Origin of the sequence: Pseudomonas marginalis, from assembly GCF_001645105.1 — a bacterium.
In the GTDB taxonomy this organism is placed as follows: domain Bacteria; phylum Pseudomonadota; class Gammaproteobacteria; order Pseudomonadales; family Pseudomonadaceae; genus Aquipseudomonas; species Aquipseudomonas petroselini.
Genome location: NZ_LKEG01000025.1, coordinates 64233 through 112262, shown reverse-complemented (window position 1 = coordinate 112262; position 48030 = coordinate 64233). Strand labels below are relative to the sequence as shown.

Here is a 48030-nt window from a genome sequence, read left to right as displayed (position 1 = left end):
GTTGGGGCTGCTTCGCAGCCCAGCGCGGGGCAAGCCCGCTCACTACAACAGCTCTAGCTGGGCATGGGGCGGGCGACAGCCTACAAGCACCTGAAGCAACTCAAGGGCTGACCTGCCATTGCGGTTTCGGAAGCTCTTGTGGTGAGCGGGCTTGCCCCGCGCTGGGGCGCGAAGCGGCCCTGATCCAGTCAGCGCATTTTTTCAGGTANAAGCACCTGAAGCAACTCAAGGGCTGACCTGCCATTGTGGTTTTGGAAGCTCTTGTGGTGAGCGGGCTTGCCCCGCGCTGGGGCGCGAAGCGGCCCTGATCCAGTCAGCGCATTTTTTCAGACAAACATCACTCCTAGGTGTTGGGGCTGCTTCGCACCCCAGCGCGGGGCAAGCCCGCTCACTACACCCATCACTTTTTTGCACAACGCTCGGGTATTTTTGGGCGTTCTGCTCTGATTTATGCGTGCCTATACTCGGTCCAGCCTCTCGGCCCAGCCGAGGGGCAGTCCCACAACAATAATTAAGGACACCCACCATGACCCAGCCCTTCCTGGCCGCTCGGGATTTCCTGCTCGCTCACCGCACCGACTACGCCACTGCCGTACGGGATTTCCGCTGGCCGCAACTGGGCGAATTCAACTGGGCCCTGGACTATTTCGACGCCATGGCCGAGGGCAATCCGGCCAATGCGCTGTGGATCGTCGAAGAAGACGGCAGCGAGCAGCGTTACAGCTTCCAGCAGCTGGCCGCGCGCGCAAACCAGGTGGCCAACCACCTGCGCGCCCTCGGCGTGCGGCGTGGTGATCGCGTGCTGTTGATGCTCGGCAATGATGTGGCACTGTGGGAAACCATGCTCGCCGCGTTCAAGCTTGGGGCGGTGGTCATCCCCGCCACGGCCCTGCTGAACGCTGATGACCTGCGCGACCGGATCGAGCGCGGGCAGGTGCGTCACTTGGTGGTCGGCGAGGCGCATGTCAGCAAGTTCGCCGGCCTGGCGGACGGTTGCAGCCGCATCTGCGTGGGTTCGGCGCCTGCCGGCTGGGTCGCGCACAGCGCCGCCTTTGCATACCCCGAACACTTCGAGGCCGCAGGCCGCACCCTGGCCACCGACCCGATGCTGCTGTATTTCACCTCCGGCACCACGTCGAAGCCGAAGATGGTGCTGCACAGCCACCAGAGCTACCCGGTGGGGCACCTGTCGACCATGTACTGGATCGGCCTGCAACCGGGTGACCTGCACCTGAATATCTCGTCGCCGGGCTGGGCCAAGCACGCGTGGAGCTGCCTGTTCGCGCCGTGGAATGCCGGCGCGTGCATTTTTATCCATAACGTCGCGCGTTTCAGCGCCCCCACCCTGCTCAGCACATTGGAACGCTACGGCGTGACCAGCCTGTGCGCGCCGCCCACGGTGTGGCGCATGTTGATCCAGGAAGACCTGGCCAGCTACAAGCCGCGCCTGAGCCTGCGCGAACTGGTCGGCGCCGGCGAGCCGCTGAACCCGGAAATCATCGAACAGATCCAGCAGGCCTGGGGCTTGCCGCTGCGCGATGGTTTTGGCCAGTCGGAAACCACCGCGCTGGTGGGCAACACCCCTGGCCAGTTGCTCAAGCCCGGTTCCATGGGCCGCCCGTTGCCGGGCTACCAAGTGGCCTTGCTCGATCCCGATGGCAACCCCGGCACTGAGGGCGAAGTCGCCCTGCCCCTGGACGTACGCCCGCTCGGCCTGATGCTGTGCTACGAAGACAGCCCGGAAAAAACCGCCGAGGTCATGCGTGACGGCTACTACCGCACCGGCGATACCGCGCAAATCGACGCCGACGGCTACATCACCTTCGTGGGCCGCGCGGATGATGTGTTCAAGGCTTCCGACTACCGCATCAGCCCTTTCGAACTGGAGAGCGCGCTGATCGAACACCCAGCAGTGATGGAAGTTGCCGTAGTGCCCAGCCCCGATCCCTTGCGCCTGGCGGTGCCCAAGGCGTTCCTGATATTGGCCCACGATGCCCCCGGCAGCGCCGAACTGGCCCAGCACATCCTGGCCTTCGCCCGTGAGCATTTGGCGCCTTACAAGCGGGTGCGGCGTATCGAGTTCGTCAGTGAACTGCCCAAGACCATCTCCGGCAAGATCCGCCGGGTGGAACTGCGCCAGATGGAGGTGCTGCGCCGCCAGAGCGATACACGCGGCGAGCAGGAACATTTCGAGGAAGATTTTGGCTGAAAAAAAGCCCGGCGACCTCACAAGGCATCGCCGGGCAAAGTGAAGCGACCAGCTTCAGAAACGCGGTTTGACGGTCTTCCAATCCGGTTGGTAACGCTGCATCTGTTTCACGTCATCGCGCTGGCGGATGCCGCAACTCAGGTACTGGTCATGCAGCTTGCCCAGTTGATCATGGTCAAGTTCAAGGCCCAGCCCCGGCGCGCGGGTGAGCGTCACACAGCCATCGACAATCGGCACTTTGCCGCCCTTGATCACCTCCTCGTCCGGTTCCTGCCAGGGGTAATGGGTGTCGCAGGCGTAATCGAGGTTGGGGACCGACGCGGCCACATGCGCCATCGCCATCAGGCTGATGCCCAGGTGTGAGTTGGAGTGCATCGACACGCCCAGGCCGAAGGTCTGGCACATTTTCGCCAACGCTTGAGTGTCGCGCAGGCCACCCCAGTAGTGATGGTCGGCGAGTACGATCTGCACGCTGTCCTGGGCCACGCTGCGGCGGAACTCGTCAAAGTCGGTGACCACCATATTGGTCGCCAGGGGCAAGCCCGTACGTGTGTGCAGTTCGGCCATGCCCTCCAGGCCGGGGGTCGGGTCTTCGTAATACTGCAGGTCATCGCCGAGCAGTTCAGCCATGCGAATCGAGGTCTGCAGCGACCAGTTGCCATTCGGGTCAATGCGCAGCGGCACACCGGGGAAAGCCTTTTTAAGCGCCTTGATGCAGCGCACTTCATGTTCCGGCTCCAGGGCTCCGGCCTTGAGCTTGATGCTTTTGAAGCCATAGGCGTCGATCATCCGCCGGGCCTGGGCGACGATCTGCTCTTCGTTGAGCGCTTCGCCCCAGCTATCGGGCTTGTAGGGCGAGTCGATGTGTTCGGCGTACTTGAAAAACAAGTAGGCACTGAACGGGATCCGGTCGCGGATCGCCCCACCGAGCAAGTCCACCAGCGGCACGTTCAAGGCGTGAGCCTGGAGGTCGAGCAAGGCCACTTCGAACGCCGAATAGGCATTGCTCACCGCCTTGCTGGCATGGGAGCCCGGCGCCAGTTCCGCGCCGCTGAGGCTCGCGGGTTTGTGCGCGGCCACCGTGGCTTGGACGATGGCGCGCAGCCCGTTGAGGTTGAAGGGGTCCAGGCCGATCAGTTGCGGCTGCACCTGCTGCTGGATCGCCAGCGCCGGGGCATCGCCGTAGCTTTCGCCGAGGCCGATGTAGCCGGTGTCGCTCTCGACTTCGATGATCGAGCGCAGTGCGTAGGCTTCGTGGATACCGCTGGCGTTGAGCAACGGTGGGTCGCGAAAGGCGATAGGTGTGACGGTAACGCGGACGATTTTCAAGAGGCGGCTCCCTGTGGGCCTGGACGCAAGGCGTGTGGGTGAGTAGTCGGTGTGGACGTAGGCGGCACTGCGCCGCTCGGTGCGGTACGGGCAAAAAACACCACCACCGCCGCCACCAGCGATGTGGCGGCCAGGCCATACAGCCCGCCTTCGATGGAGCCGGTGGTCTGCTCCAGCAAACCGAAGGTGGTGGGTGCGACGAAGCCGCCCAGGTTGCCGACCGAATTGATCAAGGCAATCACCGCCGCCGCGATCCGCGCATCCAGGTAACCCTGGGGGATCGGCCAGAACAAGGCAGAGGCGGCCTTGAAGCCAATCGCGGCAAAACAGATGGCGATAAAGGCAAACACCGGCCCGCCGGTGGTGGACATGAACATGCCGAAGGCGGCGATCACCAGCATCAGCGCAACCCACGCCTGCTGATGTTTCCACTTGCTGGCCAGGGCGGCGAACGCGTACATGGCGACGATGGAAATCAACCACGGAATCGAGTTGAACAGGCCCACCTGGAAGTCGCCCAAATCGCCCATTTTCTTGATCATGCTGGGCAGCCAGAAGGTGGCGCCGTAAATGGTCAGGGCAATGGAAAAGTAGATAAAGCAGAACAGCGCGATCTGTTTGTCCGCCAGCAACTTGAACATCGACGGCCGGGTGGCCTGGGACGCTTCACGGGCCTGCTGTTCAAGGTCGATGGCGCTGACCAGCGCCTGTTTTTCTTCGTCGCTGAGCCACTTCGCCTGATGCGGATGGGATTGCAGCCAGAACCACACAAACCCGCAGAGCAGGATGGAAGCAAAGCCCTCAATCAGGAACATCCACTGCCAGCCATGCAGACTCAAGCCGTTGACGTGCAGCAGCGCCCCCGACACCGGCCCGGAAATCACCGATGCAATCGCCGAACCACTGAGGAAAATCGCCATCGCCTTGCCACGCTCGGCCGCCGGCAGCCATTGGGTGAAGTAGTAGATGATGCCGGGGAAAAACCCGGCTTCGGCAGCGCCAAGGACAAAGCGCAGGATATAGAAACTGGTTTCACCTTTGACGAAGGCCATGGCCATCGCGGCCGCGCCCCAGGTGAACATGATGCGCGTCAGCCAGGCCCGTGCGCCGTAGCGCTGCAACAGCAGGTTGGAGGGCACTTCGAAGATCGCGTAGCCAATGAAGAACAACCCGGCACCCAGGCCATAGGCTGCCGCACCAATGCCCAGGTCGGTCTCCAAATGGCTGCGCACAAAGCCGATATTGACCCGGTCGATGTAGTTGACGATGAACATCACCACAAACAACGGCAGGACATGACGCTTGACCTTGGCGGCCGCGCGGGCGAGCACGTTAGGGTCTGGCGGATTCTGGAGGGTATCCAAGGGCAACTCCCACTCATTATTGTTTTAGGGACGCTTGAAGCATGGACGCCAGAGATTGTTCCCGTCTAATCTAACTTGGCATTCGATTGATACCGGGATTAGATCAATGTTCGAGCTGACTCAACTGCGCTGCTTCACCACCGTGGCCACCGAGCTGAATTTTCGGCGCGCGGCCGAACGCCTGAACATGACCCAGCCGCCCCTCAGCCGGCAGATCCAATTGCTCGAGCATCACTTGGGGGTCGAGTTGTTTACCCGCACCACTCGCAGCGTGGCACTCACCGCCGCCGGCCGGGCGTTTTTCATCGAGGCGCAGAACCTGCTGGAGCGCGCCCAGCAAGCGGCCGTCACCGCGCGCCGCTTCGCCGAGGGCGATATCGGTACGGTGAACATCAGCTTCGTCGGCAGTGCGGTGTATGAGTTTTTGCCCAGGGTCATCGCCGAGGCGCGGCTCAAGCAGCCCCACGTCAAAATCGACCTGGCGGAAATGAACACCTACCAGCAATACGAAGCCCTGCGCGCCCGCCGCATCGACCTGGGTATCGTCCGCGCGCCGTTGCTGGAGCCGGGGTATGCCACCGAATGCCTGGTGCGCGAACCCTTCGTGCTGGCGGTGCCGAGCAGCCACCGGCTGGCCAATACCGAGACGGTCAGCGTGCACGACCTGGACGCCCAGCCCTTCCTGATGTACGCCCACTCGGCCTACCCGCCGTTCAACGAACTGCTGACCGGCCTGTTGCGCTCGGCACGCGTTGCGCCGGAGTACGTGCAGTGGCTGGGCTCATCCCTGACCATCCTGGCGTTGGTCAACGCCGGCATGGGCCTGGCGCTGGTGCCGCGTTGCGCCAGCAGCGTGGTGTTCAAGAACGTGGTGTTCCGCGATATAGACCTGGGCGAAGGGGCACAGAGCGAGCTGCACTTGATCTGGCGCGAGAACAATGACAACCCGGCGTTTGCGATGTTGCTGGACGGGATTCGCAACGCCGTGCGCGACGGCTGGGCAGACTGACTGCGCACGCCCGACGCCCCGGTGCTGCACGCGTCGGGCAAGGGCAGTCACCGGGTCAACGTCACGCGCGGCAGACAGGTCAACGCGGCGGCGGCTGCACGGCCTCAAACACCAACCCATGGCTGTCACTCACCTGCCAAGGGTTGGCTGCCCCGGTCTGGCTGAATACCACGTGGTCGAAGCGCGAGTCTTTCAACCCGTCAATGCGCGCCTTGGCCGCGCCACTGAACCGCACGCGCTCGAACACCAGGCCCTGATGATAGGCATTGTGCTGGGCGTCGCCCTTGACTTCGATCGCAGCGCCCTGGGCATTCTCGACGCTGACATCACTGACGCGGATGTCCTTGAACTGCCCTGCCACCGTCGAGCGTTGGTAGTCGAGCTTGGCGTTCGGGTCGTTGTAATCCAGGGTAAAAATGAACGCCTGCTTGACGGTGTTGCGGATCGCCGAGTCGCGGAATGTCACGTTGCGCGCGCCGCCGCCCATGAAGTTGGTGCTCTTCATGCGCAACCCGGCATCGGTGCCGTCGGACACGTTGTCTTCGGCCAGGATGTTCTGGATCCAGGCGCCGGTGTGGCTGCCGGCAACCACCATGCCATGGCCCTTACGGAAGTAGTTATTGAAGATCCACGCAACCTCCTGCGGCCGCTGGTGCACCGCGTCGGCCCCGGTGCCGGCGGCAAAATTGACGCAGTCATCGCCGGTGTCGAAGAAGTTATTGAACACCATCGCACCCTTGCTGTTGGCGAACTCGATGCCGTCACCGTTGTTGGCGTCATACGTGGTGTGGGTGGTGTTGGCCAGCACCACGTTTTCGGTCTCCAGGTTCATGATGCCGTGGAACGCTGGGTTCAATACGGTAAAGCCACCGTAAAACACGTTTTTCACGTTGCGCAGGGTGATCAGCGAAGAGCGCATCTGCCCGTAGGCGTCCTTGACGTTCATGCCCCGCGCCACCGCTTGCTCCACTTGAGCCTTGGCCAGCAGGCCATCCTGCAGGTAGCGCGTGTTGTCGCTCGGCACATAGAACGGCAGGGTTTGCCCGCGCTCGTCGCGTACATCGGCGTTACGCTTCCAGCCGTTGCCGTCGAGGGTGCCCTTGCCGACGATGCGGATGTTCTCGAACGTTTGGTGCTGACGCGGATCGCGCGGCAGTGCGTTGATCAGCGAGGCCGGACGCACGGTGCTGGAATACGGGTATTGGATATACCCCGCCAGCGGGTAATCCTCGGCGCGCTCGGAACCCAGCAGGGTCGCGCCGTCAGCGATCTCCAGGGTCATGTTGCTCTTGAGGTAGAGCGCCCCGCTTTTGTAGGTGCCTTTGGGCAGCAACACTTTGCCGCCCACCGTGCAGGCATCAATAGCGCGCTGGATCGCCAGGGTGTCGAGATGAATACCGTCGCCCTTGGCGCCATAGTGCTTCACGTCGAACACCACCGGGACCGGCGTGGTGCGTTGCAGCACGGCGGCACTGTCGGCCGATTCCTTGCCGCTGCTGTCGACCGAGCGCACGGTAAACCGGTACTGGGTGTCCGGCTTCAGGCCTTGGGCGGTGTAACTGTGAATGCCGATGCGATGGTGAAAGTTCGCCCGGTCCTGTTGGTAGAAATGGTCAATGTAGGGTTTGGCCGGCGACACTTGGTCGTTGTTGGCGTTGGCGCTGCCCAGTAAGGCGCCGTTGGCGTAGACCCGGTAGTCCTTGATGCCGTCATGCGCGAGGGGTTTTTCCCAGACCAGGATGATCTGCTGGTCGTCATAGGCCAGGGTCGGCACTTGCAGCTTGGACGGTGCCTGCAGCGCCCATGACAGCGGACTGCAACCGAGGGCCGCGATGGCCAGCAGCCAACGGGTCGAGGTTTTTTGCGAGGGTTGATGCGGCATGTTGTTCTCCTTGTTTTTGCCGGTTATCACACCGAGGGCGTTAAGCCTGCCGCCCGGCTTCTTCGAGGTATTGACTGCGATTGACGAAGGTCTCTCGAGGCATTTCCCGCACATCCATGGACAGCGCTTCAACCTGCGGCAGCACTTCGATCAGGGCGCCCAGTGTCGCCGAAGCGAGGCTGCGTTGTTGCTCGGCGCTGCGCCCGGCGAACAGGTACAGCGCCACATGCACGAAGTCGTCTTGCGTCGTACCGCAGCGGTAATGGGTGAAGCCGTTGAGTCGCACTTTGATGTCGCCCGGCTTGAATAGGCCGAAGCTGTCGAGGGCATCGTGTACGGTGGTCAACAGGGTGTGTTCGCCGATGCGCTGGGCCAGGGTGGCAGGGCAATCGATGATGCAATGGGGCATGGTGGATCCTCATGGTGGACTGTGGACGCCGTCGAGCTTCAGTGATGCAAGCGGGGCTCGACAGCGCCCACAGTTGAGCCTCGCAGTGGCTTTATTGGGCGCCGAGGGCCTTGATCAGCACGTCGAGTTGCTCCACTTCTTCAGGCAACAGGTCGGTCAGCGGCGCGCGCACCGGGCCGGCGTCGTGGCCGACCAGGCGTGCGCCTGCCTTGACGATGCTCACGCCGTAGCCTTCACAGCGGTTACGGATGGCCAGGTACGGCAGGAAGAAATCATCGATCAAGCGCCCCACCGTGGCGTGATCGTCGGCAGCGACGGCGCGGTAGAAATCCATGGCAGTTTTCGGGATGAAGTTGAACACCGCCGAGGAGTACACCGGCACGCCGAGGGCCTTGTAGGCCGCCGCGTAGACTTCGGCGGTCGGCAGCCCACCGAGGTAGGTCAGGCGATCACCCAGGCGGCGACGGATCGACACCATCGACTCGACCTCGCCAATGCCATCCTTGAAGCCGATCAGGTTAGGGCAGCGCTCGGCCAATTGCTCCAGGCTGTCGGCGTTGAGGCGGCACAGGTTGCGGTTGTACACCACTACGCCGAAATCCACCGAGTTGCACACCTGCTCAACGTGGGCCACCAAGCCTTTCTGGCTGGCTTCGGTCAGGTAGTGGGGCATCAGCAGAATCCCGGCGGCGCCCAGGCGCTCAGCTTCCTGGGCATAGGCGATGGCCTGGCGGGTCGGGCCCCCTGCCCCGGCAAGGATCGGCACCTGGCCTTTGCAGGTGTCGACGGCCGTCTTGATGATCTGTGTGTATTCCTTGGCTTCCAGGGAGAAAAATTCCCCGGTGCCGCCAGCGGCGAACAGCGCGCTGGCGCCGTACGGCGCCAGCCATTCCAGGCGGCGGGCATAGGTGTCGGCGCGGAAGTCACCGGCCGCGTCAAAGTCAGTAACAGGGAACGACAGCAAGCCGGAAGACAGGACTGTTTTTAGTTCTTGTGGCGTCATGGTTCGCAAACCTCAGATCGAAAATGAAGGGATACCTTAAGAGGTACGTCATCGTACAACTATATAAATACTTAAGCCAACGAGATATTTCACCTAACGGTAATTTGCGGTAATCATCAATAAAACATGCTGATTAATGCCGGACGCACAGAAGTACGCCCAGCAACTCAATGACCATGTTGTACGATGACCTTGCTTTTACTAACTGGCTTGACGCCGCTCGGACGCCTGACTGAAGTCTCGACTGGCCTGCACCAGCATCCGCGTATAGTCGTGTGCCGCCAGGTCCTGGCTCAGGCCCTGACTGTCGAGGAGTTCGACAATCCGCCCCTGCTGCATCACCGCTACGCGGTCGCACAGGTGCGTCACCACCCCCAGGTCGTGCGTCACCATCAGGTAGGTCAGCTTCTCCTGCGCGCGCAGGTCGGTGAGCAGGTTGAGGATTTCGGCTTGCACGGAAACGTCCAAGGCCGAGGTCGGCTCATCCAGCAACAACACGCGAGGCTCAAGGATCAGCGCCCTGGCGATGGCCACGCGCTGACGCTGGCCGCCGGACAATTGATGCGGGTAACGGAAGCGGAAGCTGTCATTCAGGCCGACCTTGCGCAGGATCTCGTCGATCCGGTCGTCCTTGTCCCCTACCCCATGGATAATCAACGGTTCACGCAAGGCGGTATCGATGGTGTGTCGCGGGTGCAAGGAGCCGTAGGGGTCCTGGAAGACCATCTGCACTTTGCGAAAATGCGCCTTGGGAATCTTGTGTTGCAGCGGTGCGCCGGCAATGCTCAGCTCACCGCTCCACTGCCGGTATTGCCCGGCCAGGCAGCGCAGCACGGTGGTCTTGCCCGAACCGGACTCCCCCACCAGGCCAAAGGATTCGCCGTCGGCAACACTGAGGCTGACATCGTGCAGCACGTGATTGAGACTCGCGCCGGTGCCGAAACTCAGGTTGAGCGCGTGGGCTTGGATCATGGGCATGGTCAGGTTCCTCAGTGGGTCAGCCAAAGCGGGTCGCGCAGGAGCACCGGCAGGTGCACGCGGCGGTTGTCCATGCTTGGCAATGCGGCCAGCAGGCCACGGGTGTAGGGATGTTCGGCGTATTGCAGGTCGCACGCCGCCAGGGATTCCACCACGCGTCCGGCGTACATCACCAGCACGCGGTCGCAGTAGTTGCGGACCAGGTTGAGGTCGTGGCTGACGAAGATCAGGCCCATCTGCTGCTGCTCCACCAACTCTTCCAGCACGCTGAGCACTTGCTGGCGTACCGAGACGTCGAGGGCCGAGGTGGGTTCATCGGCAATGATCACCTCCGGGCGGGTGATGACCATCATCGCGATCATGATGCGCTGCCCCATGCCGCCCGAGACTTCGTGGGGGTAGAGGTTGTAGACCCGCTTTGGATCGCGGATATGCACCTGCTCCAGCATCTGCATGACCCGCTCACGGGCCTCGCTGCGGCTGGCCTTGTGGTGGGCCAGGTAGGCTTCGGCGATCTGGTCGCCCACCTTGACCACCGGGTTCAACGAATACTTGGGGTCTTGCATGATCATCGAAATGCGCTGGCCGCGAATCTTCTGCATGGCTTTTTCGCTGGCCGAGAGCAGGTCGACCTCACCAAACGCCATGGCTTTGGCGCTGATCCTCGCGCTCGGCGGGTGCAGCTTGAGCAGGCTGCGGCCGACCGTGGATTTGCCCGAACCGGACTCGCCGACGATCGCCAGCTTTTCGCGGCCCAGGGCAAACGACACATCGCGCACGGCATGGGTTTCTTTCTGGCCATTGAAGAAGCGCACGTTGAGCCCTTCGACGTTCAATTTGATGGCGGACATAGGTGTGGCTCCGTTATTCGCTACGCGGATCAAGAATGTCCCGCAGGCCGTCGCCCAACAGGTTGAATGCCAGGCTGACCAACATGATTGCCGCCCCCGGCACGGCGACCAGCCACCAGCACTCGAGCATGTAGCGGCGCCCGGTGGAAATCATCGCGCCCCACTCCGGCAGCGGCGCCTGCGCGCCCAGGCCGAGGAAGCCCAGGGCTGCCGCCGTGAGGATGATCCCGGCCATGTTCATGGTCAGGCGGATGATCACCGACGACAGGCACATCGGCACGATATGGCGCAGGATAATCCGCGCCGGCGACGCCCCTTGCAGCTCCACGGCCACAACGAAATCGGCATTGCGCAGCGACAGGGTTTCCGCCCGCGCCAGGCGTGCGATGGGCGGCCAGGAGGTCAACGCAATCGCCACCACGGCGTGTTCCAGGCCAGGGCCGAGAGCGGCGATAAACGCCAGGGCCAACACCAGGCTGGGGAAGGAAATGAAGATGTCGGTCAGGCGCATGAACACCGTATCCACGGCGCCGCCGAAGTAGCCCGACACGGTGCCGATAAACAGGCCGATGGGGCCGACGATCACCGTAACCAACGCAATGATGTACAAGGTGATGCGCGAGCCGTAGACCAGCCGGCTGAAAATATCCCGGCCATATTCATCGGTGCCGAACCAATGTGCTGCGCCCGGTGCCTGCAAGGCGTTGGCGAGGTTCTGCGCGACCGGATCATGCGTGGCGATCCACGGCGCGAACGCCGCCACCACGATCAGCAGCAACGCCACCAGCAGGCCGGCCAGGGTCATGGGGTTACGCAACAGGTGGCGCAAAATCCGCACGCCGCTCTTGCACAAGGCATCGAAGCTGGAGCCGGGCGTACGCTCGGCCCGCCGCTTCAGGGTGGAATCAATCGAAGACAGGTTGGCATTCATCAGCATGTTCTCTGTGTGAATTCAGGAGTGCCGGGCGTACCCGGCCCGACTCAGCGCGCCTTGTAGACACCCAGGTAGCGGGTGGCCTCGGCGTCGTCACCGCTGAAGCCCTTGACGTCGGCGGCGCTGACCACGGTGTCGGTCATTTGCGAGATCATCAGGATCGGCCCGACCTGTTGGTCATAGAGGGTCTGCGCCTGGTGATACAGGCTGATGCGCTGCGCCGCGTCACGCGTCACGCCGGCCTTGTCGATCAGGCTGTTGAGCGGCGGGCTGAAGAACGAGGCGCGCCAGCCCTGGAAGTTGGGCAAGCCGGCGTCATCACTGTTGTTGGGGTTATAGGCGAACGTGCGCAGGCTGAAATACGGATGGGGATAACGCTCAGCCCCACGCGCCACAATGATCTCGAAATTGCGCGCCCGCATCGCGCCGTAGACCTGGTTGCCGGTGCCGGTGACGATGCTCGCCTTGATCCCGCCTTCGGCCAATGTCGCTTGCAGGCGCGCGGCGATATCAATGAACGGCGGCTCCGACAGCGTGCGGATAGTGGTTGTGAACCCCTCGGGATACCCCGCCTCGGCAAGCAGCTTTTTCGCCTTCGGCACATCCATGTGATAGCCCGGATCCGGCAAACGCGCCGCCAACCCCAACTGCATCGGCTGCTGATTGAGCGTGCCGTAATACGGCATCACCTGCTCATCCAGGCCCTTGTAGTCGATCAAGTTGCGCACTGCTTCACGCACCTGGGCCTTCGCGAACTCGGGTTGCTTCATGCTCATGGCGACGTAGTACATCGTGCCGCGCGGCAATGACTGCACCTGGATCTTGTCCGAGCCGTCGATGGCGCGAATGTCCGGTGCGGCCATGCCATACGCCAGGTCGAGGTCGCCGCGCTCAAGCATCAGGCGCAGCGACTGGGACTCGGTCATATGCCGCACCACCACACGCTTGAGCTTGGCCGCCCCGCCCCAGTAGCCGTCGAACCGGGTCAGCAACAGCGAGTCGTTGGCGCTCCATTTGGTCAGCACGAAGGGGCCGCTGCCCGCCTCATTGGTCACCAGCCAACCGGCCCCCAGGTCACCGTTTTTCTCGTGGGCCAGGGCGGTCTTGCGGTCCACCACCACGGCGCTCGGCGAGATGGCCAGCGAGTCCACCAGCAGCAGCGGGTCCATGGTCTGCGGCAGGTCGATGACCAGCGTGTGGGCATCCGTGGCGCGGATCAGCGACTGAATATTCTCAACGCTGTAGCCGTAGGCTTTCCAGGTGGTGGCCAGGCCGAAATTGAGTTTCATCACCCGGTACAGCGACCAGGCCACATCCTCGGCGGTCAGCGGGTTGCCGGAGTGGAACTTCACGTCCTGGCGCAGATGAAAGGTCACTTGCTTGCCGTCTTCGCTGATGTCCCAGCGTTCGGCCAGTTGCGGCAGGTGCTTTTCCGGGTTGCCCTGGTCGCGCTTGATCAGTGTGTCGTAGAGATTGGCGTTGACCCCGGAAGCGTCGAGGCCGGGCGCGTTGGCCGGGTCGATGGAGAACAGGTTGACCATGCTCATGCCCACGATCAGTTGATCGGCCGGGGTCTTGGCCTGGGCCAGCGTCATCGGGCCCAGCGCCAGTGCGGCCGCCAGCAGGCTCAGGCGCAGTGTTGAAAATGCAGTCGTCATTGAAAGAATCCTTCTTTTTATAGTTTTATCGGTACTGCGAAGCGCTTAACGGGTGCGCGGGTCGAACACTTTGTAGAGGGCATCGCTGATCAGGTTGAGCGCGACAAAGATCAAGCCGATCACCAGCACGCACCCCATCACCGCGTTCATGTCCCCCAGCATCAGGCTGCTGGTGAGGTACTGGCCAAAACCGGGCCAGGCAAACACGGTCTCGATCAGCACGGCGCCTTCGAGCAGCGAGCCGTAGGCCAGGGCCACCACCGTCAGCAACTGCACGAGGATGTTGCGAAAAGCGTGGCCCCACACCACCTGGCGCCGGGACAAGCCTTTGACGCGAGCGGTGATGATGTACTCCTGGGACAGCTGCTCCAGCATGAAGCTGCGGGTCATGCGGCTGATGTAAGCGACCGAATTCAGCCCCAGGATCAGCGCCGGCAGCACGATATGGCGCAAGGCGCTGGTAAAGGCCTCCCAGTCGCGGGCGAGCGCCGTGTCGATCAGCAACAGGCCGGTCACGTCGGGCACCATGCCGTCGTACGCCAGGTCGATGCGCCCTGCACCGCCGGCCCAACCGAGCCAGGCGTAGAACACCAGCAAGCCCATCATGCCCAGCCAGAAAATCGGCGTGGAATAGCCGAACAAGGTGATGACCCGCGCCACGTGATCGCCCATGCGCCCCTGGTTACTGGCGGCACACACGCCCAGCGGCAGGCCGATGACGATGCCGAACAGGATCGCCAGGGTCGCCAGTTCGATGGTCGCGGGGAACACCCGGCGGATGTCATCCAGTACCGGGTGGCCGGTCAACAGTGCGTTGCCGAAGTTACCGTGCAACAGGTCGTTGAGGTACAGGCCGAACTGCGTCCAGATCGGCTTATCCAGCCCCATGGCCCGGTACACCTGGTCGTAGGTGGAGCTGTCGGCGTCCGGCCCGACCACCGCCAGCACGGGGTCGAGCGGCATGACCCGGCCGATGATGAACGTCAGCGCCAGCAGGCCGAGCAAGGTCACCAGGACCGTACCGGCACGCCGGGCTGTGTTGGACGCGCGAGCGCCCATTACCGAGGCAGTCATAACAAACATGGGAAGCTCCTGTGCAGTCGGCATCCGAGGATGCGCGGCCTTAGCGCGTCTTGTAGACGTCCTTGTAGCGGGTAGTGGCGGCCGTGTGCCCCTGGAAATCCGTCACGTCGCTGTAGACCAGCACGGTGTCGGTCATCTGGGATACCGGTAGGATCGCGCCCACTTGCTCGTCGAGCAGTTGCTGGACCTGCCGGTACTGGGCCAGTTGCTTGGCGCCATCGGGCTCGACCTCGGCACGTTCGATCAACTGGTTCAACTCGGGGCTGTAGAACGAGGTGCGCCAGCCTTGGAAGTTGCTCAGTTTGGCTTCGTCACGGTTGTCCGGGTTGTACACCAGGGTACGCAAGCTGGAATGCGGGTGGCGCTCGGCCCCGCCGCCGCCGCGGCCGACGATGATGTCGAAGCTGCGCTCACGCATCGCGCCGTAGATCTGGTTGCCGGTGCCGGTGATGATGCTGGCTTCGATCCCGGCCTGGGCCAGGGTCGATTGCAGGTTGGAGGCGATATTGATGAACGGCGGCTCGGCCAGCACGCGAATGGTGGTCTTGAAACCGTTGGGGTAGCCGGCCTGCGCCAGGAGCGCCTTGGCTTCCTCGACGTTCAGGCGATAGCCCGGGTCCGGCAGGCGCGCGGCCAGGCCCAGCGGCAGTGGGCGCTGGTTGATCAGGCCGTAGTGCGGCATCACCGTCTGGTTGATGCCCTGGTAATCGATCAGCGAACGCACGGCTTTGCGCACGCGGGCGTCGGCGAACATCGGCTGCTTCACGCTCAACGCCACGTAATACAAGGTGCCGCGCTGCAGGGTCTGGGTGCGTACCTTGGGGTTACCCTGCAAGGCCTGGATATCGGGTGCGGACATGCCTTTGGCGATGTCCAGGTCGCCGCGCTCGATCATCAGGCGCAACGACTGGGACTCGGTCATGTTGCGCATGACGATCCGCTTGAGTTTGGCCGGGCCACCCCAGTAGCCGTCGAAACGGGTCATCAGAATCACGTCGTTGGCGCGCCAGTCGTTGAGCACGAACGCGCCGCTGCCGGCCGCGTGGGTGACCAGCCAGGCGGCGCCCATGTCGTTGTTTTTCTGGTGTTCGAGCACGGTTTTACGGTCGAGGATAAACGCACTGGGCGACGTCGCCAGGGTGTTGAGCACCAGCTGCGGGTCGGTCGGGCGTGGCAGTTCGATCACGAAGGTGTTGGGGTCGGTGGCGCGCATGTAGCGCTCGACATTGTCGGCGCTGAAGCCATAGGCCTTCCAGGTGGAAGCCAGCGCCAGGTTCAGCTTGAGCACCCGCTGCAATGACCAGGCGACATCATCGGCACTCAGCGGGTTGCCGGATTGGAATTTCACATCGGTGCGCAGGTTAAAAGTGAGGGTCTTGCGGTCATCGCTGACCTGCCAACGCTCGGCCAGTGCCGGCACCAATTGGTCGGGCCTGGCCACGTCCTGCACCAGCAACATGTCATAGAGATTGGCATTGATCTCCGACACATCCAGCCCGGTGGCCGCGGCCGGATCCAGCGACAGCAGATTGATCATGCTCATGCCGACGATCAACTGATCAGCCGGGGTCTTGGCCTGCACCACAGGGACTGCGCCAACCACCAGGGTCGCCGCCAGCACCCGCGCCCACAGCGAAGGAAGAATGCTCATAGTAAAACGCCTTTCTTATATTTATAGGGCTCGTGGGTGTCCCGGCCGTGGCCGGGACACCTCAGTTCACATCAAAAGCGGTTAAGCGTGTTGGCCTCGACAAATTCGAAATCAATGTCTTCGCCCAGGCCCGGCAAATCGGACAAGTGTACAAACCCATCGCTGTCCATCGGGTCGACCAGGCGCTTGAGGTAGGCCGGTACTTCGTCGTAATCCAAATACGGGTGCAGCAACCCACGCTCGTACCAGGTGCAGTTTTTGATCGCACCGACCACGGCCAGGTTGGCCGCGCCATTGCCGTGAATTTCACAATCCATCCCGAACGACTCGGCCATGTGCGCCACCTTCAGGCACGGGCCGATACCGCCGACGCCGGCCACCCCGGCACGCAGGATGTCGCACACATCATTCTTCACCCAGCTGGCGCGGCTCAAGTGTTTGCCGGACAGGGTTTCCGGGCCCAGTACCGGGATGTCCAACTGGCCCGCCAACCAGGCATAGGATTCGGCGGAGTCTTCCATCATCGGTTCTTCGAACCAGGCGAAATCGAGCTTCTGCAGCTCGCGGCCGATATACAGGGCGTCGGTTCGGTTGTACCAGTGATAGCCGTCGAGCATCAGCGCGATGTCCGGACCCACCGCCTCGCGCACCGCCGCGCAGGCTTTGACGTCAATGCGCGGGCTCGGGGCGAAGGACACAGGCGGCATCCAGGTGTGCAACTTGATCGCCTTGTAGCCGCGCTTGACCAGGGTCTCGGCAAACCGCCCATAGTCGTCGGGCGTGGCCAGGCCGCCGGGCAATTCATCCCCGCACATGGTCGAGCCGTAGGCCGGAACCTTGTCACGAAAACCGCCGATCAGTTTGTGCACCGGCACGCCCAGCTTGCGCCCGGCCCAATCCCACAAGGCCTGCTCCACCAAGGCCAGCGCGCGGTCGGTCAACTGGCTGGCACTGCCGCGCTGCCAGTGCGCGAGGTCGTGCCAGATTTTTTCTCGATCAAAAGCGTTCTGCCCGACCAGCACCTTGCGCACAAACCCATCGAGCACATAAGGGCGGATCAATTCCGGCGGCCCGAACGCGTAACCCTCGGTGCCCTCCTCGGTCTGGATACGCAACAGGGCCATCTTGGCCTGGGCGACTTCGCCGGGATGGGCGTGGCCGGCACTGTCTACTGCGCGGCGAGTCGGGTAGGAAAACACCTGGACGTTGACTGCGGTAATTCTCATGGACGTCTTTAGCCTTCTTATTGAATTTGTGACAGGAGCGTCGCCTGCTGAGAATGATCATAGGTCATCGTACAACATTTGAAAAGCCAACCACTCCGCGACACAAATCTCACTAAAACCCCCGAAATCCCTCGCTTTTAAAGACAACTAAAAATAACAAGGCACGAGAATAACCCAGTATTCATTGCGCATATTTGTAACCAAGTGTTTCAAAACGACCGATAACACGTAGACCACCGCATAGTCATACGATAACGTATGTCGGCGCGCAAAACGTAACAGGTTCGTAACAACTGCCGGCGTCAGGCCGGTAGAACATTCCAACAAAAACAATAAAAGAAGACCGTATGAACACCACCCTACGCACGCTTTTGACTGTCACTGCGCTCGGCCTGCCCTTCTGCGTCAACGCCGACTCCGCCAACATCAACTACCGCCATCAGTTCACCGAAGACGACAGCGCTCACGCTGACCGGATCAAACTCGGCTACCGCATGGACAGCGGCCTGGGATTCGAGGGGGAGTTGAAATACCGCACGGCCGGCGATCGTGAAGACGTCGCCTACGACAACATGATCAACAACGGCCACGAGTTCACGGTGAGCTACAACTACAAGCTCAGCCCGCAATCGACCCTGACCCCGGCGTTCCAAATGGACAGTTCGAAGGACTCGACAACCTACAAGGTCGGCCTCAAGTACAACTACAAGATCAACGACGCGTTCTACGTCGCCACGCGCTATCGACTGGACGCAAAGAAGCTCGACCGCGACCAGATCAACGAGGACATGCCGGATCGCGCCAAGGACAACCAGCACACCAATCGCTTCGAAGGCTGGCTGGGCTATACCCCGGCCAGCAAGTGGGCCTTTGAATACCAGTACATCTATTTCAAGACCGACTACATCCGCTACGACAACAAGAAGAGCGATTACGAACAGAACATGATCGTCAAATACAAACTGACCAAAGAGTGGGCCCCGTTCATGGAAATCGGGGACGTGAAGGTCAACGCCACCAGCGAAGACCGCCAGGCCCGCTGGCGCCTGGGGGTGCAGTACAACTTCATGTAACGCCTATTGGCACTGCAGTCGCGAGTTCGCTGTGGCGAGCTCGCGCCTACACCTCGACAAGGAAGATTCAACGTGACCACAACCAAACCCTTCAACCGCATTCTGTTGACCGGCGCCGCCGGCGGCCTGGGGCAAATCCTGCGGAAAACCCTGCAAGCCCACGCGCATATCGTGCGCGCGTCCGACATCAGCCCCCTGACACCCAGCGCCGGCGCCCATGACGAAGTCGTGCACTGCGACCTGGCCGATAAAAAGGCCGTGCACGCCCTGCTTGAGGACGTGGATGCCATCGTGCACATGGGTGGGATTTCCGTTGAGCGGGCGTTCGAAGCGATTCTCGACGCCAATATCCGCGGCACCTTTCATCTTTATGAAGCGGCACGCAAACACGGGATCAAGCGCGTGGTGTTCGCCAGTTCCAATCACGTCACCGGTTTTCACACACAGGACCAACCCCTGGATGCCCACAGCGAGCGACGCCCGGATGGCTATTACGCCTTGTCCAAGGCCTACGGCGAAGACTTGGCGAGCTTTTACTTCCAGCGCTATGGCATTGAAACGGTCAGTTTGCGCATCGGCTCTTCATTCGCGCAGCCACGCAACCGACGGATGCTGTCGACCTGGCTGAGCTACCGCGACCTGGACCACTTGATTGAGCGCGCCCTGCTCGCGCGTGATGTGGGGCACACCGTGGTCTACGGCGTTTCCGCCAACCGCACGACCTGGTGGGACAACCGCCACGCAGCGCACCTGGGCTTTAACCCGCAGGACAGTTCGGAGGCGTTTCGCGACACCGTCGAGCGCCAGCCGGAGCCTGGCGAGAACGATCCCGACCGGCTGTTTCAGGGCGGCGCGTTCACCGCAGCCGGGCCGTTCGACACCGATTGAGCGGCGCTGGCCGCCGCATAAGACCGGCGCATCCGCTCACGGCTGTTGGACAAGTGCAAGCGCATGGCCGCGCGCGCTGCGTCGGAGTCGCCGCGCGCGATGGCCTGGTAGATCGCCTCGTGCTCGCGGCTCAAGCGTTCTACATAGGGTTCTTTGTCGTTGTTGGCCTGGCGCGTGGAGTGCATGCGCGCACGGGGAATAATGCTCACCTCAAGGTGCAGCATGATGTCGGTGAAGTAGCGGTTGCCGGTGGCGAGGGCGATCTGCTGGTGAAACTGAAAGTCCGCGGCCACCGCATACTCGGCACTGATGGCACTGGATTGGAGAATATCCAGCGAGTCACGCATCAACTGCAACTGCTCAGGGGTGCGCCGGTGGCTGGCCAGGCCGGCGGCCTCCACTTCCAGGCTGATGCGCAGCTCCAGCACCGCCAGTACATCCTCCAACGTGACAATGCTGGCCGGGTCGATACGAAAACCACTCGCGCTCGGGATGTCACACACAAACGTCCCGACGCCATGCCGGGTTTCCACCAGCCCCGCCGCCTGCAGGCGCGAAATCGCCTCGCGGACCACCGTGCGGCTGACGCCATGCTCCTGCATGACCTGCGACTCGGTTGGCAGTTTGGTCGCACACGCCAACTCGCCGGCGTGGATGCGCCGAGATAACTCGGCCACCAGGTCCTCGGCCATGCTGCGGTGCTTTCGACGTGCACTGGGTTGGACGTTCGGGTAGTCCATCGGGCGCGTTATTCTCGGTTTGCGAATGAACCCTCATCATAGCTCAAGCGGTTGTACGACAACATAGCAGCCCCTTACGCCACCTTGAAACGATTGACCAGACGCTGCTGATGCTCGGCCAAACGTGCCAATTCCTGGCTGGTGACCGCCGTCTGCTCTGCCCCGGCACTCACCTGAATAACCAAGTCATTAATCTCGTTCACATTGCGATTGATGTCCTCCGACACCGCACTCTGCTCCTCCGCCGCCGAGGCAATCTGAATGTTGCGATCGCTGATACGCGCCACGCCCTCAGCAATCTCCAACAGCAACTCCCCCGCACGCTCGACCTTGATCGCACCGTCCTGGGCCTTGCCCAAGGTTTCCTGCATAGAGGTGGTCGCGCGGTCCGAACCGGTTTGCAGGTTGCTGATCATCCGCTGGATGCTTCCGGTGGATTCCTGTGTCTTCTGGGCCAGCACCCGCACCTCGGACGCCACCACCGCGAAGCCACGCCCATGATCCCCGGCCCGCGCGGCTTCAATCGCCGCATTCAACGCCAGCAGGTTGGTCTGCTCGGCAATGCCGCGGATAACGTCCAGCACGGAAGAAATCCCATCGCTTTCGTGTTTGAGCTCGCCAATGATCAGCGCTGTTTGCTCGGCCTGCCCCGAGAGCTGGCGGATCAGCGCGATGGTGCTTTCGATCTCGATGCGCCCTTGGGTGGTGCTGGTGTTGACCTGTTGCGACATCTGCGCCGCATCGTTTGTGCTGTGCGCCACCTCGCGCACGGTGGCGCTCATCTCGTTGATCGCCGTGGCGACCAACTCGGTGCTTTGGCGCTGTTGCTCGACGCTCTGACTGGTCTGAATCGTCACCGTGGACGACTCCTCCGCCGCCGTCGCGACCTGTGCGGTGGCGTTGCCGATTTCCTGCACCACCCCACTGATCTCCTCTGCCATGCGATTGAGGTTGCGTGAGATCTGGCCAAACTCGTCCTTGCTCTCATAGGTCGCCCGCGCCGTCAGATCGCGTTGCGCCAAGTCGTTGAGCACGCGGTTTACGTCCCGTACCGCCAAGTCGATCATGCGGATAATCAGGTAGGACAACACCGCCACCGCCAGCAGGGCCACGACCACCGCTCCGAGGGTCAACCACAGGGCGCGGCTGGCGTCATCTCGCTCATGCATCGCCAGGTTGCTGACACTTTGGCTCAGGGCGTCTTCCACTTGGCCCATCAGGTCAATGCGCTGGGTGGAAGTTTCAAACCAGGCTTCGGGTTTGATCCCCAGTGCCTGGCCCATCGGCACCTCGAACGCCAGGCGCTGCAACTTGCCGACGTCGACGGCGGCGGGGTTTTGCATCTGCGTGTCGAACTGTTGCAGTGAGGCCGTGGGTGCCTTGCGCCGGAACGCATCGTAGTAAGCGCCGAATTCGCCCAGGTTGCGGCTGAAGCGCGACAGCAGCGCCTCATCGAAATGCCCTTGGTTGAAGACCAGGCCCAGCAGCACCCGCTCGCGGCCGGCGCGTTCTTTCATTTCGATAAATTGGTTCAGTGCGCCGAGCGCGTAGACAATGGTTGCGTTGTTGACGCTCGCTTCCAGGGAATGGGTGTATCCGATCAGCACGTTAATGATTTCGGTATAACGCGCGCCTGACTCAGTGCTGGTGATGCCGAGTTTATCGACCTGCGCACGCACCGCCGGTAGCTGATCCAGGGCCCGCAGTACGCTGTCCAACGTCGCGCTGCCTGACACCGATAAACCCCGCACCACCGCGACGGCCGCACTGGAGTCTGTGCGCATCTGCGCCATCCGCTCGCCCATGGACTTGCCGCCACTGCCGAGGAATACCCCACTGGCACCGCGTTCACGCTGCAGCGTGGTGATGAGTCGGCTTAACGTCTGGGCAGTGCCGCTGGCCGTGACCGTGGTGTTCATTTCACGCAGCGTCTTGTAGTTGTCTCCCACAAACACGCCGGCCAAGGTCAAGAACCCGAGCATGGGCAGCAGCAGAATCAACAACAGTTTCAGTCGCAGCGGAGCATTCTTAAGCATTTCCCTGAAGCCTCATTTCCATGGTTCACATTGACGCCTGCACGCCAAAATAGTGGCTTCATGATATCACTCATAAAAATGAGTCGACCTTGTCCCACAGCGGCTCATGGGCGCCAATCGGCCTTGTACTGACCCAGATCAACAGTCGGTCAGAAACAGCGCAGCCGATCCGTACGCTTAAGCCATCGCTCAATCCTCTTGAATACTTGCCTAATCCTCCGACTTATCGGATTTCGGATAGATAGCCCTTGTGCGCTGGTCTAGAGTTCGACAATGAGCGGCCGCCGCACTCTCAATACTAAAAATGGCCGCCTCCACCGATGATGAGCAGGTGAGCCATGGAATTACGCATCAACCAAAAAACCTATCAGGTCGACGCCGACGCCGACACGCCCCTGCTGTGGGTGATCCGTGATGACCTGGGGCTGACCGGCACCAAATACGGCTGCGGCCTGGCCCAATGCGGCGCCTGTTCGGTGCTGGTGGATGGCAATGTCGTGCGCAGTTGCGTCACGCCGGTAGCCGGGGTGGTCGGACGCGAAGTCACCACCATTGAAGCCATTGAAACCGATGACGTGGGCAAGCGCGTGGTCGCGGCCTGGGTCGAGCACCAGGTGGCGCAATGTGGTTACTGCCAGTCCGGGCAGGTGATGGCCGCCACCGCGCTGCTCAAGCACACCCCTGCGCCCAGTAAGGCGCAGATCGACGCCGCAATGATCAACCTGTGCCGCTGCGGCACGTATAACGCCATTCACACGGCCGTCGACGAGTTGGCCAAGCAGGAGGGCGTCTGATGAACACGCCTCCTGAACTGCTCGACCTGTTATCCGGTGAACCCGTCAACCTGTCGCGCCGCCGCTTTCTGGCGAGTACTGCCGTGGGTGCGCTGGTCATCGGTTTCGGCTTGCCACTCGGCTCGGCCAGGGTTCAGGCCGCCGCCACCGTAGAACGTGGCACCCAGGTGCCGGCGTTCCTGGAAATCCGCCCGGACGGCAGCGTGCGCCTGCTCAGCCCCTTCATGGAAGGCGGGCAAGGCACGCACACCGCCATGGCACAGATTGTCGGCGAAGAACTGGACGCCGATCCCGCCACCTTCGTGGTCGAGGCCGCTCCGCCCGGCGAAGCTTATGTGGTGATGGAAAACGGCATGCGCATTACCGGCGGCAGCATGTCGGTGCGCATGAGCTACCCGACCATGCGCCGCCTGGGCGCCCTCGCCCGCGCGATGTTGCTGCAGGCCGGGGCCGAGCAGCTCGGTGTACCGCTGGCCGAACTGACCACCCAGCCGGGCCGGGTGGTACACGCCGCGTCCGGCCGCTCGCTGGGCTACGGTGAGTTGGCCGGTCGCGCCCTCGACATGCCGGTACCCGACCCGGCCAGCATCACCCTGCGCGACCCGAGCCAGTTCCGCTGGATCGGCAAGCCGGTCAAGCGCCTGGACGCCTATGACAAATCCACCGGCAAGGCGCTGTACAGCATCGACCTGAAGGTCGACGGCATGCTCCACGCTGCCGTGCAACACGCGCCACGCCTGGGCATGACCGTGGGCGGCGTGCGTAACCAGGCGCAGGTCGAAGCCATGAAAGGCGTGCACTCGGTGCATGTACTGCCCGGCGCAGTGGCCGTGGTCGCTGAACGCTGGTGGCACGCCAAGCGTGCCGTGGAAGCGATCCAGGCCGACTGGCAGGAAGCGGCGTCCGACTCGACAGTGCGCGTGATGCCGGCGGACTTTTCCAGCGATGGCTTCCGCGATTTTCTCGCCGCCCAACAAGGCCCGGCCCGCGACGACGAACACGAAGGCGACGTAGCCGCCGCCTTGGCAGGCGCCAAGACCACAGTCGACGCCACCTACCACAACCAATACCTCAACCACGCCCAGCTGGAGCCGCCATCGGCCCTGGCACGCTACAACGCCGACGGCACGCTGGATATCTGGCTGCCCAACCAGGCGCCGGACATGTTCCGTGCCGACATCGCCAAGCGCGCCGGTCTCGACGTGGCGAAAATCAACCTGCATTCGCCCCTGCTGGGTGGTTTTTTCGGCCGGCATTTCCTGTATGACTCGGCCAACCCGTATCCGCAGGCCATCGCGCTGGCCAAGGCGGTGGGCCGTCCGGTCAAAGTGATCTGGAGCCGCGAGGAAGAGTTCCTGCGTGATGTGCTGCGCCCGGTCGCGGTGGTCAAGTTCCGCGCCGCGCTGGATGACAAAGGCCTGCCGGTGGCCATTGAAGCCGTGAGCGCCACCGAAGGCCCGACCGAAGCCATCGCCGGCAAACAGGGCGAAAAGCTCGACCCCACCGCCCTTGAAGGCTTGTCGGGCAAGGCGTACGCCATCCCCAACAAACGCATCGCACAGATCTACGTCAAAGGCCCGGCGATGCTCGGCTACTGGCGTTCGGTGGGCAATTCGCTGAATGACTTCTTCTATGAAGCGTTCCTCGATGAACTGGCGGACAAAGGCGGGCACGACCCCTATGAGCTGCGCCTGCACCTGCTGCGCGACAACCCACGGCTGACCACCCTGCTGCAAGCGGTGGGCGAATTGTCCGGTGGCTGGAAACGGGGCCCCTTCACCGCCGAGGACGGCAGCCGACGTGCGCGTGGCGTGGCCATGGCTTCGCCGTTCGGCTCCCACGCGGCAGTGATCGCGGAAGTGTCGATCGAAAACGGCCAGGTCAAGGTGCACGATATCTGGCAGGCCATCGACCCCGGCAGCATCGTCAACCCGGCAATCGTCGAAGCGCAGGTGAATGGCGCGGTGGCCTTGGGCTTATCCCAGACCTTGCTCGAAGAAGCGGTGTACGTGAACGGCCTGCCACGGGCGCGCAACTACGACCTCTACCCGATCCTGCCTCCATCGCGCATGGCGCGGGTGCACGTACGGGTTGTCGAAAGTGGCGAAAAGATGGGCGGCATCGGTGAACCGCCGCTGCCCGCCGTCGCGCCTGCGGTGGCCAATGCGGTGGCGCAACTGACCGGCCAGCGTATTCGCAGCCTGCCCATGAGCCGACACACCTTTAGCTGACTTTCAGGAAACGCCCATGAACACCCGTCGATTCGCAAGAACCGCAGGCTGGCTGGCGCTGCCCTGCCTGGTCGCGGCAGGCCTGCTGGCCTGGTATGTCACCCGTGAGCCTGCTACACCGTTTGAAAAGGAACAGGCCGCCGCCTTCGAGCCCGCAGTGGTCAGTCGCGGCGAGTACGTCGCCCGCTTGAGCGATTGCGTGGCCTGCCACAGTTTGCCCGGCAAGGCGCCGTTCGCCGGCGGCCTGGAGATGGCCACGCCGCTGGGGGCGATTCACGCCACCAACATCACCCCGGACCGGGACACCGGCATCGGCGCCTACACGCTGGCCGACTTCGACCGGGCGGTGCGCCACGGCGTCGCGCCGGGTGGCCGGCGGCTGTACCCGGCCATGCCCTACCCGTCTTATGTGAAGCTCAGCGACGACGACATGCGCGCGCTGTACGCGTTTTTCATGCAGGGCGTGCAACCGGCCAAGCAGCCGAATATCCCCAGCGCTATTCCCTGGCCGCTCAACCTGCGCTGGCCGATCGCGCTGTGGAACGGTGTGTTCGCGCCGACCGCCCCTTACGCCGCCAAGCCCGACCAAGACGCACTGTGGAACCGCGGTGCCTACATTGTCCAAGGCCCCGGCCACTGCGGCAGTTGCCACACGCCACGCGGCCTGGCGTTCAATGAAAAGGCGCTGGACGAGTCCGGAACGCCGTTCCTCGCCGGCGCCCTGCTCGACGGCTGGTACGCCCCCAGCCTGCGCCAAGACCCCAACACCGGATTGGGCCGCTGGAGCGAGCCGCAGATCGTGCAATTCCTCAAGACCGGGCGCAACGCCCATGCCGTGGTCTACGGCTCGATGACCGAGGCCTTCAACAACTCCACGCAGTTCATGCAGGACGACGACCTGGCCGCCATCGCCCGCTACCTCAAGTCGCTGCCCGGCGACCCGCAGCGTGACGGCGCGCCGTGGCAATATCAGGCGGTAACCGCAGGCCAGGACACGCCCGGTGCCCACACCTATGCGACGCGCTGCGCCTCCTGCCACGGCCTCGACGGCAAGGGCCAGCCGGAATGGATGCCCCCCCTGGCCGGCGCCACCTCGGCACTGGCCAAGGAAAGTGCATCCGCGATCAACATCACGCTCAACGGCTCACAACGCGTAGTCGCCGCCGGCGTGCCAGATGCCTACCGCATGCCGGCGTTTCGTGAGCAATTGTCCGACCCGGAAATCGCCCAGGTGCTGACCTACATGCGCAGTACATGGGGCAACAACGGTGGCGCGGTCGACGCGAAAGCGGTGCGCGAGTTGCGCGGGCATACGGACCCGGCGAGCAGCAGCCCGATCATTTTGCATATGCGCTAAAGGGCGATAGGCCTAAAGCCACCTGTGGTGAGGGAGCTTGCTCCCGTTGGGTCGCGAAGCGGCCCCAGCACTTTGTTTAAAAAGGCTGGGACTGCTGCGCAGTCCAACGGGAGCAAGCTCCCTCGCCACAGGTACCGTGTTCCGCCTTCCGAGATGAACCGGTAGACGCACGAAAACCGGTCAAATACGGCTATTTGCCAACGTCCAACTGAACCTCAGCTGAAGACAATCGCTATCGCGATTAAACCGTTTGATTAATACCCATGGGTGTTCGGATCATGGCCGGCCTGTTTAACAAGGCCTGGCCGCCTGGAATGAACCACTCAGGACAACGCCGTTGCCCCTCCGGAATCCCTTTGTGCGGTACCTGTCAGCCTCCGTGCTGTCGGCCTCTTTGCTAACACCACAGTTGGCCCTGGCGGCAAGTCATCCCGACGGTTTTGCCAAGGCCGTAACCGGTGGTGGCGAAGTTGCGGCCGTGCATCCCGCCACGGCGGCCGAACTGAAAAAAGCACTGTGTGCACGCTTCGACACGCGCGGCAATTGCACCGATGACACTCCGCGCGTTATTGCCTTGGACCATGTCTTCGATTTTCGCAGCTCGGTGGTGACCGACGGCAGTGCCCACGTGACAGAGGCCGGGTGCATGGCCAACGCCTGTCCCCATGGCGGTGGGCAATGGGCAATCGACGGCGCCAACCATTTGTGCCAGTCGAAACCACCCGCCACGGTGACCTATGACAAAGCCGGCTTGCAGCGCCTGAAGGTGGGCTCGAACAAGACCTTATTGGGCGTTGGGGCCCATGCCGGTATCCAGGGCATGGGGTTGTTCATCGGGAGCGGCGCGCACAATGTCATTGTGCGCAACCTGACCCTGTCGGACATCAACCCACGCGTGGTCTGGGGCGGCGATGCACTCACCCTGGACGATGCCGATGGCGTGTGGATCGACCACGACACCTTTGCGCGTATTGGGCGGCAGATGATCGTGACCGGTTGGGGCAGCGCGACCCATGTGACGATTTCCAACAACGAATTCGACGGCCGCACGCCCTACTCCGCGACCTGTGATGGTCACCATTATTGGGTGTGGCTGTTTCTGGGCCATCACGACACGCTGACGCTGCTCAGAAACTATGTGCACGACACGTCGGGCCGGGCGCCCCATTCGGGCGGCATGGGCGATGCCGAGGTGCGCGCGCAACTGGTCAATAACCTGTTTGCCCACCTGACGTACCAGGGCGCGATCATGTCCCGTACCGCCAGCTCCCATTTGCTGGTGGAAGGCAATGCGTTCGAAGACGTGGCACACCCGTTGTTCAACGATACCCGGCAACCGGGCACGGCGTACGCGCTCTTCGATCCCGTCGCGCAGTCGGCCACCGACACCTGCCAGGCCGCGCTAGGCAGGCCCTGTGTGGCTAACCTGCAGCACCTGAGTGGCGACGACTATCGTCCCCAGGATGCCGCGGCACTGGAGGCGTTCAGGGCATACCGTCAATACCTGGTTACCCCGCAGCCCGCCGATAGTGTGCGGATTGAAGTCCCACGCGACGCGGGTGCGGGCCACCTCAATCCAGGCAGCCACTGATGCGACGATTCCTGCTGATGGTGTGTTGTACGCTTGCGGCCCAGGCACACGCCGCCGGCTTCGGCTTCACGCGCACCGACGCCCGAATCGTCGTCGACACCGGTGCAGACCTGCTGTTCAGCGTGGACACACGCAATGGCGACCTGGTCTCCATGCGGTACCGCGACAGTGAATTGCAGACCACCGAGCCCAAAGCCTCGCAGCTTGCATCCGGCCTGGGCAGCGCGCAAGTGGACGCGCGCACGGTGGCGGACGTGATTGTCATCAGTGCTCGCGCGGGCAATGTGATCCACTACTACCTGGCGAAAAAAGGACGCGCAGCCATTTACATGGCGACCTACGCGCCAACCCTGCTACCGGTGGGCGAGCTGCGCTTTGTTGCGCGGCTCAACGTCAGCAAGCTGCCCAAGGCCGATCGCGGCACCGACTCCAACGTCGGCACGGCGATCGAAGGCAAGGATGTGTTTCTGCTGCCCGACGGGCGCACCAGCTCCAAGTTCTATTCGGCACACGCGATGATCGACGACCCTCTGCACGCGGTCAAAGGCACGGGCGTGGCGGTCTACATGTTGATGGGCAACCGTGAGCTCAGTGCTGGGGGGCCGTTTTTCAAAGATATCGCCACCCAGAAAACGCCGATCACCCATGAGCTGTACAACTACATGTTCTCCAATCACACCCAGACCGAAGCCTATCGCGGCGGCTTGCACGGGGTGTACGGGCTGTTATTTACCGACGGTGGCGCGCCCTCCGACACCGTGAAAGACCTGAGCTTCGTCAACGATAACCTCGGCCTTGCCGGCTTCCTGGGCAGCATAGGACGAGGAGCGCTGGCCGGTCAGGTTTCGGGCGTGGCCAGTGCATTGCCGGCGGTAATCGGCTTGAGCAATGCCGGCGCCGAATATTGGGCCCGTGCCGAAGACAGCGGCCGGTTCCAGTTGACGGGGATACGTCCAGGGCAGTACCGGGTAACGCTCTATCAGAATGAGTTGGAGGTGGCGCAGCGCAGCGTTGATATCAACGCGGGAGCCACTACGCAGACGCGCCTGCAGGCGCAACCGTCGACAGGCCAAGTGAAATGGCAAATCGGTACACCTGATGGCACTCCGGCAGGGTTTCTTAACGCGCACTTGCTCGCCTCCGCTCATCCCAGCGACTCACGCATGGCACCGTGGAAGCCGGTCACCTACACCCTCGGCACCAGCCGCCCTAACGAGTTTCCCGCCGCACAATGGCGTGACATCAACACCCCCACGCGCATCACCTTCATGCTGGCCGCCCACCAAGTGCGCGACGCTCGCCTGCGCCTGTTCATTTCCCTGGCTCAAGCCGGTGGGCGCCCGCAGGTGAGCGTCAATCAGCGCTGGCAGGCGCCCGTGCCACCGGCGTCGAACCAGCCGGACAGCCGGGGCATCACCCGTGGGACTTATCGGGGTAATAACGTGGTGTTTGAGGTCAGCATCCCCGCCAGCGCGTTGCAGGTTGGCGTGAACACACTGGAGATCGGTGTTGCATCGGGCAACACCGGTAAAGGCTTTCTGAGCCCGGGTTTTGTGTTCGATAGCGTGCAGTGGGTTCAGTAATGATCACTGGCACTCGGTCAGTCCATTTCACATCAGCAAAGGCTTGTTCTGCGGCGTATCAAGCGGGATATCGAGGGTGAAGGTTGCGCCCTGTCCAGCCCCGTCGCTGTGCATGGTCAAGCGGCCACCCATTTCCTGCGCGGCGAGCGCGCAGCTGTGCAGGCCAAAACCGTGACCGTCTTTGCGCGTAGTGAAGCCATGCGAAAAGATACGCGCCAGGTGCTCAGGCGCAATCCCGTTGCCGTTGTCGGCCACCGACATTCGCAACACTGATCCGTCAACGAGGGACGCATCGAGGGTGATGCACGGGTTGCGATCGACCACGCCGTCCATCGCCTGCCTGGCGTTGCCGATCAGGTTCACCAGAATCAGCAACACCCGGTGCCGGTCCAGAGACAGCAGGGGCAAGTCGGCAATCTCCTTGACTACCGCCACCTCCTGGCGCGCCCGTGATCCGGCGCTCAGGCGCAAGGCGTCCTCGATTAACGCTGGCACCGAGACTGTTTCGACGACACTGACGGCAACGGCATAGGACTGCTGGGCAGCAACAATGGCTTTGATGTGGTCAATGCCCTTGGTGAGTTGTTCGAGTTCTTCGATGATGCCCTGTTGCTCCGCCGTCACCACTTCCGCCAGCTTGAGCAGGTAGCCGGGCAGCATCTGTCCTTTGGGGTCGCTGGAGAGAAAATCGCTCAGGTCATCGACGTGTTCGTTCATCATCTGAGCCACCTTGCCCAGCCCTTGGGCTTTGGAGGTGCGCATCTGGCTGCTGACCAGTTCCGCCGATACGTTCACGCTGTTGAGGACGTTGCCGACGTTGTGCAGCACCGTCGTGGCAATTTCGGCCATGCCCGCCTGACGGGATTTTGCCTGCAGTTCGGTTTGCACTTGGCTCATGCGTAGCGCCGCACGTACACGCGCCTTGAGCTCCAGCGGCGAGAACGGTTTGGCGATATAGTCGTCGGCGCCACTCTCCAGCCCGGAGACGCAGGCCTCGCTGCCGCCGCGAGCGGTTAACAAGATCACGGGTAAATGGGCGAAGCCGGCGCTGGCTTTGATTCTGGCTGTCAGGCCAAAGCCGTCGAGCTCCGGCATCATTACATCCGAGAGGACGACATCGATGGGCCGACGCTGCAGGAGTGCCCAGGCCTGCTCGCCATCAGCTGCGGTGGCGACGATGTAATCATCGTGCAAAAGCTCGCTGAGGTAGCTCAGCATTTCCGGGCTGTCGTCGACCACGAGCACCCTGGACTGCGAGGCGTGTTCCAAGTGCTGCTCGTCATCTTCGCCTTGCATCGAAACGCGGTCGTTGCCGCTGCCTTGGCGACCGTGGTCGAAACGCAGGTGGCGCTGCTCGGTGGTGCTCGTTGTGCTCGCCAGTGATCGCTCGTGCATATCGCTGGCTTCGGTCGGCAAGGTGTCTTGCTCATCACCCAGCGGAAGGCGAACGAAGAAGCACGAGCCTTGTCCGGGCTCACTGTTGACGCCGACTTCGCCCCCCATCAGTTCGACCAGATACTTGACCAGGGCAAGACCGATGCCCGTGCCGCTGTAGTGGCGCGTGGCGGAATTGTCGATCTGGGAAAAACGCTGGAACAGCAGCGGCAGTTTGTCTGGCGCAATGCCAATGCCCGAGTCTTGCACCGCGAGTTCAAATCGCTCGCCATCAAGCGCAGTGACGGCCAGGTGCACGGTGCCGCCAGCGGGCGTGAACTTGATGGCATTGCTTACCAGGTTGAGGAGAATCTTCTCGAAGTGTCGGGGGTCCAGGAACACCGTACCGAGGGCGGGATCGATGCTGCAGGTCAAGGTGCAGCCTTTGCCCTCGGCCACCATGGCGGCATCCTCCGCCAGCACCCCCACCATCTTGTTCAGGTCAATGGGCGCCGGACACAACTCAAACTTGCCCGCTTCGGCCTTGGAGAAATCGAGGATGTCGTTCACCCGGTTCATCAAGCGCAGCGCGTTGCGTTGGGCGCGGTCGATTTGCACACGCCAGTCCGCCGGCGGGAGGGTCGCCGCCGAGAGCTGCTCCAGGGGGGCGAGAATGAGGGTCAGGGGGGTGCGCAGTTCGTGGCTGACGGTGGCCACAAAATCGCTCTTTGCCTGGTTAGCCGTCTCGGCCTGGTTGCGCGCCTGAATCAGCTCGACGGCCTGCGCCTCCAGCACCTCGGTCTGTTGGTGCAACGTGTCGGTCCGTTCGGCGACCATTCTTTCCAAAGAGGCCTGGACTTGCTGCCGTTCGGCTTCAGCCTCGGCCTCCAGTACCCGAATACGCAGGGCATTCTCCTGGAACACCCGTACGGCGCGGGTCATGATCCCTATCTCGTCGCCGCGTCCAGCGCTGGCAATCGCGGCGTTCAGGTCGCCGGCCGCAAGCCGGCGCATGGCCGAGGCCAACGCCACGATGGGCTGCGCGACAAACCGCGACGTGCTCCAGGCGATGGCGCTTGCGAGCAGGATGGCAACGGTACCCGCGACCACCGTCGCAAGCATTCCGCGATCATTGTGAACCAAGGCCTCGGAGCGCGCTTCACCCGCGAAGCGCGCAACCAACAGGCCGGCGCTCCGTGCCTCATTGCGAACCTGGTCGCGCGCGCCGCTCAAGGAGTTGCTCGCCTGATGGAACCTCGCGAATGCCGCCCGGTAACCGGCGATCTGATCGTAGACCGTCAAGGCCGTAGCCTTGGTTTGCAACCCTACGGACGAAGGGAGAACCCGCGAGAGACGGGAGAGTTCGTCCAGGATGGCGCCGACCGCGCTGGCGACCTCGGGCGACGGTGACAAGCGAAACGACAAGGTCTGCGCCTCAAGGGTGGCAACACGCTCGGCGAAACGCTTGGACAGCGCGGCTGCATTTTGCAGTAAACCCGTGGCGGCCTGAATGTCATTGGCGTCATGGGCAACGTGCTCGTCCAGTTCACCCAACATCGCTTCAAGGCGCTCGGCCACATCCCCAAGGACGGCGAGATGCCGCAACGCCTCGCCTCCCCGGAGCTTGGGCGCCTCGCCAAGGTGCTCGACCGCCAGGCAGGCAGCAGCGACCGCCGTCGTCAACTGATCCAGGGCCTCAACCTGCTGCGGCGCCGCCATCACCTCGCGCAATTGCTCGACCACGGGCGGCAGTGCCGCGCAGGTGTCCCGCGCCGCGATGCCGGCCGCACGATCACCGGTCACCAGCATCTTGGCCAGATTGGCGGTGATGATCCGTTCGCTGTTGCGCAGGATATCCAGGATGCGGTGGGCGCTTTCGATGTTGCTTACCCGCACCTGATGGTCGGCGGCACGCGAAACAATCTCCTTCAGCCCGTCGGCAATGCCCTGTTCGACGAGGATCGTCGCCTCTCGCATCCGGCCGTAGTGGGCGGTCATGTTCTCCGTTTCGCCATCCATGGTCAGGGTCGCAGCCCGCAAGGTAGCGATTGCCGCGGCAAGCCTCTGCAGACTGCCCTTGAGCGATTGCGCCTCTGCCACCGGAATGGCAGTGAGGCCGACGATAGCCGTCGCCACCATGCCTTCGGCCTGGATCAGGCTTTCCTGGTCGCGGGTGGCGATAAAATTTTCCACCCGCCCCGTGGCCGCGTTGACCGACGCCAGGATTTCCGCAGAATGGCTGGCCGAATCCACTGCACGTACCATGCCTCGCAGGCCGTAGAGGTTCACCAGCGATACCGCCAGCATCAGGAACACCAGTGCAGCGACCGCCAGGCCAATTTTGACGGCAATGGGCCTGTCCCTGAAGGGTTTGAATGTCAACATGGCACCTCGCATCCCCGCCCGCCGCTACGGCTTCATCACCTCTGGCAAAGGCGCGGGCGCCACCGTATTATTGTTGGCCGCGTCGATCATCCCCACAACGGACGCCTGGCTGTAGAGCGGATTGGCAGCGCCGCCCACGGGCATAGTGGCGAGCCAGGCGTCCAGGTCTTTCGCATCGATGCGCACCAGCGGTACCTCGACGAACTTCGGCACCTGCTTGCCCGCCAGAATCTGCTGGGCCACCCAGAACCCCACTTGGGAGACGCTCGGGGAGGCGGAGACCGAGACGGTCTCGTAGCCGTTGGCATCGCGTTCCTGTTGCCACAGGGCGAGTTCGTCTTGACGGTTCCCCATCACAATGATCGGCAACGGGCGTCCCGCCGCCTTGAACGCCATGGCGGCGCCATAACCGTCGCCCCCTTGAGTAGCGACGGCATCAATGCGGGGCAGCGACGCCAGCGCCAGCGCCACCTCCTTGCGTGCGACGGACGCCGTCCAGTTCCCGTACACGGTCTTGGCGAACTTCAGGCCAGGGTAATCGCTGGCGGCCTTGCGAATGCCGTCGCTGATATTTTTATCGGTGGCATCGCCGGCAATGCCGCGGATCTCTAACAGCGTTCCGCTGCCCTTGAGGCGCTCGGCGATATAGTCCATTTCCACGCGGCCCATGGCGGACCAATTGTAGTCCACGGTATAGACGCAAGGTTCGGTGACCAGGCTGGCCATGACGACCACCACGATGCCGGCATTGCAGGCATCGCGGATCACTCCGTTGAGGGCTGTGTCGGACGCGGCCAGGATGACGATCGCGTTGACGCCCTTGACGATCATGTCCTGGATCTGGGCAGCTTGTTCCGACGCCGAGTTATTGGCGCTGACCACCGGGGCCTCCCGGATCACGCCATCCTTTTGCGCTTGGAGCGCAATCTCCTGCCAGTTGCGTACCATCACCTTGCGAAAATCGCTGCCGGCATAGGAGTTGCTGAAGGCAATGCTATGACTTGCGGTTGAGTCGCCGGCGGCCTGGGCTGGATTGGCAACAACCATCACCAGCCCGGTCACGCAGCCGGCGAAGCGCCATAAGCTTCTGTGGATTGATTTAGCGTTCATGCTGTTCTCCATCGTGCATGGGATTTACCAAAAAGTAATCCACCAGCACCCGGCGACAGCCTGGATCGACTGCTTGGTCTGGTTGGAGCAGTCGCTCATAGTCGGGAAGGCGCTTGCCTCTCTGGTTGCTCCTGGGTTTGCACGCCATCGACGCTCAAACCTATGCGAACATAGCGGGCGAAACTGATGAGGCAGAATGGGTCGCAGCAAGCCCAGATCACAGCAGTGCCGACGAAAGCCACTGCGATAATGCCTGCACTGGCATGAGCATAGTATCAAAGTGCCCTATTCGCGCGCGGCCATGGCGGGTTTCGGCCCACTGAGCGTCCCACAAGGTAACACCGACGACGACACTTGGGTGGGGGCGCGCGGTGAAAGCCAAAGAAGAGGTTTCCTTGGGCGAAAAAAATGGACCTCGGGTTTAGCAAGGCCACTCAAACGAGTGTCCTCACCTGAGCCTACGATTTCAGGTTTTTAACGCTGGCAAACGTCAACTCCCCCCGTGCCTGCTCCAAGGTGTTCATCGGCATGGACACCGGCACGACCTGAAGGATCGGTTTCAGCACGCTGGCTCGCTCACTGGACGTCACCAGACGCTCATCACTGGGCGGCACGCCAAAGTACTCCCGATAGCATTTGGAGAAGTGCGGCGTGGACACAAACCCACAGAGCAAGGCCAGTTCCACGATCGAGATGGGCGTTTGCTTGAGCAATTGGCGCGCGCGAATCAGCCGCAATCGAAGGTAGTACCGCGAGGGTGAACAGTGCAGATACTTCTGGAACATTCGCTCAAGCTGTCGGCGCGACAAGGCCACATACTCCGCCAGTTGATCCAGGTTGATCGGCTCTTCCAGGTTGGCCTCCATCAGCGTGACGACTTCCTGCAACTTCGGTTGCTGGGTGCCCAGCATATGCTTGAGGGGCACGCGCTGGTGGTCTTGCTCATTGCGCATGCGCTCGTACACAAACATGTCCGAAATCGCCGCCGACAGCTCGTGCCCATGATCATGACCAATCAGATGCAGCATCATATCCATCGGCGCGGTGCCTCCCGAGCTGGTGAGGCGATCCCTGTCGAGGGTGAACACGCTGGCACTGAGGGTCACCCGTGGGAAGGCTTCCTGCATGGCCGCCAACCACTCCCAATGCACACTGCATTCAAATCCGTCGAGCAACCCCGCGCGAGCCAACACCCAACTGCCGGTACAAATACCGCCCAGGCGCTTCGAATAACGCGCCTGGGTGCGCAGCCACTTCACGAGCTCGCCGGTCACCGTGTTCTGAATGCTCGTACCGCCGCACACCAACACGATATCGGCAGCGGGCGCACTGCCTGCCGAACAGTCAGGTGTGATGGGCATGCCATCGCTGGCCCATACGGGATTACCGTCGACACTTGCGGTGTGCCAACGATAAAGCTCCTGACCCGACAGCTGGTTGGCCATGCGTAGCGGCTCGACCGCAGACGCCAAGGAGATCAGGGTGAACTGGTCCAGCAGCAAGAAAACCAGACGGGTAACAGGCCGGGTGTTCATGGGCGCGAAGCGACGGGCATCGGCTTCTGCGCGCTGTCGGGTTGCCGTGCCGTGATGACACCGACCAGGGAAATCAACAAGGCCAACCCGATGGTCGAAGACACCTCAAAGCGATGCTCAGGCGTCAACAGCATCACCGTCAATGCGGTGCAAATGAAGGCGATGACCAACCAGGTCAACCAGGGAAACAGCCACATTTTGAACGTCAGCGTGACGTTGCGGCGTTGCAGGACCTTGCGCATGCGCAGTTGTGAAACCGCGATCACCAAGTACACCAGCAAGGCGATGGCACCCGAGCTGGCCAGTAGAAACTGGAACAGCCCCGCAGGCATGAAGTAGCTGAGCAAGGTCACGCCAGCCCCCAGTACCGTACTGGCGATGACTGCGGCCCTTGGCACGCTCGCTGCCGATGTCTTTTTCATCAGCGTGGGCGCATCGCCCCGCTTGCCCAGGGAGTACAACATGCGCGAAGCAATGTAGATGGACGAGTTCATGCAACTGGCGACGGCGATCAACACCACCACGTCCACCAGTAGCTTGGCATGGGGAATGTTCATCAACTCCAGTGCGCGCTGATAAGAACCGACCGACGCCAACAGCGGGTCATTCCAAGGCACAACGGAAATAACCACAAAGATCGACAGCACGTAAAACACCCCGATGCGCCACATCACCGAACGCGTGGCCCGGGCGATATTCTGCGCTGGGTTATTGGACTCTGCGGCCGCAATGGTGACGGCTTCCGTGCCGATAAAGCTGAACATGATGGTAATGAATGCCCCGACCACCGCAGACAAGCCATTCGGTGCGAACCCGCCGTGCTCTTCCATCAGTCGACTCAAGCCGCTGGCCTCCCGCTCCGGGATCCAGCCCATCAATACCGCGCCCCCCAGACCGATGAAACCAATGATCGCCACCACCTTGGCCATGGCAAACCAGAACTCGAACTCGCCGTACTTGGAGACGCTGAACAAATTGGTGACCACCAACAAAAAGATCGACAACAAGGCAAACAGCCAAGCGTCGATCTGCGGGAACCACTGGTTCAGGATATGCCCGGCGGCCAGCGCTTCGATGGGAATCACCAGCACCCAGAACCACCAGTACAGCCAGCCGATCGTAAACCCGGCCCAGCGCCCGATGGCTTGGTCGGCGTAGGTTGAGAAAGAGCCGGTGTCCGGGTTGGCCACCGCCATCTCCCCCAACATACGCATGACCAGCACCACCAACAGTCCGGAAAACAGATACGCCAGCATCACTGCCGGCCCCGCCGCCGCAATGGCATGCCCGGAGCCGACAAACAATCCCGCACCGATAATGCCTGCGATGGAGAGCATGGTGACATGACGCGGCTTGAAGCCCTGCGCAAGCTGGCCGTTTGAATCCTTGGAACTCAGGCTATTCATCGTTGTTTTTATTCTCTGTGATCGACGCCAGGACGCACTGACTGAAGGGTCAGGTGATCATCTTTTTTTAATGACGGGTCACAGTACGCGGCATTCCCGCCGCGAAAATAGCCTCACAACGGCACACAAGCGCCTGATATCGACATGGGCCAAAGCAGCTTATCCGCCTTGCAGAGCCCCGCTCGCCCCCCCAATCCTCAAGCTGCGGGATGCCCAACCCAACAGAATGGGCCAGGTTCAGGAGGCTTGGGATGCCTCGCCCAAGCGGTGATGCGGTGAAGCTGAACCGGCCCGCCGAGAAAATCAGGATCGTAGGCCCCATGGAAGTAAACGTCTGGCAAATTAACTGAGTCGGTATTCAATCTAACAGCGAAGCGTTCTTGAGCAGATCGGATAACCAAGGCTGCCTGATTAAGTTTATTTACGTCAGGTCGATAGTCTAGATACCTAGATCATTCCCTCGTAGTCAGGAAGCTCATATGCACCTAAGAAACCTCAACGTAGCTCCACGAGCCTCCTTGTTTTTCGCGTCGATTATTGTATTGGTCTTTGTGCTCGGCGCAGTCGCCGCCTTGCAGATGGGAAAGCTACGGGACGCCGAAAAAGACGTCGAAACCAATTGGCTTCCAAGTATCCGACAAACGGCGTTGATGAATGTCGGCGTAATGCGGCTCAGACTTGAAACCCAGCGCGCACTTGCTGACCCTCAAACACTTCAATCGACCGTCGCGTCCTTCGCAGGCTACCGGAAGGCTTTCACGGATGCGGTGCTGAATTATGAACCTCTGATCGCTAGCAACGAGGAACGCACGCGTTATCTAGTGGTGAGAGCGTCCGCCGATGCATACACCAAACAGTTGGATATCCTTGAACCATTGATGGCGCGCGGTGACATACCTGCCGCCGTCAACTTAGTGAGTACAGGTATCCGGCCGTTGACGAATAGGATGGAGGGTGAGATCAAAGCCCTGACTGACTTCAACAACAATGGCGCAACAGAGGCTGGGCAATACGCTACCAATACTTACTCCGACGGCATCTGGGTAATCATTGGCCTTATCTCAGTTGTCGTAGTCCTGACTGTTGCGTTGGCAACACTCCTGACCAAGAGTATTACGAGCCCGATCGGCGCCGCGCTATCGGTGGCCGAACGTATTGCAGGTAGTGATCTTTCCAAAGAAGTGCAAGTCAGCGGGAGGGATGAAGCCGGACGTCTGTTAAAAGCGCTGGCCCAGATGCAAGAGAACCTACGCAGAACCATCATGCAAATCGGCGATTCATCGACACAGCTGGCCTCAGCCGCAGAGGAAATGACAGCAGTCACTGAGGAATCCAGTCGAGGTCTCATCTCCCAAAATGATGAGGTCAACCAAGCTGCCACTGCGGTAACTGAGATGAGTGCGGCGGTTGATGAGGTGGCCCGTAATGCGGAGTCGGCCTCGGAAGAGTCACGTCGCACCCAGGGCTTTACTGAGACCGGTTTGGAGCGAGTCTCTCAAACGTTGAAGTCGATTCAAAAACTCAGCGGCAATGTTGAAGCCACGAGTGACAAGATTCAGGTTTTGTCAGAGCGAGCTCAAAGCATCAACAAAGTCGTCGAAGTGATTCGTGCAATCGCTGAGCAAACGAACCTCCTGGCGTTGAACGCAGCGATTGAAGCTGCCAGGGCTGGTGAGCAAGGCCGCGGTTTTGCAGTCGTTGCTGACGAGGTCCGAGCGTTGGCGCACAGAACGCAGGCTTCCACTCAAGAGATCGAACAGATGATCTCTGCAATGCAGAGCGATTCAGCTGAAGCAGTGGAAGCCATGAGTAAAAGCAAAGAGCTGGCAACCCAATCCCTCGATGTGGCACAGGAGGCCAGCAGTTCGCTGGATCAAATCGCCAAGGCTATCACGCAGATTAATGAGCGAAATATGTTGATCGCAACCGCGTCTGAAGAACAAGCCCACGTTGCCCGGGAAGTTGATCGTAATCTCGTGAGCATTCGAGAGCTTGCCGTGCAGAGCTCTGCCGGCGCCAGTCAAACAGCCAGCGCATGCGGGGAAATGTCAAAGCTGGCGGTTGATCTTAATAAGATGGTGAATCGCTTCGTTGTTTGAAAACAACTACGCGGTACGCGTTATCCAAGCCCGACGGGATGAGGAGTCTCAAACGGATCGCGCAACATTGGGGATAACGGTCAGACTGGCGCGAGCGTTTCACTATCAAGCGGTGACTCCGCTCCATAACTCGCCAACAGACGTGGTTATCGGGTAGTGAGGCGCTATCTGCGCCTACAACAACTCGGCGGTGGCCAGTGCATCGGTTAATGCATGGTGAGCGTGATAAGCCGGAAGGCCAAGGCGCGCTCGGCTATCCTGGAAGGACCCAGCAACAATACAAATTCGAGTCTGTCGTAATGTTGTACTTAATACTGTAATTGTTGCTACTGGTTTCCAGTGGTTTTCCGCAGAAACGAAAAAAGACGCCTAAGCGTCTATTTCATAAAGACCAGGCAAAAAAAAGCCACTCGTTAGAGTGGCTTTTTCTTTGTGTTTGGAGCGGGAAACGAGACGCACACTGGGTGGTTTATTCGTTGATTTAAATGAATTTTATGTTATTGCGGCGATGCAAAAATACTTGATCTTGTACTTGTTTTACGGGGATGACAATCCAGATTTTACGAGCGGTTATTGAGTGTGGGGCTAGACATTCAATCTCTCACTGCGAGGCGTTGAGGCTTTTTTTCGTTAGGGCCTGCCTAGCACAACAGCATCACTCCAGATTAAAAATAATACGGTTTATCAATGGCTTGAATCGACCTGTTAGCGATGATTTGAAAGTTTTACGTCAAAAGTTTTAATAGCGCGGTGATTTGTCGCACCCTAGACTTCTTCTCGAAACATCTTGAATCACCCCCGTTCGTTCTCCCCACGCCGCCCATGTTCGTGTGATTGCCGCTGGCTTCAAGCCTTGCGGGCGCTGCCGTGTGCGCACGGGAAACGCGCCAGACTCTCAAAGGAACCCTCATGCAGCGCAGAGACTTTTTATCGTCGGCCATCGCGCTGGCGGCTGCGTCGACATTACCCGTTGCCCGCGCCGAAGAAATCACCGGAGGCCAACCCTGGGAACCGGGCACGGATAGCCTGCCGACCTTACCCACTGTACGTCAGGGCGGTCTGGCGTTTTTCAATCAACATGAATTTCAGACCACCGAAGCGATTGCCGAACGGTTGATCCCAACAGACGAGCTGTCTATCGGAGGCAAGGAAGCCGGTTGCGCGACGTTTATCGACCGCCAATTGGCCGGTGACTACGGCAAAGGTGCCACGCTTTATCGGCTGGGACGTTTCGTCAAAGGTACGTTCGAGCAAGGCACTCAGTCAGCACTCACCCCCGCCGACCGCTGGCGCAAGGGGCTGGTGGCGATTGACGAATACAGCCAGGCGCAGTTCGGCAAACCCTTCCTGCAACTGCAAGGCGAGCAACAGGACCAGGTGCTGCGCAGCTTCGAAAAAAACGCGGTCAAGGTTGGTTCCGAGTTTGACGACGGCGCCAAGGAGATCTTCGAACAGGTGCTGGCCAACGTGCGTGAAGGCTTCTTGTCTGACCCGATCTACGGCGGCAACAAAGGCATGGCGAGCTGGAAAATGCTTGGTTTCCCCGGCGCACGCTATGACTTCCGTGACGTTATTGCCAAGAAGGGCCAGAAGCTCAACATCATCCCCACCAGCCTGATCGATAACACGCTCTGATCCCCTAGAACACTTGAGTGATGAGGCCTTGCCATCATCGCCGACTGACCGTGATTCGCTGTAACGAAGAGGAATTCCTGAATGGCCAATGTACGCCCCAAAGTCGACGCAGTGATTGTCGGCCTCGGCTGGTGCGGCTCGCTGATTGCCGAAGAACTGACCCGCGCCGGGCTGAATGTCATCGCGATCGAGCGTGGTCCGTGGTTTGAAACCGCCACTGATTTTCCGCCCTCGGTAGACACCGACGAACTGCGCTGGGACACCCGCCGCAGCATGCTGCTGCCGCCAGCCATCGAGACCACTACGTTCCGCAACAACCGTTCGCAAACTGCCCTGCCGACCCGCGACTGGAGCATGAACGAGTTGGGCTACAACGTCGGCGGCTCAGGTACGCACTGGGCCGGCATGGCGTGGCGCTTCCTGCCGTTCGACTTCGAGCCTTACAGCTTTACCCTCAAGCGCTACGGCAAGCAGCAGATTGAAAAAGGCCTGATCGTGCAGGACTGGGGCGTCACCTATGACGACCTGGAGCCCTTCTACGAGCGCTTCGAACGCATTGCCGGCGTATCGGGCAAGGCCGGCATGTTGAATGGCGAGAAGATCGACGGCGCGAATATCTTCGAAGGCAACCGCAAGAGTGAATTCCCGCTGCCGCCACTGGCCACCACTCGGCTGACGGACCTGTTCACCGAAGGCACCCAAAAACTTGGCCTGCACCCGTTCATGGTGCCAGCTGGCCAGGCCTCCCAGGCCTACACCAACCCTCTCGGTGTGCGCATGGGGCCGTGCACCTACTGCGGTTACTGCCTGTATTACGGCTGCGGCAACTTTTCCAAGTCGAGCCCCAATGCCTGCGTGATTCCTGCACTGATGCAACGCAGCAACTTTACCGTGCTGACCGAGTCGGCCGTGCTGCGCGCCAACCTCGCCGCAGACGGCAAGACCGCCACCGGCGTGAGCTACCTTGACCGCAATAAGATGGAATGGGAGCAACCCGCGGACATCGTGATTTTTTCGGCCTTCCAGATGCAGAACGTGCGCTTGCTGCTGCTCTCTAAAATCGGCAAGCCCTATAACCCCGAAACTCGCTCAGGAGTCGTGGGCCGAGCCTACAGTTTCCAGACCGTGTCCGGGGCCAATCTGTTTTTCGAGGACGAACAGCTCAATCAGTACATTGGCGCAGGCGCCCTCTCTGCGCAGGTAGATGACTATAACGGCGACAACTTCGACCACACGGGCAAGAACTTTATCGGCGGGGCCGGCATCCTCGTGGTCGCCCGTGGCGCACGCCCGATCGGTAACGCCGATGCCGTACCACCGGGCACGCCACGCTGGGGCAGCGAATGGAAAAAGGCCTATAACCATGCCTTCCAGAACGGCACTTTCATCTTCAACCAGGGCACCAGTTTCTCCCACGACGAGTGCTATCTGGATCTGGACCCGGAATACACCGACGCCAACGGCGATCCGTTGATTCGAGTGACCTTCGACTACAACGAAAACGACCGGCGCATGGCCCGGTTCACCGAAGAAAAAGCTGTAGAAATCGGCAAGGCCATGGGCGCGAAAATCGTCAATGGCTTTGATGCTGCCGCCGTCAACTATGGGCCTTACTTGCCCTCCAGCGACCACACCATCGGCGGCGCGGTCATGGGCCTGGACCCGAAAACCAGCGTACTCAACCGCTATCAGCAGAGCTGGGATGTGCACAACGTATTTGTGCTGGGCGCCTCGTCGTTCCCCAACAACGCCGGCTACAACCCCACCTCGACCATCGGTGCTCTGAGCCTGTGGACTGCCAAGGCGATCATCGATCAATACCTGGCCAAACCCGGCCCACTGGTGGAGATGCCAGCATGAACCCGCGTCTTCGCATGGCCCTGACAGCCACTGCCGTGTTGTCCCTGGGCTCGGCCATTGGCCTGTACGGTGCATTCAGCGTTGCCGATGCAGCGGACAGCATTGCCCAGCCAGGGCAACAGGCCGACCACAGTGCCGGAATCAAGGCGCCAAGCACCCAGCAACAGGAAGACCTCGCCGTAGCGCGTGGCCGTTACGTGGCCATCGCCGGGGACTGCGCGGCCTGCCATACCGATCCCCGTCATGGAAAACCTTTTGCTGGAGGCTACGCACTGGAAACGCCGTTCGGCAAGTTGCTCGCCAGCAACATCACCTCCGACAAAAATACCGGCATTGGTGCCTGGACCGAGCAGGAGTTCACCCGTGCGGTGCGTGAAGGCAAAGGCCGGCATGGCGAGAACCTCTACCCGGCGATGCCCTATAACGCCTACGTCAAAGTCAGCGACCAGGATATGCATGACCTCTGGGCCTACATGCAAACGGTGCCGGCGGTGAATAACGAAGTCGTGTCCAATCAACTGCCCTTCCCGTTCAACATCCGCCTGATGATGATGGGCTGGAACCTGCTGTTCTTTGATAACACCACGTTCAAACCGGTGGCAGGCGCTACCGAGCAGGTCAACCGCGGCGCCTACCTGGTCGACGGCCTAGGGCACTGTGCTGCTTGCCATACGCCGAAGAATTTCCTCGGCGGTGACAAGAGTGGCGCGTACCTGCAAGGCGGCGAACTGGCCGGCTGGCATGCACCGGAAATTACCGGCAACCCCTACGTGGGTATCGGCGGCTGGAGCGATGCGCAACTGGTGCAATACCTAAAGACCGGCAGCAACCACGTGGCCGTAGCGTCCGGGCCGATGGCCGAAGCGGTCACCAACTCGACCCAGCACATGCGCGACGAAGACCTGTACGCCATCGCCGCTTATCTCAAGACCCTACCCGGTTCGGATACCCGCAGCCCGCGGGCGCTCAAGGCGAGTACCCCATTGATGCAACAAGGCGCCAACGTGTACTCGGCTAATTGCTCGGCGTGCCACAACAGCGATGGCAAGGGGATCAATCAACTGGCGTCGAGCCTGGCCGATAACCCCGGTATCCAGGCTGAGAATGCGCGAAGCTTGATCACCACGGTGCTGGAAGGCGGCCGCGGCGCGGTGACCCTCGACAATCCCACCAGCGGCGCAATGCCCAGCTTTGCATGGAAGCTGTCGGACCAACAGATCGCGGCAACACTCTCCTACCTCCGCAACAGCTGGGGTAATGCCGCGCCGGAGGTGACCGCCAATCAAGTTGCCGAGGTACGCAAGGCGCGCAAATTGCCGGCGCAATTGAGCGTGGACGGTACCTCTCACTGACGCCGTATAGGGCCTGCCGGTACACTCACAGGCCCACCCCTCACAGGAAGCGTGCTTAGCATGAGCAGCACACTCAAGCGTCACGGTCTGTTGAAGGTCGCAGAATTGGCGGGCGTCAGCCTGAGCACCGTAGACCGAGTGCTCAATGACCGTGGCAAGGTGTCCGATGTTAAACGGCGCAAGGTCCTGACCGTGGCACGCGCCCTGAGCATCCGCCCGGGCCTGCCTGCGCCATTTACCGGCCCGATGATTGTCGATGTGTTGCTGAGCGACAGCGCCACCGACCATTTCAAGCGTCTGGCTGCAGCCTTCGAACGCCAAGCCCAACGCCTCAGCGCCCACCTTACCCTGCGTCATCAACGCTGGGCGGAGGGCTCACCGCAGCAACTGCTCGACGCCCTGCGCAAACCGCGCTCACGTCGCCACGGCATGATCGTGATCGCCCCCGATACACCCACCGTGCACCAGGCATTAAACGCCATCGTGCAGGGCGGCACGCCCACCGTTTTACTCACCAGCAACCTCACCGATGTGCAAGGTGCTGTGTATGTCGGCATCGACAACCATGCCGCCGGGCGCAGCGCCGGACGGTTGATGAGTCAGTGGGTCGGCCAGCGGCCGGGGGTGGTACTGCTGGTTGTCAACTCACTGGATTTTTTTGCTCACCAGGAGCGGGCCAAAGGCTTTATCGACGTGATGGCGCAACATGCACCCGACACGCGCGTCATAGGCCCAATCGAGTGCTTCGACAACGATGAACTCACCCGCACAGCCGTCGCGCAATGCCTTGCAGATCAACCTTTGGCGGGACTATACGACACCGGCAGCGGATCGTTGGGGATCCAGGCGGCCCTCGCCCAGGCAGATGCACACCCCGTGTGGATCGGTCATGAGGCCAGCGCATTGCATGCAAGCCTGCTGCGCCAGGGTGTGATGTCGCTGGTGCTGGACCAAGACCCGGAAGGCCAGGTGCAAGCCTGTATCGATTACCTGCTGCATCAGCAGGGGATAATTGATACGCCACCCGTACTGCCGCTGGTGATGAAGATCGTCATCGACGAAAACCTCTGACCTCCCAATGCGCGTTATGCCATCAGCTTTAGCCAATGCGCCACTCCCCAACCAACCAATAACATTGACACATTGTAATACAATTAATTAGAGTGGTTTGCGCACTCACTGGCTACGCGCGGCGTTTGCTTTTATGGGGTGATTGGCTCCATTCACGCACTCAGCGGCGACCCACGTGGCGATAACGTGCGAAATCATTCACCTTATAAAACAAGAAGAACGTGATGAAAAATAAGCGCATTGCAATCGGTAAAAAGACACTTGGGTTGGGCTTGTGCATGGCGGTTGCGCTATGCGGCGCAGGCTGGGTCAACGCCCAAACACCCTCCTCTTCACCCGCTCAGCATCGGCCTGCGATGGCTCCGCTGCCGATCGTAAAAACCTTGCGCGTCTACGTGCTCGATTGTGGACAGCTGATATACAACCACCCGGAATCGTACAACCTGACGCGTGAAGAAGTGGTCGATACCAACATGCCCGTCACCTGCTACCTGGTCATGCACCCCAAAGGCGTTTTGTTGTTCGACACCGGGCTGTCTGACCGTTTGATCGGACGACCGGTGTATGAAAATGCCATTGATGGATATGGACAAATCGTTACCAAGACACTGCTCAGCCAGTTGGCCGACATTGGGGTCGCACCAACGGACATCAACTACCTCGCGCTTTCACATTCGCATTTCGATCACGTGGGTAACATCAGCGAATTCCCGACCGCAACGTGGCTGACCTCCAAAGCCGAGCAGGATTTCATGTTCACTGCACAGGCCACCCCGGAAAACGCGGCGTCTTTCGCCTCACTCAAACAAAACCCCCAACAACTGTTCAAAGGCGATCACGATGTCTTCGGCGATGGCTCAGTCATTTTGAAACAAACCCCGGGGCATACCCCCGGCCATCAATCGCTGTACGTGAAGCTCAAGCAATACGGCGGGGTCTTGATTTCCGGCGACCTTTACCACTACCCCGAAGAACGTACGAAGAACCGCATGCCGGACAAGGAAAAGCACGCCGGCACGCCTGAATCGCGACAAGCCATGGAAGATTTCCTCAAGCAGACCCACTCGCAATTGTGGATCGGTCACAGCACTGAGTTCGTGCGGAATGCGCTGAAATCGCCGGCCTGGTATGAGTAAGCAATAGCGTCACACAACGAGGGCCAATGCAGGCACTGGCCCTCATCCTGCGCGCTTGTCAGGTACGGAAACGCCGGACCAGGCTGTCCAGCTCCGCAGACAACCCGGCCAAACCCGATGAATTCAAACGCGCCGATTCAGCCAACTCTGCGACACGTTGCGCATCGCCATGGATCTGGCTGATATGCAGATTGATGCCTTCGGCGACTTGATGCTGCTCCTCAGCTGCCGTGGCGATTTGAGTGTTCATGTCTCGAATCACATCTACAGAATCGCGAATCAGGCCGAAGCTGGTACGCGCCACGCCGATTCGACTAACCGACTGTTGCGAGACATCCAGACTGGCACGCATTTGGTGCGTGACAAGGCCCGTACGCTTGGCCAAGGTGCCCAGCAGCCCGTCGATCTCGGCGGTGGAGTCCGCCGTGCGTTTGGCCAGCGCCCGGACCTCATCGGCGACCACGGCAAACCCACGGCCCTGCTCGCCAGCGCGTGCAGCCTCAATGGCGGCGTTCAGTGCCAGCAGGTTGGTTTGCTCGGCGATTGAGCGAATGGTGCCGAGGATCGACTGGATATCGTTACTGTCACGTTCCAGTTGTTGCATCGACTCGGCGGACTTCTCGATTTCATGACTCAGTTGGTCAACGCTGCTGACCGCCGCATCAATCTGCTGCTGACCCTCGCGTGCTTTTGTCCAGCCGCTGTCGGCTGACTCGGCAGCTTGACTGCAGGCACGCGCAATCTCGTTGGCGGTGGCCACCATTTCATGGAAGGCGGTCGAAACCATATCCACGGCCTCACGCTGGCGCCCTGCAACCTCAGCCATGTCGCTGGATACCTGCGTGGCAGCGTTGGATGTGGTCAGAATGTTATGTGCAGCCTGGCCGATGCTGCTGATCATGCTGCGGATCGCCGCCAGGAATTGGTTGAACCAGTTGGCCAACTGCGCCGTTTCATCTTTGCCGCGCACGTGAAGGCTTTGCGTCAGATCGCCGTCGCCTTCGGCGATGCCTTGCAAGCCGCTGGCGACGCTGCGGATCGGTCTTACGATCAAGCCTGCGAAGCTCGCGCCCACCAGGGCAAATACCAGCGCCAGCACGCCCGCAATGATCGCAATCACCCACGCCAAGTGGGTCGCAGAGCTCATCACCTCCTGCTGTTTGATCAGGCCCACAAAGCTCCAACCCA

General features: G+C 61.3%; 32 protein-coding genes and 6 pseudogenes (1 of these 38 cut by a window edge). 15 read left to right on the top strand and 23 right to left on the bottom strand.

The features are described from left to right. The first annotated feature begins 526 nt into the window (after positions 1 to 526). On the top strand, positions 527 to 2209 hold the full coding sequence (locus AO064_RS04640) for an AMP-binding protein (protein WP_064052572.1): 1683 nt from the start codon (positions 527 to 529) through the stop codon (positions 2207 to 2209). Between the two features lie 54 nt (positions 2210 to 2263). Here AO064_RS04640 and AO064_RS04635 read toward each other — a convergent pair whose 3' ends face one another. Beyond that, complete coding sequence (locus AO064_RS04635; RefSeq protein ID WP_064052571.1) at positions 2264 to 3538, bottom strand: glucarate dehydratase family protein; 1275 nt, start codon at positions 3536 to 3538, stop codon at positions 2264 to 2266. Further along, positions 3535 to 4902: an MFS transporter gene (locus tag AO064_RS04630; RefSeq protein ID WP_064052615.1), complete on the bottom strand. Its 1368-nt coding sequence runs from the start codon at positions 4900 to 4902 to the stop codon at positions 3535 to 3537. The genes AO064_RS04635 and AO064_RS04630 overlap by 4 nt, the downstream gene beginning before the upstream one ends. 106 nt (positions 4903 to 5008) lie before the next feature. Between AO064_RS04630 and AO064_RS04625 the strand changes: the two genes are divergently transcribed. Further along, positions 5009 to 5911: a LysR family transcriptional regulator gene (locus tag AO064_RS04625; RefSeq protein ID WP_012723516.1), complete on the top strand. Its 903-nt coding sequence runs from the start codon at positions 5009 to 5011 to the stop codon at positions 5909 to 5911. Between the two features lie 79 nt (positions 5912 to 5990). On the opposite strand, the gene AO064_RS04620 is transcribed toward AO064_RS04625, so the two are convergent. From AO064_RS04620 to AO064_RS04575, 10 genes are all read right to left on the bottom strand, one after another. Then, a complete protein-coding gene (locus AO064_RS04620) occupies positions 5991 to 7793 on the bottom strand; it encodes a glycosyl hydrolase family 28 protein (RefSeq protein ID WP_064052570.1) in 1803 nt (600 codons plus the stop codon). Positions 7794 to 7833: 40 nt separating this feature from the next. After that, the gene (locus AO064_RS04615) at positions 7834 to 8202 is read right to left on the bottom strand and encodes a 5-carboxymethyl-2-hydroxymuconate Delta-isomerase (protein ID WP_064052569.1); all 369 of its coding nucleotides are present in this window, start codon (positions 8200 to 8202) and stop codon (positions 7834 to 7836) included. A gap of 91 nt (positions 8203 to 8293) precedes the next feature. Next, positions 8294 to 9205, bottom strand: a complete 912-nt coding sequence (kdgD, locus tag AO064_RS04610) for a 5-dehydro-4-deoxyglucarate dehydratase (RefSeq protein ID WP_046035395.1) — start codon at positions 9203 to 9205, stop codon at positions 8294 to 8296. Positions 9206 to 9406: 201 nt separating this feature from the next. Continuing rightward, positions 9407 to 10183, bottom strand: coding sequence for an ABC transporter ATP-binding protein (locus AO064_RS04605; RefSeq protein WP_012723512.1), 777 nt, complete (start codon positions 10181 to 10183; stop codon positions 9407 to 9409). Positions 10184 to 10194: 11 nt separating this feature from the next. After that, entirely contained in the window at positions 10195 to 11034 is an 840-nt protein-coding gene (locus AO064_RS04600; RefSeq protein ID WP_064052568.1) for an ABC transporter ATP-binding protein, read from the bottom strand. Between the two features lie 13 nt (positions 11035 to 11047). Then, complete coding sequence (locus AO064_RS04595) at positions 11048 to 11965, bottom strand: ABC transporter permease (protein ID WP_012723510.1); 918 nt, start codon at positions 11963 to 11965, stop codon at positions 11048 to 11050. 50 nt (positions 11966 to 12015) lie between these two features. Beyond that, entirely contained in the window at positions 12016 to 13626 is a 1611-nt protein-coding gene (locus tag AO064_RS04590; RefSeq protein ID WP_064052567.1) for an ABC transporter substrate-binding protein, read from the bottom strand. A 45-nt stretch (positions 13627 to 13671) separates the two neighbouring features. Further along, the gene (locus AO064_RS04585) at positions 13672 to 14709 is read right to left on the bottom strand and encodes an ABC transporter permease (protein WP_012723508.1); all 1038 of its coding nucleotides are present in this window, start codon (positions 14707 to 14709) and stop codon (positions 13672 to 13674) included. Between the two features lie 40 nt (positions 14710 to 14749). Beyond that, complete coding sequence (locus AO064_RS04580; protein ID WP_064052566.1) at positions 14750 to 16360, bottom strand: ABC transporter substrate-binding protein; 1611 nt, start codon at positions 16358 to 16360, stop codon at positions 14750 to 14752. Positions 16361 to 16431: 71 nt separating this feature from the next. Beyond that, positions 16432 to 17586, bottom strand: coding sequence for a mandelate racemase family protein (locus AO064_RS04575; protein WP_064052565.1), 1155 nt, complete (start codon positions 17584 to 17586; stop codon positions 16432 to 16434). Between the two features lie 347 nt (positions 17587 to 17933). Here AO064_RS04575 and AO064_RS04570 point away from each other — a divergent pair, with 347 nt between their 5' ends. Both AO064_RS04570 and AO064_RS04565 read left to right on the top strand, forming a co-directional pair. Next, complete coding sequence (locus AO064_RS04570; protein WP_012723504.1) at positions 17934 to 18659, top strand: oligogalacturonate-specific porin KdgM family protein; 726 nt, start codon at positions 17934 to 17936, stop codon at positions 18657 to 18659. A 72-nt stretch (positions 18660 to 18731) separates the two neighbouring features. Further along, positions 18732 to 19547, top strand: coding sequence for an NAD-dependent epimerase/dehydratase family protein (locus AO064_RS04565; protein ID WP_064052564.1), 816 nt, complete (start codon positions 18732 to 18734; stop codon positions 19545 to 19547). Here AO064_RS04565 and AO064_RS04560 read toward each other — a convergent pair. Beyond that, positions 19502 to 20287, bottom strand: a complete 786-nt coding sequence (locus AO064_RS04560) for a FadR/GntR family transcriptional regulator (RefSeq protein ID WP_012723502.1) — start codon at positions 20285 to 20287, stop codon at positions 19502 to 19504. The two genes, AO064_RS04565 and AO064_RS04560, sit on opposite strands and share 46 nt — an antisense overlap. Before the next feature lie 74 nt (positions 20288 to 20361). Then, complete coding sequence (locus AO064_RS04555; protein WP_375232536.1) at positions 20362 to 22269, bottom strand: methyl-accepting chemotaxis protein; 1908 nt, start codon at positions 22267 to 22269, stop codon at positions 20362 to 20364. A gap of 392 nt (positions 22270 to 22661) precedes the next feature. Here AO064_RS04555 and AO064_RS04550 point away from each other — a divergent pair, with 392 nt between their 5' ends. From AO064_RS04550 to AO064_RS04530, 5 genes are all read left to right on the top strand, one after another. Further along, complete coding sequence (locus AO064_RS04550; protein WP_046035403.1) at positions 22662 to 23117, top strand: (2Fe-2S)-binding protein; 456 nt, start codon at positions 22662 to 22664, stop codon at positions 23115 to 23117. Then, positions 23117 to 25348, top strand: coding sequence for a xanthine dehydrogenase family protein molybdopterin-binding subunit (locus AO064_RS04545; RefSeq protein ID WP_064052562.1), 2232 nt, complete (start codon positions 23117 to 23119; stop codon positions 25346 to 25348). The genes AO064_RS04550 and AO064_RS04545 overlap by 1 nt, the downstream gene beginning before the upstream one ends. A 16-nt stretch (positions 25349 to 25364) precedes the next feature. Next, positions 25365 to 26705: a c-type cytochrome gene (locus tag AO064_RS04540; RefSeq protein WP_064052561.1), complete on the top strand. Its 1341-nt coding sequence runs from the start codon at positions 25365 to 25367 to the stop codon at positions 26703 to 26705. Positions 26706 to 27063: 358 nt separating this feature from the next. After that, positions 27064 to 28296 (top strand): pectate lyase family protein, encoded by a 1233-nt coding sequence (locus tag AO064_RS04535; protein ID WP_064052560.1) that lies wholly within the window; start codon positions 27064 to 27066, stop codon positions 28294 to 28296. Continuing rightward, positions 28296 to 29879: a rhamnogalacturonan lyase B N-terminal domain-containing protein gene (locus AO064_RS04530; protein ID WP_064052559.1), complete on the top strand. Its 1584-nt coding sequence runs from the start codon at positions 28296 to 28298 to the stop codon at positions 29877 to 29879. Before AO064_RS04535 ends, AO064_RS04530 begins: the two co-directional genes overlap by 1 nt. 27 nt (positions 29880 to 29906) lie before the next feature. Here the strand turns inward: AO064_RS04530 and AO064_RS31670 are convergent. From AO064_RS31670 to gabP, 6 genes and pseudogenes are all read right to left on the bottom strand, one after another. Further along, positions 29907 to 30257: pseudogene (locus AO064_RS31670) on the bottom strand (ATP-binding protein); the annotation flags it as partial. Positions 30258 to 30776: 519 nt separating this feature from the next. Continuing rightward, a pseudogene (locus AO064_RS31665) lies at positions 30777 to 31112 on the bottom strand (response regulator transcription factor); the annotation flags it as partial. 213 nt (positions 31113 to 31325) lie between these two features. Then, positions 31326 to 32375, bottom strand: a pseudogene (locus AO064_RS31660) (sensor histidine kinase); the annotation flags it as partial. A 1287-nt stretch (positions 32376 to 33662) separates the two neighbouring features. Beyond that, positions 33663 to 34748: an ABC transporter substrate-binding protein gene (locus AO064_RS04520; RefSeq protein WP_122256289.1), complete on the bottom strand. Its 1086-nt coding sequence runs from the start codon at positions 34746 to 34748 to the stop codon at positions 33663 to 33665. Between the two features lie 458 nt (positions 34749 to 35206). Next, positions 35207 to 36283 (bottom strand): choline metabolism transcriptional regulator GbdR, encoded by a 1077-nt coding sequence (gene gbdR, locus AO064_RS04515; RefSeq protein WP_064052556.1) that lies wholly within the window; start codon positions 36281 to 36283, stop codon positions 35207 to 35209. Further along, positions 36280 to 37689 carry a GABA permease gene (gene gabP, locus AO064_RS04510; RefSeq protein ID WP_064052555.1) on the bottom strand — a complete coding sequence of 470 codons (1410 nt, stop codon included), beginning with the start codon at positions 37687 to 37689 and terminating at the stop codon, positions 36280 to 36282. Before gabP ends, gbdR begins: the two co-directional genes overlap by 4 nt. A 479-nt stretch (positions 37690 to 38168) precedes the next feature. Between gabP and AO064_RS04505 the strand changes: the two genes are divergently transcribed. Further along, positions 38169 to 39788, top strand: coding sequence for a methyl-accepting chemotaxis protein (locus AO064_RS04505; RefSeq protein WP_064052554.1), 1620 nt, complete (start codon positions 38169 to 38171; stop codon positions 39786 to 39788). A gap of 174 nt (positions 39789 to 39962) precedes the next feature. On the opposite strand, the pseudogene AO064_RS31145 reads toward AO064_RS04505, so the two are convergent. After that, a pseudogene (locus AO064_RS31145) lies at positions 39963 to 40046 on the bottom strand (3'-5' exonuclease); the annotation flags it as partial. Between the two features lie 651 nt (positions 40047 to 40697). On the opposite strand from AO064_RS31145, the gene AO064_RS04500 reads away from it, so the two are divergent. The 5 genes from AO064_RS04500 to AO064_RS04480 all read left to right on the top strand — a co-directional run bounded on the left by AO064_RS04500 (position 40698) and on the right by AO064_RS04480 (position 46842). Continuing rightward, positions 40698 to 41423 carry a gluconate 2-dehydrogenase subunit 3 family protein gene (locus AO064_RS04500; protein WP_064052553.1) on the top strand — a complete coding sequence of 242 codons (726 nt, stop codon included), beginning with the start codon at positions 40698 to 40700 and terminating at the stop codon, positions 41421 to 41423. 81 nt (positions 41424 to 41504) lie between these two features. Continuing rightward, positions 41505 to 43283, top strand: a complete 1779-nt coding sequence (locus tag AO064_RS04495) for a GMC family oxidoreductase (protein ID WP_064052552.1) — start codon at positions 41505 to 41507, stop codon at positions 43281 to 43283. Further along, positions 43280 to 44635, top strand: coding sequence for a c-type cytochrome (locus AO064_RS04490; protein WP_064052551.1), 1356 nt, complete (start codon positions 43280 to 43282; stop codon positions 44633 to 44635). The genes AO064_RS04495 and AO064_RS04490 overlap by 4 nt, the downstream gene beginning before the upstream one ends. A gap of 60 nt (positions 44636 to 44695) precedes the next feature. Continuing rightward, positions 44696 to 45706: a LacI family DNA-binding transcriptional regulator gene (locus AO064_RS04485; protein WP_064052550.1), complete on the top strand. Its 1011-nt coding sequence runs from the start codon at positions 44696 to 44698 to the stop codon at positions 45704 to 45706. A 224-nt stretch (positions 45707 to 45930) separates the two neighbouring features. Next, the gene (locus AO064_RS04480; protein ID WP_082893879.1) at positions 45931 to 46842 is read left to right on the top strand and encodes an N-acyl homoserine lactonase family protein; all 912 of its coding nucleotides are present in this window, start codon (positions 45931 to 45933) and stop codon (positions 46840 to 46842) included. A gap of 58 nt (positions 46843 to 46900) precedes the next feature. Here the strand turns inward: AO064_RS04480 and AO064_RS31655 are convergent. Then, positions 46901 to 47497 (bottom strand): annotated as a pseudogene (locus tag AO064_RS31655) (methyl-accepting chemotaxis protein); the annotation flags it as partial. 261 nt (positions 47498 to 47758) lie between these two features. After that, positions 47759 to 48030 (bottom strand): annotated as a pseudogene (locus AO064_RS31650) (cache domain-containing protein); its annotated part runs 661 nt beyond the window's last position; the annotation flags it as partial.

Excerpts from the sequence above, each read along its gene's own strand:
- AO064_RS04640 (WP_064052572.1), top strand. The coding sequence starts at position 527 with ATGACCCAGCCCTTCCTGGCCGCTCGGGATTTCCTGCTCGCTCACCGC.
- AO064_RS04625 (WP_012723516.1), top strand. The coding sequence starts at position 5,009 with ATGTTCGAGCTGACTCAACTGCGCTGCTTCACCACCGTGGCCACCGAG.
- AO064_RS04620 (WP_064052570.1), bottom strand. The coding sequence starts at position 7,793 with ATGCCGCATCAACCCTCGCAAAAAACCTCGACCCGTTGGCTGCTGGCC.
- AO064_RS04615 (WP_064052569.1), bottom strand. The coding sequence starts at position 8,202 with ATGCCCCATTGCATCATCGATTGCCCTGCCACCCTGGCCCAGCGCATC.
- kdgD (WP_046035395.1), bottom strand. The coding sequence starts at position 9,205 with ATGACGCCACAAGAACTAAAAACAGTCCTGTCTTCCGGCTTGCTGTCG.
- AO064_RS04605 (WP_012723512.1), bottom strand. The coding sequence starts at position 10,183 with ATGCCCATGATCCAAGCCCACGCGCTCAACCTGAGTTTCGGCACCGGC.
- AO064_RS04600 (WP_064052568.1), bottom strand. The coding sequence starts at position 11,034 with ATGTCCGCCATCAAATTGAACGTCGAAGGGCTCAACGTGCGCTTCTTC.
- AO064_RS04595 (WP_012723510.1), bottom strand. The coding sequence starts at position 11,965 with ATGAATGCCAACCTGTCTTCGATTGATTCCACCCTGAAGCGGCGGGCC.
- AO064_RS04590 (WP_064052567.1), bottom strand. The coding sequence starts at position 13,626 with ATGACGACTGCATTTTCAACACTGCGCCTGAGCCTGCTGGCGGCCGCA.
- AO064_RS04585 (WP_012723508.1), bottom strand. The coding sequence starts at position 14,709 with ATGTTTGTTATGACTGCCTCGGTAATGGGCGCTCGCGCGTCCAACACA.
- AO064_RS04580 (WP_064052566.1), bottom strand. The coding sequence starts at position 16,360 with ATGAGCATTCTTCCTTCGCTGTGGGCGCGGGTGCTGGCGGCGACCCTG.
- AO064_RS04575 (WP_064052565.1), bottom strand. The coding sequence starts at position 17,586 with ATGAGAATTACCGCAGTCAACGTCCAGGTGTTTTCCTACCCGACTCGC.
- AO064_RS04570 (WP_012723504.1), top strand. The coding sequence starts at position 17,934 with ATGAACACCACCCTACGCACGCTTTTGACTGTCACTGCGCTCGGCCTG.
- AO064_RS04560 (WP_012723502.1), bottom strand. The coding sequence starts at position 20,287 with ATGGACTACCCGAACGTCCAACCCAGTGCACGTCGAAAGCACCGCAGC.
- AO064_RS04555 (WP_375232536.1), bottom strand. The coding sequence starts at position 22,269 with ATGCTCGGGTTCTTGACCTTGGCCGGCGTGTTTGTGGGAGACAACTAC.
- AO064_RS04550 (WP_046035403.1), top strand. The coding sequence starts at position 22,662 with ATGGAATTACGCATCAACCAAAAAACCTATCAGGTCGACGCCGACGCC.
- AO064_RS04545 (WP_064052562.1), top strand. The coding sequence starts at position 23,117 with ATGAACACGCCTCCTGAACTGCTCGACCTGTTATCCGGTGAACCCGTC.
- AO064_RS04540 (WP_064052561.1), top strand. The coding sequence starts at position 25,365 with ATGAACACCCGTCGATTCGCAAGAACCGCAGGCTGGCTGGCGCTGCCC.
- AO064_RS04530 (WP_064052559.1), top strand. The coding sequence starts at position 28,296 with ATGCGACGATTCCTGCTGATGGTGTGTTGTACGCTTGCGGCCCAGGCA.
- AO064_RS04520 (WP_122256289.1), bottom strand. The coding sequence starts at position 34,748 with ATGAACGCTAAATCAATCCACAGAAGCTTATGGCGCTTCGCCGGCTGC.
- gbdR (WP_064052556.1), bottom strand. The coding sequence starts at position 36,283 with ATGAACACCCGGCCTGTTACCCGTCTGGTTTTCTTGCTGCTGGACCAG.
- gabP (WP_064052555.1), bottom strand. The coding sequence starts at position 37,689 with ATGAATAGCCTGAGTTCCAAGGATTCAAACGGCCAGCTTGCGCAGGGC.
- AO064_RS04505 (WP_064052554.1), top strand. The coding sequence starts at position 38,169 with ATGCACCTAAGAAACCTCAACGTAGCTCCACGAGCCTCCTTGTTTTTC.
- AO064_RS04500 (WP_064052553.1), top strand. The coding sequence starts at position 40,698 with ATGCAGCGCAGAGACTTTTTATCGTCGGCCATCGCGCTGGCGGCTGCG.
- AO064_RS04495 (WP_064052552.1), top strand. The coding sequence starts at position 41,505 with ATGGCCAATGTACGCCCCAAAGTCGACGCAGTGATTGTCGGCCTCGGC.
- AO064_RS04490 (WP_064052551.1), top strand. The coding sequence starts at position 43,280 with ATGAACCCGCGTCTTCGCATGGCCCTGACAGCCACTGCCGTGTTGTCC.
- AO064_RS04485 (WP_064052550.1), top strand. The coding sequence starts at position 44,696 with ATGAGCAGCACACTCAAGCGTCACGGTCTGTTGAAGGTCGCAGAATTG.
- AO064_RS04480 (WP_082893879.1), top strand. The coding sequence starts at position 45,931 with ATGAAAAATAAGCGCATTGCAATCGGTAAAAAGACACTTGGGTTGGGC.